We start from the raw sequence: 57,671 nt of genomic DNA, 5'->3' as shown, positions 1-57,671 counted from the left end.
TGACACTTTCTAGTGGAGCTATGCCATGGAAGTATAGAAGTTACTTCAGATAGTGAACCTGAAAAAAATAATAGTGACATATGATTTTTATTTTTGGTTGATTAGATGAATTTCATGTTCAATAAACCAAGCCATGTGTTGATAATAAAATCTATTGTAGCTATTAATCACTAAGGAGAAAATGAAGGTATGAAAAAAAGGCGAATATTACTATATATTACGTATTAATTAACTGCTAATGATGTATTAAAAAACCTATTTAATATAGTTGTAATAATCTAACTAGTTGATATTCGGAATTACTAAAAACAAAGTTTTTATGCTTAGTTTAGTTATTTTAGCTAATAATATTTCTAAAATAGCAGGCATAATAAATGTGTATTAATTTTTATAAAAAACGGCCAAATAAAACTTCTATTTATTATCTTCAAAATCTAATTTTTTGATACTTAATGAAGGAAAATAAAGAACTGGAACTGGCTTGGGAATTTGTAAATAAAACAAATCGCTCCATTTTTTTAACGGGTAAAGCAGGTACCGGTAAAACGACATTTTTACATCGTTTAAAAAAGGATAGCCTGAAGCGCTTGGTTGTTATTGCACCAACAGGTGTGGCAGCTATTAATGCTAAGGGAGTTACCATTCATTCTTTTTTCCAAATGCCATTTGGACCTATTTTACCAGATACCGATTTAAATGCGTCTAAAGGGTTTAATAGAAAATTTAGTAAGACTAAAATCGATATTATTAAATCGATGGATTTATTAGTTATTGATGAAATTAGTATGGTGAGAGCCGATTTACTGGACGGTATTGACCGAACATTGCGCCGTTTTAGAAACAGAAACAAGGTTTTTGGAGGTGTTCAAGTATTAATGATTGGTGATTTACAACAATTATCCCCCGTTATTAGAGACAATGAATGGGATTTGTTAAAGGCATTTTATAATAACGGCTTCTTTTTTAGTAGTCATGCCTATCAAGAAAGTGAAGCTATCTCTATTGAATTAAAACATATTTATAGACAAGAAAATCCTGTATTTATAGAAATATTAAATGAGATTCGAAATAATGCCCTAACGGAAGCTTCTGCCAAAGAATTGAACAAGCGTTATATTCCAGATTTTGTTCCAGAAGCAGATGCAGGCTATATTTCTTTAACCACTCATAATAATAAAGCGGAAGCTACTAATAATGCTGAGTTGGTTAAATTAAAAACCAAAACATTTTCCTATAAAGCTGTTGTTGAAGGTAAATTCCCCGATCATGCGTATCCGAATAGCGAAAAGGTAGAATTGAAGGTAGGGGCACAGGTTATGTTTATTAAGAATGACAGTGGGCCAGAGAAGCGTTATTTTAATGGTAAAATAGGAAAAGTTATTCATCTAGATAAAGATGAAGTCGTTGTACATTGTCCTGATGACGAGTTTAATATTATTACTAAACCAGAGATTTGGGAGAATATTAATTATTCGGTAGATGCTGAAACTAAAAATATTTCCGAAGAAAGAATAGGGGCTTTTACACAAATGCCTTTGCGTTTGGCGTGGGCTATTACCATACATAAAAGTCAGGGCTTAACTTTTGAAAAAGCGATTATTGATGCGCAAGGCGCTTTTGCACATGGCCAAACCTATGTGGCATTAAGCCGTTGTAAATCTTTGGAAGGTTTGGTGCTTCAAAGTAAAATCCATTCCAGCCAGATTATTAGCGACAGACATGTGATTTCGTTCAATAAAAATGCGGAACAAAATGAACCTGATGAAGCTGTTTTAGCAATTTCAGAACGGAATTTTCAACTAGATTTAATGGTTGAAGTGTTCGGTTTTTATGAATTTTTATACCCAATCAATCGAATTTTAGATATTTTTTATAAAAACAGAACCATTGTACAAGGGCAAATTGAAGCGCCTTTATTAACTATTAAAACGGCGGTAACCCAACTTTTAAAAGTGAGTGCAGGTTTTATTGCTCAACTAAAACAACTTTCTGAAGATGAAGGTTTACCGGAACGTAGCGATTTAATTCAAGAACGTTTTATAAAAGCCATTTCTTATTTTAAAACGGAGACCGAAAATCATATTGTTGAATCATTAAAAACTTTTAATTTCACAACAGATAATAAAGCGGTTGGAGGTGATATTACTAAAAATAGTGATGCCCTGGAAGAACTTTTAGAAATTAAGCTTTTATATTTTAATAACCTGGCTAAAGGTTTCTCTACTCGGTCTTTTTTAGAACTTAGAGCAAAAGCGGTATTTATATCAAAAGAAGCTCCTAAAAAAACAAGAAAAGCGGTTGTTGATGGTACTACGAATGTAGATTTATTTGAACGCTTACGTGTACTTAGAAATGAAATTGCTGAAGAAAACGACTTAATTCATTACCAAGTTTTTGCTCAAAAATCATTGTATGAAATTTGTGAAACCTTACCATTAACGAAGGAAGAACTTAAGAAAGTACATGGTATGGGCGAGGTACGTGTTAAAAAATATGGCGATGCTATTTTAAAAGAGATTAGAGCCTATTGTGATGAGAATGGTATTGAAACCACTGAAGATGCCAATATTTTTGAGGAGTCGAAACCTAAAAAGAAGAAGGGAGACACCAAGAAAATATCTTTAGAATTGTTTAAGGCAGGTAAAACGATGACTGAAATTGCTGATGAACGTGAACTGAATGAAAATACCGTATTCGGGCATTTGGCAAGTTTTATTGCTTCAGGTGAAATTGAAGTCTCCGAATTAATGTCAAAGGAGCATTACGATGAATTACTAGAATTAATTCCGAAGAAAACTTTTGAGAATTTATCAGATTTAAAAAATCAATTAGACGATAAATACAGTTACGGCGAGATCCGCTTGGTTGTTGAAAAAACCGGAAAAAGCATTTCCTAATACTTTTCTATTTATAATTTGTGTAAGGTTAGAAATGGAAGCGGACTAATGGTTTTAGTTCAAATTATTTAATTACTTTAGTAAACCTATGGATGTTATTATACAATCGACCCTAAAAACATTAGAAAAGTCTAAAATTTTATTGAATCATTTAAATGATACTTCTTTCAGTAATGCATCGGTTGCACCGTATCACTCCAGTATAGGTACTCATATGAGACATATTTTAGATTTTTATGATTGTATTTTTAATTTGAATTTTGAAGGGTGTATTGATTTAACTGCCAGAAGCAGAAATCGAATTGTAGAGAATGCATGTTGCAGTGCCGAAACCTACTTAAATTCTATTATAGATAAGTTGAATAATTTTGATTCAGCGATGACTGATTCCGTTTTAGTAACTGATGATTTGGGTTTAGGAAAAGTAAAGATGACTTATAGTTATGGCGCCTTATTTTCACAAGCAAATAGCCATACCATCCACCATTATGCCATTATAAATTATATCTTAGAAGGTTTAAATATTTCTATAGGTGATTCAGATTTTGGATACAATCCAACAACCCCTAAACAAACCTCTTTAAGTTAGTTGCTCTTTTTAAACATACTGTCCATAATAGTACGTATGCCCTTAAAAATTAAAAATACAGCCGCAGCACATATTAAGCACGCCACAATTAATAAAGGAATGTAAAGTGAGTTTTCTTTATCACCAAGTGCCATGGTCATTAAAATAGGTCCAATAAATAAGCTTAGTAAGGCAAAAACTAAGGTTTTAACGCCTTTAAAAAGTACTGTTTTATCTGTTCTGTTAGTTTCCATTGTTGTAGTTTTTTATTGCTGAACGTACGTTTTTATGCGTTGTTAAGAGCGTTTTTGCTTCTTCTTCTGTGATATTAAGTTCAGCCATAATCATTTTAGTGCCTCTATCTACAAGCTTGTTGTTACTAAGCTGCATGTCAACCATTTTGTTGCCTTTTATATGGCCCAGTTGAATCATGGTTGTTGTAGTTATCATATTAAGTACCAGCTTTTGTGCCGTACCAGCTTTCATTCTAGAACTTCCTGTTACAAATTCCGGACCTACAATTACCTCAATAGGGTATTGCGCAGTTTGCGAAAGCGGACTGTTTTTATTACAAGTAATACAGCCCGTAATAATGTTGTTGGCGTTACAGGTTTGTAAAGCCGCAATAACATAAGGCGTCGTACCAGAAGCTGCTATACCAATAACAACATCTTTGCTTGAAATTTGATAGGATTGTAAATTTTCCCAACCTTGGGTCGTAGAATCTTCGGCAAATTCGACTGCTTTTCTAATAGCGGTATCTCCACCAGCAATAATACCTATTACTAAATCGTGCGAGACACCAAAAGTAGGAGGGCATTCTGAAGCGTCCAAAATACCTAAGCGGCCACTAGTGCCTGCTCCCATGTAGAATAGACGGCCTCCTTCTTTTAATTTTGAGACAATGACACGCACTAAAGGCTCTACTTGTGGTAGTGCTTGTTCAACTGCTAGAGGTACATTTTTATCTTCATTATTAATATTACTTAATAATTCTGAAATGCTCATCTTTTCAAGATGGTTGTAATTGGAATCCTGTTCGGTTGTTTTTATGAAACTCATACCTCAAAAGTATGAATTATTGGGCGATTTTAGTCAAAAAGAATGTTTTCAACTTCTAGTTTTTCATTATTAATAAAATCATAGAGGGTTAACTGTCTTAAAACGTAATAATCTTGCCAAAATTTTTCGAGTGAGTTTAAATATTGTAAAACGGCTTTATCTTTTTCCTGTAAAGCAATGTTTAAATCGGTAATAGTAATTTTGTCTAATACATATCTTTTCTGCGATATATCATAGCGTTTTATAGCTATTTCTTTTGCTTTTTCTGCTGTTGCTAAAAAATCTCGTTGACTAGACCAATTAAGTACGTGCAAATAAATTTCTTGTTCAAAAGCCAATTTTTCTTGGTCTATATTATTGTTAGTTAAATCTAAATCGGCTTCAGCCATTTTACGTTTCGATTTTGAAACACCCCAATCGAAAACTGGAATACTCACAGAAACAGATAGATTTTGTTGTTGATTGAAGTCGTTAAAAAGATTATCAAAGTCGTCTCCATTTTGTGACACTCCAAAATTTGCAGAAACCCCAAGTTTTAACCGATTGTTACCTTTTTGAAAAGCCACTTCTTTTTCTGCTTCTAAGCGCTTTCTTCTAAATTCTATAACCGCTTTTCTGTTGGTTTGTGCCTCTTCCAAAGCTTTATCGATGTCTACTTCAAAAAGTGGTAAATTATCAGGAATGTCTAATTGAATATTTTCTGTATTTAGCTCTAAATACCTGGCTAGATTTTGAGAAGTTCTTTTTAATTCTATCGTATTAGTTGTTACAACATTTCTAGAATTTAATAAGGTGAGTTCTACTTGTAGCAATTCATTTTCTGCAATTTTTCCAATTTTGAATCTTCCTTGTGAAATTTGATATAGAGTATCTTGATTTGATAAATTTACTTTCGCTATGTCCAACTGCATTTGTGCTTTAAGTAGTTGAAAATACCTTTGACAAGTGGTTACAGATATATCTTCCATTTTTTCAATAAAATCGCGTCGGGATTCTTCATAAATTAATGGTTCAATTTTTTTATCCCATTTAAAAGGATTGTAAAATAATGAGTTTTGATAATATCTTATGGAAAAAGGAACCACCGAATACCCAATGTTATCATCAAGTCCAAACAATTCAATACGCTCTAAATTAGAATTTAAAGAGAGCGTTCCACCAGTATATGGTATGTTTTGGGCTATAGATAATCCACCTTCCAAAAGTAATTGATCTTGATTTACAAATACGTCCTGACCTTCATCATTCGTTATTCTTCGTACTGCTTTATTATATTCAGGTAGGGTGGCATTAAACCTTAATTGAGGTAAAAAACTAGCTTTGTAATTTCTAAAACGCCAGTAGTTAGATTGATTTCTATTTAAAGTAGTTTTATAATCTGGTGATTGTTTTTGAGCTAAATTAATGGCTTCCTTTAAAGTGATTTTTTGTGATTGTGAAAAGGTTAAGCAAGGCAAAATCACTAGTAATATGAGCAATGTTTTTTTCATCTCTTTGGCTTTGTGTTCCTAGTATGTGGTGTCTATTCTATGAAATGTTATTCCGATCGTAATGCTTGAATTGGTTTTTTGTTGGCTGCTGCTTTTGCAGGAAATATACCAAAAATGAGCCCTACAATAACTGCTATAAAAAAGGAAATTAAGATGGAATTGAGCGATAGTACCGTTTCTATTCCTGAAACCATTTCGATAACATACGCACCAATAACGCCTACGATGATTCCAATAATACCTCCACCCACACTTATTAAAACCGATTCTGATAAAAATTGTAAAATTACATCTTCTTCGGTGGCACCTATGGCACGAATGATCCCTATTTCTTTGGTTCTTTCTAATACCGATGCGAGCATGATATTCATAATACCAATACCTCCAATTAGTAATGAAATACCCGCAATAATACTTAATACTATATTGAAAATTTGTTTTGTTTTTTGTTGTTGTTGAAGTAGTTGAATGGGGATGGCTATTTCAAAATCTAAAACGTCATTGTGTCTACGTTTAAGAAGTTTACTTAAAACCTCTGCTGTGGCTTTTAGTTCATTTGAATTATGAACTTGAATTGTTAATTTATCTAATTGGTGATAATTCCCTCTTGCAATACGTTTTTTTGGTCCGTTTTGGTTGTCGCTATTACGAGCATCCAAGTTATCGGTTATTATTTTTCTATCGCGATAACGCACTAAAAATGTTTTTATAGGGATGTAAATGTCTTGGTTTAAATCTCTGATGCCTAAATCTTCTTGAGCTTTATCAGAAATTAGTTTCTCCTCAATAACGCCCACCACTTGCAGCCACACATCTTTAACCTTTATGTGTTTTCCCAGTGCGCTTTCACCCGTAAATAATTTTTTCTCTACTTTTTTACCAATTACACAAACGGGGAGTGCGTTGTTAATTTGGTAATTCGTGAAAATTTTTCCTTTTTCTATTTGAATATTTGACACATCAAAAAAATCTGGTGTGACACCAATAAGTTTTACCGAATTTTGCTTTCCATTATTTATAACATAGGTGTCTAGAATTATTTCTGGACTAACAACTTTTACACTGGGTATTATTTTTGTAACACTCAAGGCGTCTAATAAATCTAAACCTTTGGAAAATTTTTTAGAATCATTATTGGTGGTTTCCTCTTCACTATCGGTTTGAGTTTCATCTTCAAGATCGGGCAAAGGTGTTACAACAATATTGTTTACCCCAACTAATTCCAGTTGTGATAGTATTTCTTTTTCAGCACCATTTCCAATAGCAAGCATGGTAATTACTGATGCTACTCCGAAAATAATGCCCAATGCCGTTAGAAATGTTCTAACTTTATTTGTTTTTATAAACCAATAGGCCTCATTGAAATTAGACTTGAGTTTTTCTAAAAGTATCTTGTCTATCATGGGTTACTTTAATAGTGTTATACTTTTTTCTTCCAAATCGGCAGGGGCGTTTAAGTAAACAACATCATTTTCATTTAAGCCTTTTTTAATGATAACCACTTCGTTATTGGCTAAACCTAATTCTACTTGCTTTTTTTCAATGGAATAGCCAGATTTTACATAGGCATAACTTATAGAATCTTTAGAGAAAATAGCCTCTAATGGAGCCATTAAAACATTATCTTCCTGATGCGTTAAAATTCTATTAGATGTGGTCATACCTGGTCTAATATTTTTATTTGTTGAATTCAGTTTTATTAATACTTGAAAAAGTTTAATGTCCGATCCTCTTTTGTTTTCACCAACATTGGCGACCTCTGTAACTACACCATCTATTTCAATATCGGGAAAAGCGTCAAAACCAATTTTCACTTTTAAATCCTTTTTTATTTTTCGAATGTCAATTTCATTACTATAGGTTTTAGACTCCATTTTAGTTAGATCGGGTAAACTGGCTAATGCCGGTTCCCATGGAGAAATGGTAGTACCTACTTTCTTTTTGTTGCCATTCCAGTCTTTTACATAGGTTACCATGCCTTCATCTTCAGAGTAAACGGTAAACTCTTTTTGTAATTCAATTAACTCTTCAATACGCTTTCTAATTTTAGATACTTCGGTACCTACTTCAATCATTTTGGCGTTTGCTTGTCTTTTTTTAATGGAATAGTCTTCCTTTTTTTCTTTTAATTCGCGTTCAAACTTTTCAATTTTAATTTCTAATTGTCGAATGGTTGCTGGCGGTTCATAAATAGAACGTTTTAACTCCAATTGATTTTCTTCAATATTAAATAGAAGATCTTTTATAGCAGTTCGTTCTTGTTTTAGAGCGAGCGTCGTATCAAGTTGTTGCAGTGTATATTTAGATTCTGCACTTTCTAAACTTAGTTGGGCATCATTCATTTTACTATTAACTTCTGAGGCATCAATTTTACCAATATATCCTCCTTTTTTTACAATAGTTCCTTCTGGAACTAAATCTTGAATTTTTAGTTGATAAATATTGAAACGTCTGGCATTAATAGGACCGTCTATTTCTTTGGAGCTTGTAGATTGGGCTTCTCCCGATATGATAACCTCGTTTAGGTAAGTGCCTCTTGTAACTTTTGAAGTTAGTAGCGTGTCTTCTTCACTCGAGGAACTAAAAAATGAATAAATAAGTATTAAAATAATGATTCCGCCAAAAATGAAGGCCAGCCTTTTTTTAGTCATGAAGATTGATTTATTTGATTAGTTGATGAAAGTTCTACATGCTAAAATAGCTTTTGTAAGATTTTATAGAGTTAAAATTCTCTTAAAGTTTGATTCTCTTATGATTTAGAATTGAATATTAAGTCAATAATTTACAGTTGAAACACTCGTTATTGTACTTCATAACTGTAAACGGCAACTTCTGAAGCTCTAAAATAACCTAAAGGGAAATTGCTAGGATTGGTTTCATTAATGCAGTTACCACGTAGGGTGGTTGGTTGCGTTTCAAATGGTCCGCCGGACTCATCTTTACTTTGTTGCAGTAAAATATTCATGTATTCGTAATAGCGCTGTGAAACCCCATGGCTGTGTATTATTAATTTGCTGCCCGTTTTAAGTTCTTCATTACTGTGAAACGCGAAAATTTGGTTTCCATCTGTAAACTCATCATCATATACATCCAATGTTACGGCGTTCAAATTGGCGTTTATAAACTCGAAAAAATAAAAGTTTTTTATGTCTTTAGGGTCGGTATAAAAGGCCTTTATTTCTGTTTCATTACCAGAAAAACCAGCATCTTTTTTTTGTTCTACCTTATCAATTGGAACTACGGATTTTAGCGTTTCTGAAGCAGTATACACTTCGCTTTTGTAAATAATTTTCAGGGTGTATACCGCATTAATTTCGGGTCTAAAGGCTTGATTTTTGTAAATACCTGTACCTGTTTCTTCAATAAAATTGAATGTTGTGTTGTTGGTATCGGTCACTGTTACTGTAGCACCTGTTGCTGCTGGTACACTGTCACTATAGTAAGGTGCGGTTTGCGTTAGTTTGATTATCTGGCTGTTTCCCGAAGTGTTTTTATACCAAATTAATGAGGCATCAATAACAAGCCTTGGTTCTGCTGTTTTTAGTTTGAGATCGATAACATCTTCACAAGAAACTAAAAATAGGCAACATATAATGTATACTAAATTTTTCATAGCTTTTAAAACTTAAAATTGTATGATATAGAAGGTACGATACCAAAAATAGACAGTCTATAGGCTTCGTTTTTATTTGTTGTTTCATTGGGGCCAAATGAAATGGAAGCGGCATTTTTTCTGCTATAAATATTATAAATTCCAAATACCCAGTAGGATTGGAGTCCTTCCTTTTTATCTGGTTTTGGTGTATATGTTATGGAAGCATCCAATCTGTGGTACGCTGGTAATCTATCTGAATTTCTACTATTATAATTAGGAACCGTAATACCGTTGTATGTGTATTGACCGTTAGGGAATGTGCTTGGTTGCCCTGTTTGGAATAAAAAATTGGTATTAATTTTTAATTTTTCATTTAAGTTATAACTTCCCGTAAACGAAATGTCGTGTGTTTTATCGTAAGCAGTATTGTACCATTTCCCGTTATTAATCCCAGTTTCAATAGGTGTTCTTCCTTTGGTTTGTTGCTCAGATTTCGATAGCGTATAGGCGAGCCAGCCTTTAAACCGGCCTTCATTTTTTCTTAACAGAAATTCTAAACCATAAGCTTTGGCATCCCCATTTAAGATAACTTGTTCTATGGCGTTATTTGCAATTAAATTGGCACCGTCGATGTAATCAATCCTGTTTTTTACCGTTTTATAATAGCTTTCAATTTCTAAAGAATACCTATTGTCTTTGAAGTTTTTAAAATAACCAATAGCGTATTGATCGAGTAATTGAGGTTTAACATATTTGCCACTTGGTGTCCAAATATCGAGTGGGGTTGGAGAACTTGTGTTGGATAGTAAATGTAGATACTGACTCATTTTATTATAACTCGCCTTGATGGAGTTTTTAGAATTGAGTTGATATGCGATTGATACACGAGGTTCTAAGTTGAAAAAGTTTGAGATTACCTTACTGCGTTTAAATGACTCCGTACCTATCGGATCGGCTTTTTCATAAATTTGAAAATCTTCATTGAACACAACCGCTTCATTATTTTCGTAAACATTCAGTTCATCTTGACCTAAACGAAGAAAAGAACTCAGCCGTACACCATATGATAACGCCAATTTATTTGATACTTTATGTTCCGCATCTAGATATATAGCATTTTCTAAAGCAAATTTATCAATAAGTTTAAAAGGGTTAACGCCCGAAGTTTCAGAAGTTGGATTTATATCACCTGGATTAAACTTATAATAGATGCTGTTTAAGCCATATTGCAATTTAAATTTATCAGAAATATAATGCTTGAAATCGTATTTTAAGTTGAAATTTTTAATGCCCGAAACCCAATCAAATTCTACAAAACTCAATTTTAAACCGTAATAATAGTCAGAATAAATTAAGGAAAGATTAGAAAACAGTTTACTTGAGAACAAATGGTTCCATCTAAAATTTAAGACAGTGTTTCCGTAGGTGTTATCGAAAGATTCATTAATTCTAAAAACATCACGACCAAAATACCCCGACATGTATATATTGTTGTTATCGTTTAATCGATAGCTCAATTTCGTGTTTAAATCGTAGAAATAAGCAATGTTATCATTATCAAAAAGGGGTAAAAACAAGTGTGCATAACTAGACCTACCACCTAAAAGGAAGGAGCCTTTTTCTTTTTTCAACGGGCCTTCAATAAGGAGTCTGTTAGATATTAAACCAATACCACCATTTGCATGAAACTCATTACTGTTTCCATCTTTTTGGTAAATGTCTAAAACAGAAGCTACACGACCACCATATCTGGCGGGTATACCACCCTTGTACAATTTAATGTCTTTAATGGCATCCGGGTTGAAAACTGAAAAGAAACCAAATAAATGTGAGGCGTTAAAAATAGTAGCTTCATCTAAAAGAATTAAATTCTGGTCTGCCGACCCGCCACGCACATTGAAGCCCGAGGCTCCCTCACCTGCATTGGTGACACCAGGTAATAGGGTAATGGCTTTAATAATATCAGCTTCACCCAACACCACGGGAATTTCTTTTATGGTACTCGCCATTAATCGATTAACACTCATTTGTGGTGTTTGAATGTTTAACTTTTCAACGTTTTGGGTTATAATTATTTCGTTTAAACTTTCTAATGAATCTGATAAACTGAAATTTTTAGTGAGGTTGTTTGTTAGAGTAATGGTGTCGCTTTGAGTCGCAAACCCCAAATAACTTACTATTACCTTATAGGTACCTTGAGGTAAGGTTATGGAGTAAAAACCATATTCGTTAGTGGTAGTTCCGGTGTTTAATTCTGGAAAAATAATACTGACACCTATTAGGGTTTCGTTGTTTTTTTCTTCAGAAATAACACCCTTTAAAGTGAATTTACTTTGTGCATTTGCAGTTAGTGAGCTAGTACAAAATATAAAAAGAAAACATAGTAGTATGTTTTTCATTAATAGACTTTTTTTATAAAAGTATAAAAAAAAAGCTCCTTTACAGGAGCTTTTTAAAATTGTATTTATTTTTATATTAACTTAATATGCTATTAAGCGTTTTACTTGGTCGCATAGCGTCATTAATTAAAGTTTCATTTGGTTCATAATAACCACCAATATTAACAGCATTTCCTTGAATTTGGTTAAGCTCATTAATAATTGCAGTTTCATTATCACCTAATTGTTTCGCGATTGGTCCAAATTCAGCCTTTAAATCGGCGTCTTTTGTTTGGTTCGCTAAAGCTTGTGACCAATATAATGCTAAGTAGAAATGACTTCCTCTGTTGTCTAGTTCACCTGCTTTACGCGAAGGTGATTTACCATTATCAAGTAATTGACCTGTTGCAGCATCTAAAGTATCCGCTAAAATTTGCGCTTTAGGGTTGTTATGCGCTGTAGATAAGTGTTCTAAAGAAACAGCTAATGCTAAAAATTCTCCTAAAGAATCCCAACGTAAATGGTTTTCAGCAGTAAATTGTTCAACATGTTTTGGAGCAGATCCACCAGCGCCAGTTTCAAACAAACCACCACCATTCATTAATGGAACAATAGATAGCATTTTTGCACTGGTACCAACTTCTAAAATCGGGAATAAATCGGTTAAATAATCACGTAAAACATTTCCGGAAACCGAAATAGTGTCTTTACCTTCTATGAGTCTTTCACAAGTAAATAAAGTCGCGTCAATTGGAGATAAAATTCTTAAGTCTAAACCAGCAGTATCATATTCCTTTAAGTAGGTGTTTATTTTCTTGATTAACTCGGCATCATGCGCTCTGTTTTCGTCTAACCAGAAAACGGCAGGAGTTTCAGAAGCTTTAGCACGAGTAACAGCTAATTTTACCCAGTCTTGAATAGGTGCGTCTTTAGTTTGACACATTCTCCAAATATCGCCAGCTTCTACATTGTGTTGTAATAAGGTGTTGCCAGCAGCATCAATAACGCTTACTGTTCCGTTAGATTGTATTTCGAATGTTTTATCATGAGAACCGTATTCTTCAGCTTTTTGAGCCATTAAGCCTACGTTTGGAACTGTACCCATTGTAGTAGGATCGAAAGCACCATGTTTTTTACAAAAATCTATAGTAGCAGAATAAATACCAGCATAGCTACTATCTGGAATAACTGCTTTTGTATCTTGAAGTTTACCAGCGGTATTCCACATTTGTCCAGATGTACGAATCATCGCAGGCATAGAAGCATCGATAATAACATCACTAGGTACGTGTAAATTCGTGATACCTTTATCACTATTTACCATAGCAACTGCAGGTCCGTTTTTAAACGCAGCATCAATATCCGCTTGAATCTCGTTACGTTTAGCTTCAGGTAAACTTGGTAATTTTTCAATTAAATTTCCGAAACCATTATTTACTTCTACTCCAATTTTATCTAGAGTTTCAGCATGCTTTTCAAATACATTTTTGAAGAACACTTTTACAGCGTAACCAAAAATAATAGGGTCGCTCACTTTCATCATGGTTGCTTTCATGTGTAATGAAAACAATACCCCGTTTGCTTTTGCATCGGCAATTTGAGCTTCTAAAAAGCTTACTAATGCTGTTTTACTTAATACAGTGGCGTCAATGATTTCTCCTTGTAATAATTTAAAACTATCTTTTAAAACAGTTGCAGATCCTGCACCGTTAGTATGTACAATTTTAATACTTGTAGCTTCTGGTAATGTTACCGATTTTTCGTTGTGTGCAAAATCGCCAGCTTCCATAGTTGCTACGTGTGTTTTAGAATCGCTGCTCCAGGCACCCATAGAATGAGGATTTTTTTTAGCGTAATTCTTCACTGCTTTTGGTGCACGTCTGTCAGAGTTTCCTTCACGTAACACAGGGTTTACAGCACTACCTTTTATTTTATCGTAACGCGTTTTAACGTCTTTATCAACATCAGTAGTGGCATCGTCTGGATAATTAGGAATTGCAAATCCTTGAGATTGTAATTCTTTTATGGCCGCTTTTAACTGCGGAACAGAAGCACTAATGTTTGGTAATTTAATAATATTAGCTTCAGGGCTTTTTGCCAATTCACCAAGTATAGCTAAATCGTCTGAAACTCGTTGATCTTCATTTATAAAATCTGGAAAAACCGCTAAAATTCTTGCAGCTAAAGAAATATCTTTAGTTTCAATATTAATACCAGAAGACTTAACAAAAGCTTTTACAATTGGAAGAAAAGAACGTGTTGCTAATGCTGGGGCTTCATCAGTTTTTGTATAAATAATTTTAGACATTAATGTAATGGTTTTTTATATTAATAATTAACTATAAAGTGAAATACGATATACGATAACGTTTTCGCGACGCGAATATACAAAAATTGACTTTTATAATTGCTTAATCGATTAATCGAAAGTGTTAATATGGAAAATATTTCACAGAATTAAAAAAAAGGTAGGAACTAATAAGAATTCATTAATCAAACAAGAGAGAAGTTTATAAAAAACAAAAGCCATATCCCTGCAGAATTTAATCTACTTTGACATGGCTTTTTTGAAATAACATAACTTAATCTAATTGACATCTCTATCAAATCAACTTAGGTGTTAATCTAAATTTTTTCAATGTAAGTGCTATTATTTCAAGGAAACATTTCTGTAATTTTCAAAATGTATTGACATATTACCGAAAATGCTTCTAATAATAATTGTTTTTCTTGATGCCACTAATCTTTCTTTTCGATTTAACGTCAAGATTTTTTAATACATTGCTCTAATTCTAACAACTATCCTTTCGGCAAAGTTGTTTTTTTAAGCTTTCCGCTATACTAGTTACTGCCTAAATCTATATGCCGTACTTTTTATAACTTCATGATTTTTTTGCTTCCACACGCTTACACCTGCTGCAATCAAATCTCAAAAAACAATTACAAAATAAATAAAGAACGTTTACTTATACAGAAACTTTTTAAATTCATTTTTTAGATGAAACCAGTTTTAAAACCGTTTCTGTTTCTTGTTTAGCTAAGATAACATACATATCTCGAAAAACCAAAACATTTAACATTTTATATATCAACCAGTTATCAACTATACTTATTAACATTTGTTAATAAAAAAAGCCCTGAAAAAATTTCAGGGCTTTTAATTTGCTTTCGCAATAATACTTTATTAACGTCTGCGTTCTTTAATTCTAGCTTTTTTACCAGTAAGACCTCTAAAGTAGTAGATTCTAGCTCTACGCACTTTACCGCGTTTATTAACTTCAACTTTTTGTAATGCAGGTAAGTTAACTGGGAATATACGTTCCACACCAACAGTACCAGACATTTTTCTGATTGTGAAAGTCTCTGATGATCCAGATCCTCTTCTTTGAATTACTACACCTCTAAAAAACTGAGTACGAACTTTTTCGCCCTCTCTAATTTCGTAGTATACAGTAATTGTGTCTCCAGCTCCAAACTCTGGAAAATCCTTTTTTGTTACAAATTCGTCTTGTACAAACTTTACTAAAGATTCCATATCTTTAAATTTTAATAATGATTAATTCGAAACAACATTCACGATTCTCGCCAGAGGTTAACCCGAAATAGGGCGCAAAGATAACTATTAATTAGTTATTTGCAATTTTTAATTATTTTTTTATTTGGAGGTTCCCTTCCTAATAAGCAGGCTTTCTTTACACTCTTTTTGTTTGTGCCTCATAAAAGGGGTTTTTACTTCAATCCTTAACTCTTGTATTAATTAGTGGCAATACATACTGTTGCCTCAAGTTAATCCTCTAACAAATCAGGTCTTCGTTCTTTCGTGCGTTGGTAGGCTTGCTCTTCACGCCACTTTTCAATTTTAGGGAAGTTACCACTAAATAATAATTCGGGAACTTTCCAACCTTTATATTCTCGAGGTTTGGTATATATGGGTGGTGCCAGTAAATTATCTTGAAACGAATCGGTTAGAGCAGAGGTTTCATTTCCTAAAACTCCAGGTATTAATCTTATAATGGCATCACAAAGCACGGCAGCACCTAATTCACCACCTGATAGTACATAATCGCCAATAGAAATTTCACGGGTTATAAAATGATCGCGCACGCGTTGGTCTACACCTTTATAATGACCACATAAAATAATGATGTTTTCTTTTAGCGATAAATGGTTGGCCATACCTTGATTTAAAGTTTTACCATCGGGTGTCATATAAATAACTTCGTCATAATCACGTTGTTCTTTTAATGCGGTAATGCATTTATCGATAGGTTCAACCATCATAACCATACCAGCGCCACCACCAAATTGGGTGTCATCAATAGATTTATATCTATCTGAAGTATAATTACGTAAATTGTGAAAATGAACTTCTACCAGATTGGCTTCAATAGCGCGTTTTAAAATGGAGGCTTCAAACGGACTTTTAAGTAATTCAGGTAAAACGGTAATGATATCGATGCGCATGGTTGTGTTTTAAGAATTGCAAAGATAATTGAATTAATGACTTTTGGTTGCTTGAGTTTTGAGAAGTGTGGTTTACTTTTATGTATAATTTTTTATATCAACTAAATCGAGTTTAATTGTTTCTTTCTAATACATTCAAAAGCATAAAATCCACAAGAAAAACTTGCAGATTTTAAACTCTCTATAAACTTATTATAGTTTACTTTATTTGGTCATTAGTTATTAAACGATAACTAATCAATTTTTCGCTTTTGAAACCAAATACCTTCTAAACTTAAGTTTATAGACAGTAAATGGTAGTTTTCTTTTATTAAGCCGTTGGTAATTTGTCCTTTATTTCCATAGGAATACCCAATGTTAATCATGGAACTTGTGTAGTCGTTAAAAGGGATTCCAATACCTAAATTAAGGGAGCTGCTTTTTACACGTTGGTCGTTAACTTCCAAATTCCCGTCATTAAAATTATAGCCAACTCGATACTCTAGGTTGTTGAAAAATTTAGATGCTTTTTTCTCGGCGGCATATTGCAAACCAACACCAAATAAATTTTGGTCTACATAAGTTCCAAGTTGATCTGATTGATTGGTGTTAGTCCAGTAGCTTTTTTTATAATCTAGATTTAGTGAAAAGTACTTTTTTAAGGTTGTTTGGAGTCCGAATCCTAGTTCAAGTGGTAAATTAAAGTCGTCAATAGTGCTTTCTGAATTTTCAGTTAAATCAGTTGTGGCATCCGTAGTATATAAAGTAATGGTACTCGATTTACTTCCGCTTAAACTTGTTGGTAATTGTGTTGTACCTCCAATTGAAAAATTCTTAAAAACGTCATACTGAAACCCAGCTCCAACACGAACGCCAGAGTAATAATTTATATCTTCTATTACAAATGTATTGCTTGGTAAATAATCTGTTTCAGTTTGTTTTATTTGACCAAAAAGAGCAGATCCTGTAATACCCAATCTGAATTTATTGGTTAAGGCGTATCCGTAATTAAGTTTTAAATCGTTTATACCTCCGGTGCCCACTATATCTGTAATAAAAACGCTGTTACTTGTGCCTTCAATGTTTGTTTCAATACCAGAAATGGAATACCCTACACTGGTTAATGGAATAAGAGTAATACCAAATCCAGATCGTTTTGTTACGGGGAACGCGAGTGCAATATTGGAAAAATTGGCTGTAATGTTTGAATCGGTACTGTTACCTTCAGCCAAAGTATTGGTTTGTGCTTTTATTCCAAAATCATATAGAAACGAGTTTAATAAAATACTTCCAAATGCAGCAGGATTTGAGTTGTTTATAAAAGAGCTTGATGGCATGGCAATTCCCAAACCACCCAAGCCATTTACTTTTCCTGTAGAGGTTTCATTGCTTAAGCCCAAACCATATAATGAATATGGCGAGCTAGATAAGGCGTTCGATTGTGCCCTTGTTTGCATTGTAAATACAACTAAGAATAGACTTAGTATTAAATATTTATTTATCATAAATAGCGTAAATTAATTCGATTTTAGATTTAAGACTGTTTGAAGCGGCTTCACCATTTAGAATATACCTGTTTATAGATTGATTATAATCTTTGGGATATATGGCTAAAAAGTAATTATCACCGTTTAAATCCGATAGTTTTAGGTTAAGAAAATATTTAATAGGAATGGAATAGGTAGTGAGGTTAAATTCGCTGTCTTCATTTGTAATTAAAGCGAGTACAGTATTACCTTGGGTATCTGTTAAAGCACTTACAGTATTTGCTTTTTTGTCTATAATGTATACATTTAGAGAGTCGTTTGTATGCAGGTTTTTGGTGTTAGAATTTTGCTTTAGTGAAATTTTTAGGTTGGCATCAATTATAATTCCGGTACCAGGAATGTCATAAAGTGTCTCAAGGTTAGGAATATCTATTCTAGTTGCAATTCCAGTTCCTGCTTGCATAAACGTGTTGTTACTGGATGCTGTACTTGAAAGGTAGGTTGTTTGGGTTGTAAGTGATTCGAAAACGGTACCTTCTGTTTGGTTTGTAATGTTATGGAAACTGTTGGTGGCATCAAAAGGCATATCTAAAGTGAGTATGTCTGTAGTAAGTTCTTCTTTATTGGTGTAATAAATTCGAACAAAACTACTTTTTAAGAAACCTAATATGGCAGTGTTATTTGCATCTGGTTCTATAAGTAAGCCTTTGTATACTTTTAAAAATTCATCTGTATTGTTAATTTTATTATCTCTAATGTTTTCAAAAAGGGTTTTCCCAAACGTGTTGCTTAAGGTTACATGTAATGAGTCGTCCTTCTTCGGTTTTGCGTAGAAACTTTTTGAGGCAATAGACGTGCTATTTGAGGCGATATTGCTTGTGTTGTAGTAACTGTCTTCGTCATCATCATCTGGCTCAATATCTTTTAGCACTTCATAGATGTTTATTTTTTGAACGGGTATCGTATCATTATAAAAATAGGAGTCGTAATTTAAAATTAAGGCTATAGAATCGAAAACCGCATTATTATCTATAGTGTAGGTTGAATTTGTAAGTTGCGCATAACTTTTGCTTGTGGTAAGTCCGAAAACAGGGTCGGTATAAGCACCAATTAACAATCTACTGGTGTAAGAAACCGCAATAGAATCAAATTTAAAGGTACTTGCTTTAACCGATAGGGTGTCAATATAATACACCTTAGTGTCTAGATCTATCCAATCTTCCCCCACAGGGAAACTGTCGTTATCGTTTGTACAAGATGTTATTAGTGTACAAATCAATATGAATGTACATAAGGGAACTGCAAAGGCTTGCTTCAGGGTCATAAAAAATAATTTGAGCGAACTTAATTAAACAGTCTTTTCAATTAAAATTAGTTATACCAAAGCAGGGTTTTAATATGCCAACAGGCTATTAATTACTGCCAAATTTATTTTAAGGTGTTCGTCTTGAAAAATGTGGGTTTAGTATAGACTATTCGCCAGAACAGCTATAATCTTTTTGTTTGTTGAATGTAAAAAATAGATTTGGCAAAAAATTGAATTGAAAATTAATAGAAACAATAAAAGATGAGAAACAATAAAACACTTTTAATAGTAATCATTTGTATAACAGCCATCACGTTTATAGGGTGTTCAAGTTCCGATGATAGTGAAGATAGAGGTAATTGGCAAGAACGTTCGGTTTTTGATGGTACACCACGTAGTAATGCCGTTGGTTTTACAATCGATGATTTTGGATATATGGGAACGGGTTATGATGGTGATGATTATTTAAATGATTTTTGGCAATATAATATTGAAGGAAATTATTGGGTTCAAAAAGCCGATTTCCCTGGAGTTGCTAGAAGTTCTGCATCTGGATTTACCATTGATGGTAAAGGATATGTAGGTGTTGGTTATGATGGTGATGATGAATTAAGTGATTTTTGGGAATACAACCCAACAACAAACGCATGGACACAAAAAGCCGATTTCGGTGGCGGTGTAAGACGTGCTGCAGTTGAGTTTGGAATTAATGGTGCTGGTTATATTGGAACTGGAAATGATGGGAATAATGATAAAAAAGATTTTTGGAAATACAACCCACAAACAGACGTGTGGTCTGAACTTGTAGGTTTTGGTGGTGAAAAAAGAGTGGATGCTACCACTTTTATAGTTAATGATAAAGTGTATTTAGGAACTGGTGTTAGTAACGGTTTGTATAAGGTCGATTTTTGGGAATTTGATCCAATCTCTGAGGTTTGGACGCGTAAAAACGATTTAGATGAAGATGATGACTATAATATCACTCGATCTAACGCCGTAAGTTTTAGTGTAGATGGGTTAGGATATATAGCAACAGGGTATTACGGTGGTGCGATAGGCACAATTTGGGAATATAATGCCTTACTTGATGAATGGGAAGAAATATCTGCTTTAGAGGCTACAGTGCGTCAAGATGCTGTTGCTTTTTCTAACGGAAGTAGAGCTTTTGTTTCCATGGGAAGAACAGGGAGTTTATACTTAGATGATATTTATGAAGTATATCCGCAAGATGATTATGATGATGAAGATTAGTTTTAATTAAATTATTTGATTAGTAGTTTTTTGTTATCCAAGGCACAGTTTTTTTATGGTTTAAAAACTAGTGCCTTGGATTTTTTAATTTTTACAGTGTATGAAGAAACAATCAAAATATGTTATCACGGTGGTATTAATTTTAAGTGCTATTTTAGTTTGTGTCATTGTTGCAAAAACCCAAAGTGACCCCTTTAAAACAGCCGTTTTTAAAACGGAAACAGGGTATGGTTATAGTGTTAGTTACAATAATAAATTATTAATAAAGCAAGATTATATTCCAACTATACAAAATAATTCGTCTTTTTGCAGTAAACAAGATGCTCAAAAAGTGGCCAATCTGGTTAAAGAAAAATTACATAGTAAAGAGAACCCTAAAGTGTCACTTTTAGAGTTGAAAAACCTTGGTATTAAATTAAACTGCATAAATTAGTGCTATGGAACAAACAAACTTTACAGACCGTATAAAACGGAATCAAATAGTATTACACGTTTCTATTTTGGCTGTTTTTATCTGTTTTAGTTTAATGCAACCCAGAGTAGGGAATGCGGTTCTAACAAAACGTATTATATTTACCTTAATAAGCCATTTGCTGCTTTTTTATATCAATTACGCCTTTTTAGTAACCCAGTTTTTACTTAAAAAAAAGACACTTATTTATGTGGTTAGTGTTTTGTCGCTCATAATTCTATCGGCAGTTTTGGTGAATGAATTGGCGCCAGAATTGAGACCAAACCCAAATCTCGATTTTAATCCTTCCTTTGGAAGAAATAGACCAGATTCTTTTTTTAGGATGAAGCTTATAGGTCCGTTTGTTTTCAATACACTTTTAATAGTAACAGGTGCTGCTTTAAGAATTTATTCAGAATGGAATACAAACGAAAGAAAGAAGAAAGAGATTGAAGTACAAAGGTCATCCACAGAACTTCATTTTTTAAAACATCAACTAAGTCCGCACTTTCTGTTTAATTCCTTAAACAGTATTTATTCACTTACAACGCAAAAATCGAATGATGCGCCAGAAGCCATCATCACATTATCTGAATTGATGCGCTATATGTTATATGAAACAAATAGTGAGTTTGTGCCATTATCTAAAGAGCTAGACTATATTCAAAATTATTTAAAATTACAACGTTTACGCATTGCCAATAATAAAGATGTTACCGTGAATATACGAGGTGGCGTAGCGAACCAAAAAATAAGGCCGTTGCTTTTTATTTCATTTATAGAAAACGCCTTTAAATATGGAACCGATTTTAAAGGGCATACCGAAGTTAAAATTGAAATTAACGTAAACGACCAGGATTTACATTTTAAATGTATCAATGTTATTGGTAATAGAAAAACAGATAAAGACAGTTCTGGTATTGGTTTACAAAACACTAAAGAACGTTTGGAACTATTGTACCCCAATAAGCATGTTTTGGTGGTAGAAGAAAAGGATAGCAGATTTATTGTAAATTTAGAGCTTAAATTAAGTTGATGAAGTGTGTAATTATTGATGACGAACCCTTAGCGATCGATGTAATCGAATCTTATATAAATCAAATAGGAGGGCTTGAGATTGTTGTTAAATGTACCAACCCTTTAGAGGCTATAACGCTTTTAAATAAGCATAAAGTAGATCTTATTTTTTTGGATATTGAAATGCCAAACCTTACTGGTATTGACTTGGTGAAGACTTTAGATAATATGCCACAGTTCATTTTCACAACGGCTTACCCACAATACGCGTTAGATGGTTTTAATTTGAATGCGACAGATTATTTGGTAAAACCCATTCCGTTTCATAGGTTTCTAAAGGCAGTAACTCGTGCCAAAGAAAAATATGAATTAGAAAATAAGAGTGCTGTAAAAAGTGATGTGGTTATGGAATCACCTTCAACGAACATACAGGATAATTTTATTTTTGTTAAATCAGAATATGAAAACATTAAAATCAATACCGATTCTATAAAATACATACAAGGTTTAAAAGATTATATAAAAATATACACGTCGGAGTCCGATAAAGCTATTTTAACACTCTCTAGCTTTAAAGATATTCTAGATAAATTACCATCGGCTCGTTTTATTCGGGTACATAGGTCTTTTGTTGTGAATATCGATTTTATAAAGGCACTACAAAAAACTAAAATTATTGTAGACGGTATTCAAATACCAATAGGAGAAACCTATAAAGATTATGTGGTGAAACGCCTGGGCGTATAACTTAAAGTGTCCTAATTAAAAACAAAAAAACCTGTAAATATATTTACAGTTTTTTTTAGTATGTTATGTATTAAAACTATAAAGCTTACTTTTTCGCTTTAATTGTTTTCTGTTTATTTATTTCATCTTGCAATTGGCGACGTACTTTTTGTTCGCGCTCAACAGCTGTTTTACGGTGTTCTTCAAACTCGTCTTCAACTTCTAAAAGCGTGCGTTTCGCTTCTTTAGTAACTGCATTACTATTTTTAAATTGATAAATAAAGAAGAGAAGTAAAGCTAATAATACACCAATAACAGACCACATAAGGCCTCTGTAGCCACTTTTGCTCATTTGTGTGCCAAAGAGTTGCATGTTGTTTTTCTCGTCTTTGGTTTGGTCTAAATTACCTTGTGTATTTGCAAGACTGGTTTTTAAAGCTTCAATTTCTTGAGCTTGGGCTATAACAGTAACTTCTGTAGCTGCTAAGTTTTTTTGAACAGCTTGTAGCGAATCTAATACATGCGCTTTTAAGTCACTTAGCCAATAGGCTTTAATAACTTTGTATGATTGCCCACGTTGGTCTCTCCAGCCATTCGATTTTTCTATAACATAATCAAATTGGTTATTAATGGTACCACTGTTTAAAGATAGTTTATCATCTTCAGAATCTGTGGTTTGAGAGAAAAGAGTTAGTGAAAATAAGAGGGTTAATAATGTGAATGCTTTGGTAAAATTCATTTTAAGTTTGGTTTTCGGTTTACTAATTTAAAAAATATAGTTAATAAACAGTTTAAATTTAACAAAAAGCCTCACAAAAGTGAGGCTATGTTATATACGATGAAAAATGAAAATTAGACTTTTTAAATTAATAGTATGTAAAACGTCTTACTTTGGCAATGTATTTGGCGAGCCTAATTACTTGATGGCTATACCCATACTCATTATCATACCAAATATAAAGTAGTATATTTTTACCGTCAGAACGTATTATAGTGGCTTTACTATCATAAATCGCGGGTGCCGAACAGCCCACAATATCTGTAGATACCAACTCGTCACTTAGCTCATATTTAATTTGTTCAACCAAATCGCCTTCTAAAGCATATTTTTTCAAAATGCTATTTACTCCTTCAAGAGATGTTTTATTTTTTAATTCTAAATTCAGAATAGCTAAAGACCCATTGGGAACAGGAACACGAATGGCGTTAGATGTTAACTTGCCAGCTAAATGTGGTAGTGCTTTTGCAACGGCACTTCCTGCGCCTGTTTCTGTAATAACCATGTTTAAACCAGCAGCACGTCCACGACGGTATTTACTATGGAAATTATCAACTAAATTCTGGTCGTTTGTATAGGCGTGAATAGTTTCTAAATGACCACTTTTTATTCCAAAGGAATCTTCAATAACTTTTAAAACGGGTGTGATGGCATTAGTAGTACATGAAGCTGCTGAAAAAATATCGTAAGTATTAGGGCTATTTTCCAAATGATTAACGCCATATACAATATTAGGGATTTCTTTTCCTGGTGCCGTTAATAATACTTTATCAACACCTTTCGATTTTAAATGTCTGCTTAAAGCTATTTTGTCTCTAAAGGCCCCCGTGTTATCTATAACTAAAGCATCATCAATACCGTAAGCGGTATAATCGATATCTTCTGGCGCGTTTGCCGAAATAATGTTTACCGTAGTTCCATTAATAATTAAAGCATTGTTTTTTGCGTCTATAGAAACCGAACCCGAAAAATCACCATGAACAGAGTCATTACGTAGTAAAGCTGCTCTTTTTTCAAGTGTTTGAGCATCAATAGCACCACGCGTTACAATGGCTCTTAAGCGTAATTGACTCCCTTTTCCCGTGCGTGCCATTAATTCTCGAGCGACCAATCGGCCAATTCGACCAAAACCATAAAGTACTACGTTTTTGGGTTTAAAATCTTCCGCTTTATGTGCGCCTTTTAGTTTTTCGGTTATAAAACTACGGGCTGTATTGTGTTTGTTATCTTCTAAATGGTATTCATAAGTTAATTTACCAATATCTAATTTTGCTGGCGGAATATCCATGGCTTGAATCGCTTGTGCGATTTCAACCGATGCGAAAATAGAAATGGGTTTTTCTACAAATTTACCAGCATATTCGTGCAGGTTTAGAATTTGACTTACGTTTCGGTCAATTAACTGATTTCTAAAAATAACCAGTTCAATAGATTTGTCATACCACAGGTCGCTTACAATTTTTATAAATTCTACGGTAGATTTTCTACGATCTGCTTGAAATGCTAATTCCTTCTCGTAATTTTTGTTAATAGGCATGCCTTAAATAGTTTAGGTTGTTGTGAATTTCGGCAAAAATACCACAACTCAAACGTTTTCGTAACTTATTTTAACAAAAAAATAACCTCTTAGAAATTTCTTTCTAAGAGGTTATTAACTTATAATTTATCGATTTATTATCTAAAATTATAACGTTCTTTTTCACCTTTAGAATTTATTAGTTCAATGCGTAAAGGTTCATAAGCCGATTTATTTTTAATAGCTTCCTGTGCATCATCCACCGAGTTTATTTTAATGTCATTTATGGCTGTGATAATAGCTCCTTCTTGGATTCCATTATTCTTCCAATATTCAGCATATTTCTCATCCAACTCAATGATTTTGATTCCGTTTGAGGCTTTAAACCTTTTCAAATCCTCTTGTTTTGCGTTTTTAACACGTCCAACCAATGGCAAGGTTAGGGTTTCATTTCGGGTTAAGGTGACGTCGATCGTTTTAAATGCTCCATCTCTAGATACTTTTAAAGTCACTTTATCTCCAACACGTTTAGCACCAATATGTCCTGTTAAGTCAGCAAATTTCGAAACTTTCACATTATCAATCTCTTTAATAATATCACCTTTCTTGATACCCGATTTTTCAGCACCAGAGTCTTCAACCACACTATCTACATATATACCTTCCGTGTCGTTAACACCTAATTTTTCTGAAAAGGCACTGTTTAACGAGCCACCGCTAATACCCAAAATTCCATTTTGAACATTTCCAAACTCCATAATATCTTCAATAACACGGCGTGCAATATTACTTGGTACAGCAAAAGAATACCCTATATAAGAGCCTGTTTGAGACGAAATGGCCGTATTAATACCAATAAGTTCCCCTTTCGTGTTTACAAGTGCACCGCCAGAATTTCCTGGGTTAACTGCAGCATCGGTTTGTATAAACGATTGCGAACTTGTGCCCGACAAATCTCTTGCCTTCGCACTAATAATTCCTGCAGTAACGGTCGATGTTAAGTTAAACGGGTTCCCAACTGCCAATACCCATTCGCCAATTTTAGCTTGGTCAGAATCTGCAAAGGTTACAAATGGTAAATCTTCATCAGCTTTAATTTTTAAAAGCGCAATATCTGTTTTAGGGTCTGTACCTACAATTTCAGCTTTATAAGTTTTGTTGTTATTTAAGGTCACCGATAATTCATCCGAATTATTAATAACATGGTTATTCGTAATAATATATCCATCGGCATTTATAATAACGCCCGATCCGGTTCCCATCTGCGCACGTGGCGTACTTCTGCCAGAAAATAAATCTTGCATGCTTAATTGTCCCGAGCTTATCGATACATTTTTAACATGCACAACCGCATTCACTGTGTTTTCTGCGGCCAGTGTAAAATCGGGTGTTTCAAAAGCTAAATTACTCACGTTACTAGTGGGTAAAAATGTGGGATCTGTATTGGAGGTTGTTAGAACTAATTCGCTTTTTGGTTCTACAAAAGCTTTGTAACCACCTAAGGTCAAAGCGCCGCCTAATGCCGAAACCAGTACTAATGATAATATCTTCTTCATAAATATTCAGTTTAAGTTTTAATTTAAGAACGATTAAAATTAAAAATTTATTGAGTCCAGAATTCAACTTTAACGATTTTTAACGCGCACTTTAACGCCTATTTAACAAACACAACGCCATTTGTTAAACCAATAGGTTAATAATTGTTTGGGCGTTACCACAAGGGTCGGGTTTTTCGTTGCAAGTCCTCGCTCGTACCTCGCTGTGGGCTTTCCACTGCAACCCCTAACGCACAAGCCTCAAACCATATTATATAAATTGAAATCGTAGTTTGCCCTTAAAAAGTAAAAAGACTTCTTTATCTTTGTGGCTTATTATGCAACAGACTTTTTACAAATATCAAGGAACAGGAAACGATTTTGTGATGATAGATAATCGTCAGGAAACGTTCAACAAAAAAGACACCAAACAAGTAGCGTTTTTATGCGACAGACGGTTTGGGGTAGGGGCAGATGGTTTAATTCTATTAGAAAACCACCCTACGTTAGATTTTAAAATGGTGTATTACAATGCCGATGGTAACGAAAGTACCATGTGTGGTAATGGAGGGCGCTGTTTAGTTGCCTTTGCGAATCAATTAGGTGTTATTAAAGACAAAGCTGTTTTTGAAGCGATTGATGGTTTGCACCATGCAAGCATTAATAATGGCATTGTAAAACTTCAAATGTTAGATGTCGATGTGGTTGAAAAACATGAAAATCATGTATTTCTAAATACTGGTTCACCACATCACGTACAGTTTGAAGCGGACATTGAAAATTTCGATATTAAAACCAAAGGAGCGGGCATACGTTATGGTGCGCCGTATAACGATGCAGGCAGCAATGTAAACTTCGTAAAGAAAATAAACGACCAAATTTTTGCTGTGAGAACCTATGAGCGTGGGGTGGAAGATGAAACTCTGTCTTGTGGAACCGGTGTTACTGCCGTGGCGTTAGCAATGCATGCACTTAAACAAACCAACGAAAACCTTATTACGTTAAAAGTTCAAGGAGGCGAGTTAAAGGTGAGTTTCGATTTAGAAAATGGTGTTTATAAAAACGTTTGGCTTATTGGGCCAGCATCATTTGTTTTTAAAGGAGATATATGATAACCCTAAAAGGCGAACATATCTATTTACGGGCTTTAGAACCTGAAGATTTGGAGTTTATTCATACCATTGAAAACGACGAATCTATTTGGGAAATAAGTAATACGATTACGCCTTATTCTAAGTTTTTAATTAAGCAGTATTTAAAACAATCACACAAAGATATTTTTGAAGTGAAACAATTACGCTTGGTTATTTCGAGTTATGATGAGGTCGCTTTGGGGATGATCGATTTATTCGATTTCGATTTTAAAAATAGTAGAGCCGGTGTTGGCATATTAGTAAAGAATTTGGACGATAGAGCCAAAGGTTTTGGTAATGAAGCTTTAAAATTGTTAATAAACTATAGTTTTTCGCATTTAGGCTTGCATCAGTTGTACTGTCACGTTTCAGAAGAAAATGATGTGAGTATTAAGCTTTTTACCAAACAAGGTTTTCAAAAAATAGGATTAAAAAAAGATTGGAACTTAGTGAATGGTTCTTATAAAAACGAGTATATATTTCAGCTTATAAATAATTAAATGTACATTAAAAAAATACTTCTTGCCATTGTTTTTATCGGGTTGGCCATTGCAGCATATTTTGCTTACTATGTTTACAACACCATGATGAACTCCAATACAGCCTTCAATAATGATACGGCTTATATATATGTTCCATCAAATTCGACTTACAATGATGTTAAACTTCAGCTAGAACCCTTGTTGAAAAATATCAATACGTTTGATGCGCTTGCAAAACAAAAAAAGTACCATTCGAATATTAAAGCAGGTCGGTTTGCCATTACAAAGGGGATGAATAATAACGATATTATTAATTCCATACGAAGTAAAAACTTACCCATTACCTTGTCTTTTAACAATCAAGATTCTATTGAAAAATTGGCAGGACGCGTTAGTGCACAAATAGAAAGTGATAGTGTCTCCTTGCTAAATGCCATGAAAGACGCGTCATTTTTATCGAAATACGAGTTTAATAATGCAACAGCTTTAGGGATGTATTTGCCTAATAGTTATGAGTTTTTCTGGAACACTTCCGCTGAACAGTTTAGAGATCGTATGCTTAAGGAATACAATCGTTTTTGGTCGCCTGCTCGAAATGAAAAAGCAAAAGCCATTGGTTTGAAGCGGAATCAAGTTATCGCTTTAGCCTCGATTGTGTATGAAGAATCGAAACAAGCTTCAGAACAACCAAGAATTGCGGGTGTTTACATGAACCGTATCAGGATTGGTATGCCATTACAGGCAGATCCTACTTTAAAATTTGCTGCATATCAATTGCCAGAATATAAAAACACTGTGATTAAACGTGTTTTAAATATCCATAAAGATATTGTGTCTCCTTATAATACCTATAAAAATTTAGGTTTACCACCAGGACTTATCGCTATGCCGGACATTTCTGCGATTGATGCCGTTTTAAATTTTGAAAAACACCAATACCTTTATTTTGCAGCAGATGCTAAGCGTTTTGGATTTCATAAATTTGCAAAAAACTTGTCTCAGCATAATGTAAATGCTAGAGAATATCACCAGTATTTGTCATCTCAAGGCATTAATAAATAGTGAGCACTTCCGCCATAAAATATGGGTTGTTTCTTATTTTATGGCCGTTAGTTTCATTTTCACAATCAACCCTCGACGCGTTTTTAACACCCAGCGATACACTTAATAAACCCAGGAGAAATGCTGTGGTTATTACCGAGGCTTCTATTGCCGGTTTAACCTTATTAGGTTTAAATCAGCTTTGGTATGCCGATTATGAGCGTTCTAAGTTTCATACCATAAATGATAATAACGAGTGGCTTCAAATGGATAAAATGGGGCATGTGTTTACCTCTTATCAAATGGGGAGGCATGGGGCTCAGTTATTAAATTGGAGTGGTGTAGATAAAAAAGACCAGTTAATTTATGGTGCAACCCTAGGATTTGGCTTTTTAACAACCGTTGAAATTTTAGATGGCTATTCCCAGGAATGGGGCTTTTCTTGGGGCGATATTTTAGCAAATGCATCAGGAACGGGACTGTATGTTGGTCAAGAATTGCTTTGGAACGAGCAACGTATTGCTTTAAAATTCTCTTTTCATCAAACAAAATACGCTTCCCAACGTCCCGATAAGCTAGGAGAAGACTTTTTGGAACAGATTTTGAAGGACTATAACGGGCAAACCTATTGGTTGAGTGTAAATTTGCATTCATTCTTTAAAGAAAAAAGCATACCCAAATGGCTGAATATAGCAGTAGGGTATGGGGCTGAAGGGATGTTATCTGGCGTGAAAGATATTGACAATCAGTTGTTAACAAATATAGATAGGCGTCGGCAAATCTATTTGAGTTTAGATGTAAATTTGAGTAACATTGAAACGAACTCGAAATTGTTAAAGTCTGTTTTAGATATTTTTGATATGATAAAAATTCCTTTTCCAACTTTAGAATTCAATAAAAAAGGCAGTGTATTTCATCTATTGTACTATTAATAAATGTAGTTAAACGATTAATTTTGAAATGTTTAAAAAAATGTCTAATTTTGCACGCTGAAATTTTCAAGCAACTTTACGATGTGATTTTGCTGAAGAAATTTAAAAAATTATGAGAAAAAGTATTGCAAGTTACTTAACCCTAACTCTAACAATATGTATTCTATTGTTCGTGTCGTTTTCATCTAATGAAACAAAAGATTTAAGTAAGTACTCAACAGCTGGTTTAGAGTTGAATTATACTGTAAGCCAAGACCATAGCATTAAAGATAATGCTTTAGCGTCGAATGAAGTGAACAAGGCCATTTCTCCATTCTTAGGGAAATCGTTTGTAGGATTTAAAGAAGCCTTAGCTTTTAAAGAGTCTCGAGGCGATTATTTTATAGTAAACACTTTAGGATATTTAGGAAAGTATCAATTTGGTGCGAATACATTAAAGTTAATAGGTATTCATAATCCATCATTGTTCTTAAAAAACCCGCCGCTTCAAGAAAAAGCGTTTGTAGCAAATACTCAACGTAATAAATGGATTTTACGTAGAGATATTAAGAATTTTGTTGGTAAAAAGCTTAATGGCATTTTAATAACAGAATCTGGTATTTTAGCCGCAGCACATTTAGCTGGTGCAGGTAGCGTAAAAAGTTATTTAAGAAGTTACGGTATTGATAATTTTGAAGATAGTTATGGAACTACCATTGAATACTATATGAAAAAGTTTTCTGGTTACGATACATCATCTATCACAGCAAATAGAAAAGCTAAAGCCATATAGTTTTAGTCTTTATGAATTATAAACAGCGTGGGTCTTTTATGAAGGTCTACGCTATTTTTTTTCCATGCTTTGGCTGTTTGTGTTTTTATGAATTCAGTAGGTAGCGTAATATCACAGGCCACACAAATTTGTGTGTTTTGTTCTAGATAATTTGATAAATCTTCAAGCATTTTATTATTACGGTAAGGCGTTTCAATAAATAATTGAGATTGATTGTGTTCAAAAGACAGGCGCTCTAAACGTTTCATTTCAGCTTTTCGTTCGCCTTTATCTATGGGTAAATAGCCATTAAAGGCAAAACTTTGTCCGTTCATTCCAGAACCCATTAATGCCATCAAAATAGACGAAGGTCCAACTAACGGGACTACTTTAATGTTTTTTTGATGTGCTATTTTTACAATATCAGCACCAGGGTCTGCAACGCCTGGGCAACCAGCTTCAGAAAGTAGACCGACGTTAATACCTTGTAAACAAGGTTCTAGAAAACTTGGTAAATCCGCAGGGTCTGTATGCTTATTTAAATGAAACATGTTTAATGAAGGCTGCGATTTTTCTGGAGAGATACGTTTTATAAAATGGCGTGCTGTTTTATCGTTCTCAACAATAAAGGTATCTATTTTATCAATAATTTGCTTAACTGTAATAGGAAGCACTTCTAAAGGTTCGTTGTCGCCTAGTGTTGTTGGAATGAGGTATAATTTGCCTAACTGATTTGCCATTAATACTTGATAAGTTTTTTAATTTCTTTTAAACCGCTAATGTCTATCAACTCAATAAAATAAATGCCATTTGCTAAGTTGTTGATACTTAATGTAGCTAATGGGTAGCTGATTGACGAAGTAAGCTTGATTTGTTTTGCGTGAATATCGTAAATTTTAATAGATTCTAAAGGTTTTTTTAGAAGAGATGTGTTAAAATTTATAAGATCGCTTGCTGGGTTTGGGTACATGCTAATATTTAATTTATCAAAGGACTGTGTGTTTAAACTGGTGTCCATAATTTTAAAAATTTCACCAGATTTTAAACCTGCAATATAAAGTTCTCCGTTAATATCTTCACCAAAAGAACTCCAACCTTTGTTATTGTATTGTTTTGGGAATGTCATGGTCCAATTAGTTCCATTTTCAGTAAGGACGCCAATTTCATCACTACAATAATCTGCGAAAAAATAAAGACCAGTCAAACTGGTATAAAGGTTGCCTCTATAGCTGTAACCCCCAGTTATAGAACATTTAAAAGCACCATTCCCTGAATGTGAATATTCCGCGATTGGACGTGTTGTTGAGCTTTCAGGTGGGCAGCCATTCGTGTTATACGGGTGGTTTGCTCCTTCATAACAACGCCACCCGTAGTTTAGACCTGAAGTAGTAGATGTGGCCTTATTAATTTCTTCATAAATACCTTGGCCAACATCCGCAATCCACAAATCCCCCGTGGTTTTATCGAAAGAAAATCGCCAAGGATTTCTTAAACCGTATGCCCAAATTTCGGGAAGCGTATTGGCGTCGCCATCATTTAGATAAGGGTTCGTGGAAGGTATGGCGTAGTTGTTTCCGTTACTTGTATTATCTACATCTATTCTAAGCAGTTTTCCTAATAAAGTATTCAAGTTTTGTGCATAATTGCTTGGGTCGCCAGAACCTCCGCCGTCACCACTAGCAATATACAAATAACCATCAGGACCAAAGTTCATATCGCCACCATTATGGTTTGAGGCAGGTTGATTGATAGTTATAAGAATAAGTTCAGACGTAGAGTTTGCAGTCGTTTCATTCGTTCTAGAATATCGCGCAATAACCGTATTGCCGGAGTTGTTTACATAATTTAAATAAAAATAGCCATTGGTGGCATAGTTTGGATGGAACGCTAACCCTAGCAAACCACGTTCTCCACCAGAATCACTTACTTTGGTGTTTATGTCTAAAAACGCTGTACTGTTTACGGTGCCATTTGCATTTAATATTTTGATTGCGCCCTTGCGTTCTAAAATATATAATTTACTATCGTTGGCGTGTTTTATGCTTACAGGACTTTCAAATCCGGTTGCGACTAGTGAGATATCAATATTTTGAGAAGAAATAAAATTTGTAATAGCGATGAATAGAAGTGAAATAAATTTTTTCATCTTGCTAGAATTTAGTGAGTTACATGATTCTAAAGTTACAAAAAAACCTTTGAGTAAAACTACTAAAATTAACTTTGAAGCGTAGAGGCAATAACTGAACATGCTTCATTTAGCATGTTGTAAACGTTTTCAAAACCATCTGTTCCACCATAATAAGGGTCTGGAACATTATTGTCTTGATCTGGATCGATTTCGTTTAAAATGAATTTGACTTTAGCTTTATCTTGGTCGTCTCTTGCTAGTAAAATAACGTTTCGGTAGTTTGATTCGTCCATAACATAAATAATATCAAACGCATCAAAGTCCGACACATTAAATTGACGTCCCTTTAAATTTGAGATATCTAAGCCATGTTTTTTGGCGACAGCAATAGAGCGACTGTCTGGATTTTTACCAATATGATAATCACCAGTACCAGCAGAATCTACAGTAAAAGAATGGTTTGGAAGCTTTGATTTTAAAATACCTTCGGCAAGCGGAGAACGGCAAATATTCCCCAAGCATACCATCAGAATTCTAGTCATTTTAAAAGTTTTTTAAATAGATAATTTTTTAGTAATATCTTCAACGTACTTTTTAAACTGCTTGTCTGTAGAAGATAAATTATCTACAGTTTTACAAGCGTGTAAAACAGTGGCGTGATCACGTTTTCCTATTTGAGAACCAATGCTGGCTAAAGAGGCTTTCGTGAATTTTTTAGCAAAAAACATAGCCAATTGTCTTGCTTGAACAATGTGACGTTTTCTTGTTTTCGATTGCAAGGTGTCAATATCCATTTGGAAATAATCTGAGACTACCTTTTGTATGTAATCAATAGACACTTCACGCTTGGTGTTCTTAACAAATTTCTCAACAATGGTACGCGCTAAATCAATCGTGATTTCTTTCTTATTGAATGAAGACTGTGCAATTAATGAAATAATAGCACCTTCTAATTCTCTAACATTCGATTTGATGTTTTTCGCAACATATTCAATAATATCGTCTGGCATGTCTACACCATCGCGATATAATTTGTTTTTTAGAATAGAAACACGCGTTTCAAAATCGGGTGTTTGTAATTCAGCTGAAAGTCCCCATTTGAAACGAGATAGTAAACGTTGTTCAATATCTTGCATATCAACAGGTGCTTTATCACTTGTTAAAATAACCTGCTTACCATTTTGGTGTAAATGGTTAAATATGTGGAAGAATACATCTTGCGTACCTGTTTTTCCGGAAAGGAATTGAACGTCGTCAATAATCAACACATCTATAATTTGATAGAAATGGATGAAATCATTTCTATTATTTTTCTTAACAGAGTCTATATATTGCTGTGTGAATTTTTCAGCAGAAATATATAAAACCGTTTTTTCAGGATATTTATCTTTAATATCAACTCCAATAGCATGTGCTAAGTGGGTTTTACCTAAACCAACACCGCCAAAAATAAGTAATGGGTTAAAAGAGGTGCCTCCAGGTTTAGAAGCTACAGCTAATCCAGCACTACGTGCCAAACGGTTAGAGTCGCCTTCTAAAAAGTTTTCAAAACTGTAATTAGGGTTAAGTTGCGATTCTATTTTTACATTTCTAATTCCAGGAATAACAAACGGGTTGCGTAATTCTGGATTTTTATTGTTTAAAGGAATATCAACTTCTTGCGATTTTACAGCACTTCTATTTGAACTTGGAATTCTTTCAGTAAAAGGTTGTTTATTGCCATACGTGTTTTCCATTTTGATAATGTAAACAAGTTTTGCTTTTTCGCCTAGTTCTTTGGTAAGTGAAACTTTAAGGATTTTCACGTAGTGTTCTTCAAGCCATTCATAAAAAAATTTGCTTGGAACTTGTATACTTAAAGCATTATCTGTAAGTTTAACCGCTACTATTGGTTCAAACCAAGTTTTGTATGCTTGCGGTTGAATATTATCCTTTATGAATTCTAGACAATTATTCCATACCGTTTGCGCAGTTACACTCATTTTTGATTATTCTGATTTTGTTTGTTAGGTTTGAGAACGAAAATTAGTTATAATTAACCCCCCTTTTTGGTTTGGCAAATATGTGAACAAAATTCTTAAAAAAAAAACGAATTGCTATTGAATTTTCAGAAAAATTTCCTCATGTTTAACTCCTAGCCGAAGCTACAAAAAAATATTTAATTAACAGTATGAAAATCGACGAAATACAAATAAGAGTGAGGTACGGAGAAACCGACCAAATGGGAGTGGTATATCACGGAAACTACGCATTATACTTGGAAATGGGGCGTATTGAGTGGTTGAGGAAGTTTGGGGTTTCTTACAAGAGTATGGAAGAAAATGGTGTGATGCTTCCTGTAGTTTCTTTAAGTATAAACTATAAAAAATCAGCTGTTTATGATGATGTAATTAATGTAAAAACACAACTAAAAAACAGTCCTACAGCAAAGATAGAATTTGAGTACGAAATAACTGATGAAAACGGTGTTTTGTTAACAACTGCGAGTACTACTTTAGTGTTTATAGATATGAAAACAAATAGGCCTATGAGAGCACCTCAATACATTCTTGACGCTATTAATTTGTAATTTCAACTTCTTTGATGTCGATTTCGAAGAGATGATTGAAGGTTTCGAAAATAAATTCGGCATCTTTTTTTCTAACAGAAATAGTTATTTGGCAATCTAGTTCTAGTTTTTGATGGCTAATTGTTAAGTTTTTTTCCTTAATAATACGCATCACGGTATTCATGTTTTTGTAATCGAAAGAAATAAGGTACTCTATATTGATGGTTTTTTCAATGATGGTAGATGCTTCAAGTGTTAATTGTGCCGTAGTCCTGTAAGCGCTAATTAAGCCACCAACTCCTAGTTTAACCCCGCCAAAATACCTAACAACAACTATTAAGAGATTCGTAAGGTCAAACGATTGGATTTGACCATAAATAGGCATGCCTGCAGAATTACTAGGCTCGCCATCATCATTAGCGCGGTAGTAAATAGTTTCAGTCCCTACTTGGTAGGCATAACACCAATGTCTGGCAGCATGGTGCTCTTTTTTTAAGACTTCAATATGTAGTTTTACATCATCTTCATTTAAAACAGGGTAGGCGTAACCAAAAAACTTACTGTTCTTTTCTTTAAACAAAATGCCCTCGGTAGACGTTTCAATGGTTTTGTATGTGTCTTTTTCAATCAAGCTAGTTAAAATAAGTTGCTTTTAGTTTTAAAAAGGTTTGAAACATCTTCAGTTTCAGGGTTTAAGTGCCATGTTTCGATACCTAGTGATTTTGCAGCTTCACAATTAGCAGCATTGTCGTCTATAAAAAGGCACTCGTTTGCTTTTAATTTGTTTTCATTTAGAACAAAGTCGAAAATATCTTGGTTTGGTTTTCTTAAATTGATTTCGTGCGATAAATAAAAGGCGTCGAAACAGTTTTTAAACGTATCGAAAAAAGGGACTCTGTGTTTAATCCAATTAATATGAAGCTCGTTGGTGTTGCTTAAAAGGATGAGTTTGTATTTTGAAGAAGCTTTCAGTTCTTTCAAAAAATCTAAGCGGTATTCTGGAAAATCTTTCAACATGAAATTCCAAATAGCAATTAATTCGTCACTTGAAAGATCCGGGAAATTTTCGCTGTAAAATTCGATAAATTCTTCAGTTGAAATTAAACCTTGCTCATAGAAACTATTAAAGCCAATCATTTCTTCCGAAAGGCCATCAATTTTAAACTCGTTGAAAGTATGTTTTATGGCACCTTCAATATCTAAATTAATAAATACGTTGCCAAAGTCGAAAATAATCGTTTTAATCATTTGTATATGTTTTAAGCGTGTCTCCCATTATTTTTTCTTCAGATATGAAATGTCCTGAAAATTTTGGAGCCATGACGCCATTTTTGAATTTAATAGATCCTGTAAATATGCGAGCTTCATCCCATAGGTTTTCATTAATGAAGGTTTGAAGTGTTTTTGAGCCACCTTCAATAATTACGGAATTGATGTTATTGTTAAAAAGGATGTCGCAGATTTGTTTTCCTATATTTTTTGAATAATCGATATTGTTTTTAGATAAGATTATGGTTTGTGCTTCGTTGTTAAAAACAGCGAAACCTTTTGAAAGTTTTTCATCTTGATCTAATACAGCTCGAATCGGGTTTTGTCCAGTCCAATCTCTAACAGTTAAGCTAGGGTTGTCTTGTATAACGGTGTTTGTGCCTACTAAAATAGCTTGTTCTTCGGTACGCCATTTGTGAACTAATTGTCTGGAATATTCATTCGTAATCCAAACAGGTTTTTGTTCGTTTTTTGTTTCGGGAGCAATAAAGCCATCAGCCGTTTGTGCCCACTTTAGAATAATGTAAGGACGCTTTTTGTTATGAAAGGTTAAAAAGCGTTTGTGGTGGGTTTTGCAAGCATCTTCTAAAACTCCAACAATCACGTTACAACCTGCTTTTTTTAGTTTTGCAATACCTTTTCCGGCTACTTGTATGTTATCATCAACACAACCAATAACAATATTTGGTATGTTGTATTTTATAATTAAGTCGCTGCAAGGAGGGGTTTTTCCAAAATGCGAGCAAGGTTCTAGGGTCACATAAATAGTAGATTCCTTTAAAAGAGATTTGTCTGTTACCGAATTTATAGCATTTACTTCAGCATGATTGCCTCCATAGGCGCTAGTGAAACCTTCTCCTATTATTTTGTTTTTATAAACAATAACGCTGCCAACCATGGGGTTTGGTCTGGTGGTGCCTAAACCATTTTTGGCAATGTCAATGCAACGTTTTATGTATGTTTCGTGGTTTGTCAAAAAATAAAGGATTATTTAATTTTTACTTCTTCGGTTTTATCAACAGCATAGGTGTGTGAAAAGCCTAAAACTTTGTAATTAATAATACCTTTATATTGTACGGTTATTTTTTTAGTTAGTAAGCTACCAATTAAACTGCTTAAATTGTCGTCGCCAAAAATGCGGTCAATAGGCACGTTTGCTGTTAGCGGAATTGAAAAATCTGTTTTAGCAGGAACTTCAAAGTTGTTAGATGTTACGGAAGCCATTTCGCTATCGTTTACAAAAACTTTTATACCTGTAACTTCAAGTTCACCCCCAATAATATTGGGGTTTTCAAACAAAGCATCGGCAGTAAGAATGATGAATTCCGGGGTGGATTCAAGAATTTTTATGTTTTCAACACCTAGGAATTCGGGCTTCTCATTTACAGAACAGTTGAAAAAAGTAAGTAATATTGTTGATAAGATTATAACGCGTTTCATTCCTGTTTTTTTATATTTAATGTATCTTCATCCCGATAAACATTTGGGCAAAATTAAGATTTTAAAATGAGTAAAGAGACTATTGTTATTAGGAAAATAGAAGCCAAAGATAACGTACAACTTGAAGAAGTAATAAGAGGGTGTTTTCATGAATTTAAAATTCCTTTGGAGGGCACCGCATATTCTGATAAGGAAACACCGCGAATGTATGAATCCTATCAAAATGATAACGATGTATATTTTGTGATAGATGACGATGGTGAAATTTTAGGTGGCGGGGGTGTAAAGCCTTTGAAGGATTTTGAAAGCGATGTGTGCGAAATTCAAAAAATGTATTTTTCTCCAAAAGTAAGAGGGAAAGGTTATGGACGGGCACTTTTTGGAAAATGTATGGAAGCAGCTAAAAGTTTAGGCTATAAACAATGTTATTTAGAGTCGGCACCACAACTTAAAGCAGCTATTCATATTTATGAAAGTTATGGTTTTAAACATTTGCAGGGTGCATTAGGAAATACCGGGCATTTCGCCTGTGGTGTTTGGATGGTGAAAGATTTGTAATAGCAAAAAGAAATTTCTTTGATGGCTTAATTTTAAGAAAAGCATTCAATTATAATATTTTCGGAATTAATAATTTAAAATTAAGATTTGAATTTAAAAGAGGTACAAAATATATTTCATAAAGAGTTAGATCTGGTATATGGTAAAGAAGAGGTAGATAGCTTTTTTTTTATGTTGCTTGATGCGTATTACCATATTCCTAGAATAACCTTGGCAATAGAGCCCGAACTTGCGGTTGATAATTATGATCTTATCTTCATAGCATTAGAATTATTAAAGAAAGAACACCCCATACAATATATAATAGGTAAAACAGAATTTTATGGTTTAACGTTTAAAGTGAGTGAACACACTTTAATACCAAGACCAGAAACTGAAGAACTGGTGGAATGGGTTATTCATCAATACTTAACATTAAGCGACCAGAACCCTACTATTTTAGATGTAGGAACGGGGAGTGGTTGTATCGCGATTGCATTAGCAAAAAAGTTACCCAACGCCAAAGTTTATGCCTTGGATGTAAGTACACTTGCTTTGAAAATGGCAACCCAAAATGGAGAGTTAAACGAAGTTCAAGTGGAATTTGTAGAAGCCGATATTTTGAAGCTGGTTGAAGAAGAACGTTGGGACTTGGGAATTGAAAATTTGAAATTTGATATCATTGTTTCAAATCCGCCTTATGTGAGAGAGCAGGAAAAACAACATATGAAACCCAATGTGCTGGATAATGAACCGCATTTGGCATTATTTGTTAAAGACGACGATCCTTTATTGTTTTATAATGCAATTACACAATTTGCTGTTAATGCGTTATCTAAAAACGGTAAGTTGTTTTTTGAAATTAATGAATATCTAGGGAATGATATGATTCAATTATTAGTAAAACATCATTTTAATCATATCGAATTAAAACAAGATATGTTTAAAAAAGACAGAATGATAAAAGGGGTTAACAATTAGTAGTTAGCATTTAAGAATTAAAAAATGAGCAGTAATTTATAAATTGTTATGAATTAGTGGCAAATATTATGAGTGTAGAACAACAAATACAAAGCTTACGTAACGAATTAAATCAGCACAATTATAATTATTATGTGCTTGACGATACTACGATTTCAGATTTTGATTTCGACATAAAACTAAAAGAACTTCAAGATTTAGAAGCAAAGCATCCCGAATTTTTCGATGCTAATTCACCAACACAACGCGTGGGTGGTGAGGTTATCAAAAATTTTGAAACCATTCCGCATGCACAACGTATGTATTCATTGGATAATTCCTATTCCAAAGAAGATTTGTTCGATTGGGAAACACGATTAAAAAAACTCATAGACGGAGCCATTCAATACACCTGCGAGTTAAAATATGATGGGGCTTCCATTAGTTTAACGTATGAACAGGGTGTTTTAATAAAGGCAGTGACTAGAGGTGACGGTTTTCAAGGTGATAATGTAACAGCCAATGTAAAAACCATTAAGTCGGTTCCACTCAAGTTAAAAGGAGATTACCCTGAAAAGTTCGATATACGCGGTGAAATTGTTTTGCCCTTTGATGGTTTTAATAAAATGAATGAAGAACGTGTGGAGATTGGTGAAGAGCCATATAGAAACCCAAGAAACACAGCTTCAGGAAGTTTGAAACTACAAGATAGTTCGGAGGTTGCTAAGCGCCCCTTAGAATGTATGCTTTATAATTTAACAGGTTCTAATTTAGGAGTTAATTCACAGTTTGATAGTTTAGAAAGTGCGAGACAATGGGGTTTTAAGGTGCCTAAGGCCGCGAAACTTGCTAATTCTATTGATGAGATTTTAGAGTTTGTGGACTATTGGAATGTGCATCGGCATGACTTGCCGTATGAAACTGATGGTGTGGTTATAAAAGTAAATAACCTTCAACAACAGGAAGAGTTGGGGTATACGGCCAAAGCGCCCCGTTGGGCTATGGCTTATAAGTTTAAAGCAGAACAGGTTTCAACAAAATTAAATAGTATTACCTATCAAGTTGGGAGAACAGGAGCCATTACGCCTGTTGCTAATTTAGAGCCCGTAGAACTTGCTGGCACTACCGTAAAAAGGGCTTCGTTGCATAATGCCGATCAAATTGAAAAATTGGATATTCGAGTAGAAGATGAAGTGTATGTTGAAAAAGGAGGGGAGATTATTCCGAAAATTTTGGGTGTCGATTTAACTAAACGACCTGCAAATTCTATACCAACCGACTATATAACCAATTGCCCAGAATGTGAAACAGAATTGGTAAGACAAGAAGGGGAGGCGCAGCATTATTGTCCTAATTATAATGGATGTAAACCTCAAATAATTGGGCGTATTCAGCATTTTATATCTAGAAAAGCTATGGATATTGAAGGTTTGGGTGGTGAAACAGTGGCACTTTTAGTTCATGAAGGTTTGATTTCTAATTATTCAGATTTATATGAATTAACAAAAGAACAAGTAATTCCATTAGAAAGGATGGCCGAAAAAAGTGCCGAAAATTTAATTCAAGGAGTTGAGCAATCTAAAACCATTCCTTTTGAGCGTGTTTTGTATGCTTTAGGGATTCGATATGTAGGGGAGACGGTGGCTAAGAAATTAGCAAAGCATTATAAAAGTATTGACGCTATAGCTGGGGCGACAGGAGAAGCATTAGTCAATGTCGATGAGATTGGAGTTAAAATAGCTGAAAGTGTTCGAGCCTTCTTTTCCTCAGAAGATAATATAGCAATAATTAATAGGTTGAAAGCCTTTGGTGTTCAGTTGGAAATATCAGCAGAACAACTTATTGGGCAAACCGAATTGTTAAAAGGGCAGAGTATTGTGGTATCTGGCGTTTTTGAATCTGTTTCACGGGACGAACTTAAAAAACTTATTGAAGATAATGGCGGGAAAGTAAGTAGTTCTATTTCTTCAAAAACAAGTTTTATTGTGGCTGGAGACAATATGGGGCCTAGTAAAAAAACGAAAGCAGAAAGTTTGAATATTCTTATATTAAGTGAATATGATTTCATACAAAAAATAAGTTAAAAACAAATTATACCGATTAAGCGTAGTTTTTAATCGCTTAATAGTGTTATTTGATTATATTTGTTCAATAATCATAAATTGTGAATATGAACAAATTGAAAGTCTTGGCCTTTTTAGGGTTGCTGCTTTATATTTTATCTATATCGTTTAGATTGAATGATGAGGATGTAATTGCAGATGGGTTTAAGTCCATTATATTCCCAGTGGTTACATTGTTGTATTTTATAACTGTTAAACGGAAATCATTGTTGTTTACCCTGTTTTTGGTGTGTTATTCCATGTCGGATCTCATGTCATTTATTGCTCCTTATATTCCTCATGAGTTGTATTATTTTTCTGCTAATACTTTATGTATTTTGGCGTATAGCTTTTTGGTTATTGAAGTTTTGAAATCTATTTCGTTGATGTATGTTTTTAAGAACTATAAAATTCATTTAACTGTTTTAACTATTTTGAATATTTATATTATTTATGTTTTACAAACGATAGTAGACCCTTTTACGGGTACGTCTAACGGGTATTATTTTGAGTTAGTTTATAACATCATGATGTTGATGCTTTTGTCGATTACCTTGCTTAACTATTTTTATAAAGACAATTTAAAGTCGCTATATTTATTCATAGGTGCTTTGAGTATGGTTTTTGGAGAGGTTATTTGGGTTGCGAATGCGTACATATCGGAACGTCATTTACTGAGTATTATATCGACCACATTATATGTTTTGGCTTTGTTTTTTTTCTATAGACAGTCTAAATTAGAGAAGGAAGTTAAGCGACAAGAATTCGGAGTGGCTCTTAATTAGGTGTTTTACTTATGAACGGGATATCCCTTCTATATAACCATAATATAATGGCCGATAGTGTGAAAGTTAAAAGTGCTGTGTAAAAAAGTACACCACCATCTTTATTTATTTCAATTCCCAATAAGGTTACATGCATGATTATGGCGCCACTTATTATACTTAATGAGATTATGGCTCCTATCCAAACCGTTTTGGGTAGGAGTAATAAAATACCCGCCGTAAGTTCTAAAATACCTGAGGTGATTCTGCCATAGGGTTCAAGTCCTACTTTTTCAAAAATATAGACACTATCTGGGTGTGCTGTAAATTTAAAACGCAGTGTTTGAATTAAAATTACAGCTACAGCAATTCTTAGTATTAGGGGAATATATTTTTTCATCAGAAGAAATTAAAATTCAATTGGTTAGACGGTTTAGTTCCCGTTACTTACCATGTTGTTTTTGTTTTATCCGACAAAACGCACGAAAACAAATAAGAACATCGATTAAATACGTTTTATATCGCTAAAATGAATTATTAATTGTACATTTGATTCAACCTACTTATGAATCATTGTGAAAAATAGCTTTAAATTTACTTTTAATACGGTATTTCTGGCTGCATTAATTTTATTGATAGCAGTAAATATCTTTGATGTCGCCACAGGCGATGTGTCACTGATGAAAACCACTATGCCACTTTTTATTCCCGTTTTTCTAACCTTATTTTTTATAAAATATAGTTATCTAGGGATTGCTTTTATGTCGTTTTTATTGTTTTCTTTTTTAGGAGATATCTCATTTGTGCTTTTTCCTGAGGAAATTTTAATGGAAGCGTCAAGTGTATTGCACACATTAAGTTTCTTTTATCTCATTTTAATGATTGCTCCCAATTTAGAGTTTTTTAAGGTTGATAAGATTATAGCAGCGTACCTGTTATTTGTATTCGGAATAAGTCTTTACTTTTTGTTTACTATATGTAGTTTATTGAGTGAAATTATTCCAAATAGAACCGAAGTGCTCTTATATGGTATGAAAAGTTTTGCTTTAATTGTTTTAACCTTTGTGTCTTTTGGAGTGTATTTATATACCCAAACAAAGCAATCTATTTTGTTTTTTATCGCAGTCGTGTTTTTTGGTATGTCTGTGATGTTAAACTATGTGATTGTTTATTATTCTTACAGTTGGGTGTTAGAGTTGTTACAAGGCATACTGTATGGAGTAGCCTTATTTGTGGTTTTTAAATATGTTATGAATAACGCAGCAGTTAAGGAGCCAAGGTCAATAGAATTAAAACGAAATTATTTTTCTGATACTATTTGGTCTTAAACAATAATAGATGTGCCGTTTGCACTTTTGTTCTTGTTGGCATCAAAATAGAAATCTATTTTCCCTAGGTTAATACCATAACATCCCACCTGGTTTACTAGCATATTTTTGTCATCGTTATTTTTTACCACAGTTGGTTTTGATAAAAAGGTATGAGTGTGTCCGCCAATAATCAAATCAATATCTTTAGTTAATGCGGCTAATTTTAAATCGCATATTTTATCAGGATCTGTTCTGTAGCTGTAACCCAAATGTGATAGGCAGATAACTAAATCACATTTCTCTACTGTTTTTAACGTACGTGTCATTTCTTGAGCCATTTCAACAGGGTCTAGATATTTTGTTTCTTTATACATGGCAGAGTCTACTAAACCATCCAGCTCAATACCCAATCCGAAAACGCCAATTTTGATACCTCCTTTATTAAAAATCTTATAAGGTTTTACATGGGTGTCCATGATGGTGTTTGAAAAATCATAATTCGCAGAAATAAATTGAAATTCGGCATGTGGTAACTGGGCATACAAACCATCAATACCATTATCAAAGTCATGATTTCCAATAGTAGCGGCATCATATTTCAACTTGCTCATAAGTTTAAATTCCAGTTCGCCACCATAATAATTAAAGTAGGGGGTGCCTTGAAAAATATCACCAGCATCTAATAAAAGCGTGTTTGGGTTTTCTTGTCTAAGAGATTCAATTAAATGCGCTCTTCTAGCAACACCACCTTTGTTCGCATTTCTACCATCTTCTGGTCCAAAGGCATCAATATGACTGTGTACATCGTTGGTATGTAAAATTGTTATTTTTGATGTTTTTGGAGCGGCTGAAAATGATTGTAGCCCTACACCTCCAATTGTAACCATTGCTGTTGTTGCCGATACTTGTTGTATAAAATCTCTGCGTTTCATTTTTTTGCTAATTAAAAGAACATGTAAAAGATGCTTTGTTGTGCTGCATCGTCTAGATGTGTTATTAAATAAATGCCTTTTACGGTATTTGTGTGAATCTATCGTCTTGAACGGGGTTGATCGTGTCTACCTTTTTAAAGTTGTCTATTAAGGCATTTCTAACCTTATAATCTAGAATGTAGAGCCCTTCATTCGGTTGAAAAAAAGTCATACCATCACCATTATTATATATATAATCGTTAATGGCTACGTAGTAGATTTTATTGGGGTCTATTTTTTCTCCATTAATAGAGGATTCAACAATCTCAAAGTTCGTATCAATAATCAATTTAAGCTTTGAAATAGGGTGTGCTTTTTGTGATTTGGCTAAGTAGCTTGTTAAGCTATCTATGGCAGTACCTTTTAGAGCAACCACTACCAGACTGTTTTCAAAGGGCATTAATTCAAAAGCGGTTCTTGTGGTTATATTGCCTTTGTTTATGTTGGAGCGAATACCTCCTTGGTTTAAAATAACCATGTCTATATTCTTTCCTGTTCTGCTTTTAAAAATAGGGGTTACCATATCAAAAATAGCATCTGCCATAAAATTCCCCAGAGCGGTATTAAACTTACCGTCAGATTTTGAGTAGGTTTTTGGGGCATATGCTAATACGCTGTCTAAATCTTTTTGTATGTGAATTCTATAAGGTTTTATAAAGGCTTCAATAGCGGGGTCTTCAACCATTGTGTCTTCAATTTGAATTTTCTTTCCTTCAATTTTAGTGAGATAGCTTGTAGGTTGCTTACAATTAAAAAGCAGTAATATATTTAACAAATAAATTAAATGTGTAAACCTCATATTTTTAATAGATTTTTTGAGTGTACTTTTGTTACCTTTGCGCAAAGGATAAAGATAAATGATTTTAAAAGGTTTTAAAGAAAAATCTATTAAAAAGTACATGAACAAATTGTTGTCTGAGCGTCAAGTTGATGTTTCGGGAGCAAAGGTTGAAAGTTTAGGTATTATCTTTAATTTAGATGAAGTTGATGATTTTGAGCAATTTAAAGCGCTTGCAACGTCTCTAAAAATCCTTCCGAATAAAATGAAAATCATAGCGTTTTCTTCCAATAAAAAAGAAACGCTTAAATCTTGGGACGTTTGTTATAATCCTAAAGATTTTGGTTGGAGAGGTAGCATTAAAAATAGCGAATTACGATCTTTTTTAGATACTGAATTTGATGTGCTAATTAGCTATTACCAATTAGATATTTTAGAGTTAAAACTGCTAACCACCTTATCGAAAGCACAACTAAAAGTAGGTGTTTCTCAGGTAGATGAGCGTTTAAACGATTTAATTATAAAAACAAACCTAACAGAATTTAAAGTATTTAAAACCGAAGTTTTTAAGTACCTAACTATATTAAATAAAATTAAGAATGAATAGTAAGTTTCTAGGAACTGGAGTTGCTTTAGTTACACCTTTTAAATCAGATTTAACTATAGATCATGATGCCTTAGCGAATATTGTAAATTTCAATATAGAAAACGGTGTAGAATACCTCGTTGTTTGTGGTACTACCGCAGAAAGTGTTACAATAACGAAGCAAGAAAAGCAAGATATTATAGAAACCATTTCTAAAACGGCTAATGGACGTGTGCCATTGGTTTTAGGTATTGGTGGTAATAATACAGCCCTAGTTATTGAAGAAATAAAATCTACAGATTTAAGTAATATTGATGCTATTCTATCAGTATCGCCATATTATAGTAAGCCTACACAAGAAGGTGTTTATCAGCATTTCAAAGCTGTTTCAGAAGCATCTCCTGTTGATATTATTTTATATAATGTGCCAGGTCGTACCTCTAAAAACATGGAAGTTGCTACGACGTTGCGTTTGGCAAACGATTTTAAAAACATTATTGCTGTTAAAGAAGCAGGAAACAATGTATCTCAATATTTAGAGTTAATTAAAAATAAACCAGAAGATTTTTTAATTATTTCTGGTGATGACGATTTAGCTTTAGGGATTGTATTGGCTGGAGGTGCCGGTGTTATTTCTGTTATAGGTCAAGGTTTTCCTAAAGAATTTTCAGAAATGATTCGTTTAGGGTTAAAAGGAGAGGTTAGAGAATCTTATAAACTTCACTTTAGATTAATGGATGTTATTGGTTATATTTTTGAAGAAAATAACCCTGCAGGTATTAAGGCTGTTTTTGAAACTTTAGGTTTATGTAGAGACAGTGTGAGGTTGCCTTTAGTGCCCGCTTCCAATCCATTAAAAGAGAAAATCAAATCGTTTATAAATAAGTTTTAAGGATAAAGTTAAATTTATATATCTGTTAAATATTACTTAATCCTGATGATTGCTGGGTTTAAGCCATTATTTTAGCCGTAAAATAATATTTTTAAAATCCATATTAATAACTTAATTTTGCATCTTGTTTCAAAACTATGAAGAGATTTCTTTACATATTAATAACTATCACTCTTTTAAGCTCTTGTAGCGAATATCAAAAAGTTTTAAAAAACGAAGATATTTCTGCTAAGTTTAAAATGGGAGAAGACTTTTATAACGCAGGTAAATTTTCTAAAGCCAATAAATTATTTGCTCAAATTGTACCTAATTATAGAGGGAAGCCTCAAGCCGAAAAGTTGATGTATTTATATTCTAATTCATTTTATAAAATGAAAGATTATTATACAGCAGGTTATCAGTTTGAACGTTTCGCGTCTAGTTATCCTAAAAGTGAAAAATTAGAAGAAGCTTCTTTCTTAAGTGCGAAAAGCTACTACCAATTATCACCAGTTTATTCTAAAGACCAAAAGGAAACAAAATCGGCTATTGAAAAATTGCAGGATTTTATCAATTTGTTCCCTGAGTCGGAATACCTTTCTGAAGCTAATAAGTTAGTACACGAATTAGATTATAAGTTAGAAAAGAAAGCCTTTAGCATTGCAAAACAATACAATACGATATCTGATTATCCAGCGTCTGTAAAGTCGTTTGATAATTTTATGTTTGATTTTCCTGGTTCTTCATTACGTGAAGAAGCTTTGTTTTTAAGATTTGATTCTGCTTATAAACTAGCCGTAAATAGTAGAGAAACTAAAATTACTCCTAACGGTCTTGTTCCATTGAAGAAAAACCGTTTGGAAGAAGCCATAGAATATTATACTTCATTTAAAAAAGCCTATGCTAATTCTAAACATATAGAAGAAGTGAACGCCATGGCTTCCGTTTTAGATGAAGAATTACAAAAATATAGCACTAAAAGTTAAATAACAATGACAATGGATTTAAAGAAAACCAATGCACCTGTAAATACCATCACGTACGACAGAAATCAAATTGACGAACCAACAGAGAATATCTATGAGTCAATTTCAATTATTGCAAGACGTGCTGAGCAGATTAACACAGAGATTAAAAAAGAACTAATCGATAAGTTAGAAGAATTTGCTACTTACAACGATAGTTTAGAAGAGATCTTTGAAAATAAAGAGCAAATTGAGGTTTCTAAATTTTATGAAAAATTACCAAAACCACATGCTTTAGCTGTTCAAGAATGGTTAACAGATAAAATATATTTTAGAAATACTGAGGAAGATAATCAGTAAACTTTTTTAATATGTCAATATTAAGCGGCAAGAACATACTATTAGGAATTAGTGGTGGTATTGCCGCTTACAAAACAGCCTCGCTCGTAAGGCTGTTTGTAAAATTAGGCGCCAACGTAAAAGTTGTTATGACGCCTTCTTCCAAAGATTTTATTACCCCTTTAACTTTATCAACACTTTCAAAAAACCCAGTACATTCTTCATTTACTAATGATGAGGATGATAATGCGATTTGGAACAATCATGTCGATTTAGCTTTGTGGGCCAATATATTTGTTATCGCACCAGCAACTGCAAATACCTTGTCTAAAATGGCACATGGCGTTTGCGATAATTTCTTGTTAGCTACTTATTTATCGGCTAAATGCCCAGTCTATTTTGCTCCGGCGATGGACTTAGATATGTACAAACACGAAAGTACATTACACTCCTTTAACGCATTAAAGAGCTATAATAATGTTATGATTCCTGCTGAAAGTGGTGAACTAGCAAGTGGTTTGGTAGGCGAGGGAAGAATGGCAGAACCAGAAACAATTGTGTCTTTTATTGAAAATGATATTTTAGAGAAACTTCCTCTAAAAGGAAAAAAAGTCCTTATTACAGCAGGCCCAACTTACGAGGCGATAGACCCTGTTAGGTTTATTGGTAACCATTCTAGCGGTAAAATGGGATTTGAAATTGCTAAAGCATCGGCAAATTTAGGTGCTGAGGTTATTTTAATCACGGGGCCAACGCACCAAAAAGTAACCCACAGTCTTATACATGTTATTCCCGTTATAAGTGCTAGTGATATGTATAAAGCGGCTCATGAGTATTTTGAAACAGCTGATGTCGCCATTCTATCTGCAGCGGTGGCCGATTATAAACCAAAAGAAGTAGCTTTACAAAAAATAAAAAAGAAAGACCCAACGTTAACTTTAGAGCTAGAAAAAACAAAAGATATTTTAGCATCGTTGGGAGCTATTAAAACCAATCAATTTTTAGTAGGTTTTGCATTAGAAACCAATAACGAATTGGAAAATGCAAAAGACAAATTAAAAAGAAAGAATTTAAATTTAATTGTTTTAAATTCGTTAAACGATACAGGAGCAGGTTTTAAAAGTGATACCAATAAGGTTACTTTTATAGATGCCGAAGATACGGTAACAGAGTTTCAATTAAAGTCGAAGACGGACGTTGCTATCGATTTATTAAATAAAATCTTAGAACACATTAATGCGTAACATACTCATAGTTTTAATATTCAGTTTTGGAATTGTAGGTTTTTCTCAAGAACTAAATTGCAACGTTGTTGTGAATGCACAACAAACGGGGAACGAAAACCTGCCTATTTTTAAAACTTTAGAGAAACAATTAAAAGAGTTTGTTAATAATACGAAATGGACAAGCAAAACGTTTGCAACCCAAGAGCGTATAGATTGTAGCATCATTGTTAATGTTGTTAATTACAGTGGCGAAGCATTTCAGGCATCGTTGCAAGTACAGTCGTCTCGACCGGTTTATGGGTCTTCATTTACTTCACCTATTTATAATTTCAACGATAAAGATTTTAATTTTAAGTATTTAGAGTTTCAAAACTTAATTTTCAGTCCAACGCAATACGAATCTAATTTAGTATCTGTTTTGGCATTTCACATAAATATGATTTTAGGTTTAGATGCCGATTCGTTTGCTCCAAACGGAGGCGATACCTATTTTAAACAAGCACAAACCATTGTGAATTATTCTCAACAAGATAATTTTAAAGGCTGGAAACTGGCAGATGGTTTGCAAAGTAGATTTGCACTTATAGATAATTTGTTGTCGCCAACCTTTAGAGAGTATAGAGATGTTATGTACACCTACCACCGGAAAGGTTTAGATGTGATGCATACAAATGCTAAAGAAGGTAAAGAGCAAATTGCAGGCACTTTAAAACAATTCCAGGCGATGAACAGCCGCAGACCAAATTCGTTCTTACTTCGAACGTTCTTTGATGCTAAGGCCGATGAAATTGAACAAGTTTTTACCGACGGCCCTAATGTAAATATAGCCAGCGTTAAAGAATCCTTACAAAAAGTAGCGCCTATGCACAGTAGCAAATGGCAAAATATTAAGTTTTAGGTTGTCCCAACTTTAAGCTTATAACTTTAAATTTTTAACTTGAATGTTAACGTCACTTTCCATAAAAAATTACGCTTTAATTGATAAACTTCATGTGGAGTTTAACGATGGTTTTTCTATTATTACAGGTGAAACTGGTGCAGGTAAATCCATTCTTTTAGGTGGTTTATCTTTAATACTTGGGAAACGTGCCGATTTAAGCAGCTTAAAAAACACAGAAGAAAAATGTGTCATTGAAGCTGTTTTTAATATTTCAAACTATAAACTTCAATCGCTTTTTAAGGCAGAAGATTTTGATTATGATGTGCAAACCATCATCCGTAGGGAGATCTTGCCTTCAGGTAAATCGCGCGCTTTTGTAAACGATTCTCCCGTAAACTTAAATAGTTTGCAATTATTGGGTGAACGTTTAATTGATATTCATTCGCAACATCAAACCTTGCAGTTAACAAGCAATGAATTTCAGTTTCAAGTTATAGATGCTTTGGCGAAGAACGATGCACCACTTCAAACTTATAAATTAGAATTAAAAGCATATAAAAAATTAAAAAAAGAGCTTCAAGAACTTTTAGATTTTCAGGCAGATGCCATTAAGGAACACGATTATAATTCATTTTTATTAAGTGAATTGGTTGAAGCCAATTTGGTAGATGGTGAATTGGAATTACTTGAAGAAGAATACGAAACTTTAAATAATATTGAAGGTATTAAGGAAAAACTTTCTGAAGCTTATCAATTATTGAATGAAGAACAAATAGGAATTCTTCCTGCATTAGGAACTTTAAAAAATACACTTCAAAAATTATCCAGTTATTCGTTAAAATACGAAGACTTATTTAAAAGAGTCAATAGTAGTTTAATTGATATGGATGATGTTTTTAGAGAAGTCGATGTGTTTCAAGATAATTTGGAAGCAGACCCAAATAGACTAGATGTAGTCGATTCTAAGCTACGTGTGCTTCATAATTTAATGCAAAAGCATGTAGTAGACAGTATTTTAGACTTAATCGCCATAAAAATTCAACTAGAAGAAAAGGTGTCTTTTACTGAGAATTTAGATGAGTCTATTCAAAAGAAGCGCTTAGAAATTGAAAATAAAGAAACAGAATTAAACACTATTTCAAAAGATATTCATAGTAAACGTACAGCTATTATTCCCGAGCTAACAAAACAATTAGAAACTATTTTAGGGAGTTTGGGCATGCCAAATGCGCAGTTTAAAATAGACGCAGTTTACGGAAAAGAGTTTTTTGCTAACGGAAAAGACGACTTATCCTTTTTATTCTCAGCGAATAAAGGTGGTCATTTTAACGAACTTAAAAAAGCCGCTTCAGGAGGTGAATTGTCTCGTATAATGTTGGCTATTAAGTCTGTATTGTCAAAATACATTCAATTACCAACCATTATGTTTGATGAAATCGATACGGGTGTTTCAGGAGAAATTTCAAATAAAATGGGAGACATCATGTTGCAAATGAGCAAAACCATGCAGGTATTCTCTATAACCCATTTACCACAAATTGCAGCCAAAGGGCATTCGCATTTTAAAGTGTATAAGGAAGATGTGAACAACGTAACGCAAACCAATTTGGTTAAATTAAATCACGATGAGCGTATTGTAGAAATCGCTCAAATGTTGGGCGGTATTGAAATGTCATCATCGGCCATTGCTCACGCAAAGGAATTACTGAACTAAAAAGTTTAAAGTTTAAAGTATAAAAGTTTAAAGTTTAGTACTTTTGGCCTTTAATTATGTCAAGTTAGCTTTTAACAGATAAACGAATCAATAAATCAACGAATTAACACATTAACATATGTATAATTTACTAAAAGGAAAAAGAGGAATCATTTTTGGAGCATTAGACTCAAATTCAATTGCTTGGAAAACAGCAGAACGTGTTCACGAAGAAGGTGGTACATTTGTTTTAACCAACGCACCAGTTGCCATGAGAATGGGACAAATTAATGAGTTAGCTGAAAAAACTGGATCTCAAGTTATTCCTGCTGATGCCACTTCTATTGAAGATTTAGAGAATTTAGTTCAACAATCGATGGAAATTCTAGGCGGTAAAATAGATTTCGTTTTACATTCTATTGGTATGTCTATTAATGTTAGAAAAGGGAAACATTATACAGACCAAAATTACGATTGGACACAAAAAGGAACTGATGTTTCTGCAATGTCTTTTCACAAAGTAATGCAAACACTTTACAAACAAGACGCGATGAGCGAGTGGGGTAGTATTGTAGCTTTAACTTATATGGCAGCGCAACGTGTGTTTCCTGATTATAACGATATGGCTGATAATAAAGCTTATTTAGAAAGTATTGCTCGTAGTTTCGGGTATTTCTTTGGTCGTGATAAGAAAGTACGTGTAAACACTATTTCGCAATCGCCAACACCTACAACTGCAGGTAGTGGAGTTAAAGGGTTTGACGGTTTTATTGCTTACGCAGATAAAATGTCACCACTAGGTAACGCTACAGCTTTAGATTGTGCAAACTATACAGTGACATTATTTAGTGATTTAACCAAACGTGTTACATTACAAAATCTATTTCATGATGGTGGTTTTAGCAACATGGGGGTTAGTGATGCTGTTATGAGCACTTTTGTTGGAGAAGAATAAGAATACCTAATATATTGGATAAGACCTCACTGTTTTTTAAACGCGTGAGGTCTTTAAAAAAATAAAACATAGCCACTTGTATAAGGTGGCTTTTTTGTTTGCTTTAATTACATTTGTGTTATGCAATTACAATTTTCATTCATCATTCCTGTTTACAATCGGCCAGACGAAACGCAAGAGCTTTTACAAAGTTTTGTTGGGTTAAAAACGGATACTAAGTTTGAAATTGTACTTGTTGAAGATGGATCAACCATAGCGTCTAAAAATGTTGTAGATGCTTTTAAAACCAAGCTTGATATCGCTTATTTTTTTAAGGAAAATTCAGGTCCTGGTGATTCTAGAAATTTCGGTATGCAACAGGCGAAAGGAAACTATTTTATTATTTTAGATTCCGACTGCATTCTACCCGAAAACTATTTATTTGAAGTTGAAAAAAGCTTAGCAACACAATATGTAGATTGTTTTGGTGGTCCCGATGCGGCGCATGAATCATTTAGTCCGTTGCAAAAAGCGATTAATTTTTCAATGACATCGGTTATCACTACAGGTGGTATTCGAGGTAATAAAAAGAGTGTGGATACTTTTCAGCCGCGAAGTTTTAATATGGGTATTTCAAAAGAAGCCTTTTTAGCATCGAAAGGTTTTGGTTTCATTCACCCAGGTGAAGACCCCGATTTATCCATTCGTCTTTGGAATTTAGGTTATAAAACAACCCTGATTCCTCAAGCTTTTGTGTACCATAAACGTCGTATTTCTTGGAGTAAATTTTATAAACAAGTGTATAAATTCGGATTGGTACGCCCTATTTTGAATACCTGGCATCCCTCAACAAAAAAAATAACCTATTGGTTTCCTACCTTGTTTAGTTTAGGACTCATTGTGGCTGTTTTTTTGTTGGCTGTTCAAATAAATGTTCTCATACTCTTTTATGTTTTGTATTTTGTGGTAGCATTTTTAACCGCTTTGTTCTCAACCAAAAATATAGGAGTTTCTATTTTAGCATTAGTAGCCATTGCTGTGCAGTTTTTTGGTTACGGTTATGGATTTTTAAAATCGACACTGGCTGTAGATGTTTTAAAAAAGAACCCCGAAACTCATTTCCCTAAATTGTTTTTTAAATCATTATGATACAAAAAATAAAATCCGGCATATTATCCTCTATTAAAAGCAAAAAAATTAATGTATTTTTTTTGTTTTTAGTGCTTTCGTTCATCATTTTAATATTTACAAAACTATCTAAAACGTATACAAATACACTCGTTTTTAATATTGAAAAAGTAAATGTACCACAAGAGAATGTGCTTTTTAATGATTCTGTAGCTTTAAGTATTACTTTAAAAACGCATGGTTTTAAATGGTTGACGTATTACTTCTCGAAACCAAAAATTAGAATTGACTTTAAAAAAGATGTTTATAAAAAGGATTCAGTTTTTATTTGGAATAAATCGAAGGCATATATAGAAAACACGCAGTTTGATAAACAGGTGGAATTGTTAAATGTGTCTCCAGATGTGCTCACTTTTAGATACGGTGTTAATATGGTAAAGAAGATACCAGTTAAACTGAATTCAGACATAAAATACAGTCCAGGTTTTGATGTTGCTAAGCCATATGTATTAGAACCCGATTCTATTGTGGTTGTGGGGCCTAAAAAATTAGTTTCAAAAGTTGATTTTGTTGAAACCGAAACATTTACGTTAGAAGAGGTTCGAAAAAATATATCAGAAATTGTTAAATTAAAGCTTCCTGAGAAGAATAAAGATTTAACCTTTTCAAACGATAATATTATTTTAAAAGGAACCGTCGAAAAGTTTACAGAAGGTACATTGAAAATACCTGTAACGATTATTAATGTACCTGAAAATATTAACTTGAAATACTTTCCAAAGGAAGTTAACGTCTCTTATTACGTGAGTTTAAGTAACTTTAATTCAGTTTCAGCGAAAGATTTCAAGGTAGTTTGCGATTATAGTCATGCTGTGAATAATCAATCGCTTTTAGTGCCGGAATTGGACACCTTTCCGAAGTCTACTAAAAATGTGAAAATTAAGCAGCAACGTATAGAGTTTATCATAATAGAATGAAAATTGTAGGTTTAACAGGTGGTATAGGTAGCGGGAAAACAACAGTTGCGAAACAGTTTGCGGCGTTGGGGATTCCTGTGTATATAGCCGATGAGGAAGCTAAAAAACTTATGAATACATCTAAAGTTATCAAGCGAAAACTTATAGAACTGTTTGGGAATGAGGCTTATGTAAACAACCAGCTAAACAAACCTTTTATAGCAAATATCATTTTTAATGATACCTCATATTTGCAAAAAATGAACGCCATTGTGCACCCAAGAGTGGCAACACATTTTAAAAAGTGGCAGTCAAAGCAAAATGCTCCTTATGTAATAAAAGAAGTGGCTATTTTGTTTGAAAACGGCGGTTACAAACAATGTGATTATGTTATAACCGTAACGGCACCTAAGGCCTTGCGCATAGAGCGCTTGCTAAAAAGAGACAACACAACTACAGATAAAGTGGAAGCCATCATGAAAAACCAATGGTCTGACGCTGAAAAAGTAAAACTTTCAAATTATGTGATTTCGAATACAACACTTGAAAATACTACAAATCAAGTGAGTGAAATTCACAATAAAATGCTTAATGCGATGAAATAAACCCAAATTTTAACATTTTTGTTAATGTAAGGTTAAAAGGAACGAGGACTAAATGTTAAAATGTTAATTTTGGATGATGAGCAAAAAAATATTTGTATTATTAATCCTGTTAATGAGTTTGTCTTTGATAGGTATTATATTTGTTCAAGCTTATTATATTAATGGGTCTGTTAAAAACGAAAAAGAGCGTTTTAGGTTTAATGTAAACAAGGTTCTTAATTACGTTTCTAACACTATTGAGAAGCGAGAATATTCAGAATACGTATATAAACTTCAAGATTTAATTTCTAAAGGTGAGAAAGTTGATACAACTGCCATTAGAAATTTGTATATTATAAAAGAAGATTTAGATTCTAAAGAAACGGTTGTTTATAGAAACGGAACTTTAGAAGAAAATTATAAATTTAATTCGTCGCTCTTTGACATAGGTTTAGATACCATTAATGTTAAACGTATTTTAAGCAACCGTGAAACAAAGGTTTATAAGAACAGTGGATCTGCTTTAGATTTAGATTTAAGTACAAACGATAAGTTGTTGCTTTTAGATAAAATGACAAGCACCGATGAAATTGTTTTTGAAGATGTTTATAAAGATTTAGCGTCGCGTTTGCCTATTCATAAACGTGTAACTAAAGATGAAATTCAAAAACTATTAGCCGATAAGTTAAAAGAAGATAGTATTAATATCGATTTTGAATTTGCTATTTACAGCAACGATTTAGCGACTAGAGTACGCAGCGATAATTTTGAGAATACAGATGCTTCGGCTTTTAGTGTATTTATGTTTTATAACGAAACCAACCAAAGTACCTATAAGCTTTTGGTGAATTTTCCAGATGATAAAAAGTTTATTTTGTCGTCTATTATGGGTATGATTTTGTTATCGGTTATTTTCACATCCATCATTATTTTAGCCTATGGTGGTGCGTTGTACCAATTGGTGAAGCAACGTAAAATAGCAGAAATAAAAACGGACTTTATTAATAACATGACGCATGAGTTTAAAACACCTATTGCCACTATAAATTTGGCGTTGGATGCGATACGAAATCCGAAAGTTATAGACGATAAAGAAAAAGTGATGCGCTACTTGGTAATGATTAAAGAGGAAAACAAACGCATGCATGCCCAAGTTGAAAACGTATTAAGAATATCTAAACTAGAGAAAAACGAATTAAATATAAGTAAGGATAGGTTAGACTTGAACGACCTAGTAGAAGATGCCATTACGCATGTAGAGCTCATCGTTGAAGACAGACAAGGATATATCAAAACATTTTTTGATGCACCAAAAACCTCTGTTTTAGCAAATGAAACACACTTTACAAATGTAATAGTGAATATTTTGGATAATGCTATTAAGTATTCGCCAGAAGCACCAAAAATTGAAGTATATACCGAAAATGTTGGAAACAATATTTTGTTAAAAATAAAAGATCATGGTAGCGGTATGAGTAAAGCAGCTGCCAAACGTGTATTCGAAAAATTTTATAGAGAACACACAGGAAACATTCATAACGTTAAGGGTCATGGTTTAGGTTTGGCCTACGTGAAACGTATTGTAGAGGACCATCAAGGTCATGTATCAGTAGAAAGTGAAAAAGACAAAGGAAGCGTTTTTATTATAAAGCTTCCAATAATATCATAACAATGGAAGAGCAAAAAAAGAAAATATTATTAGTTGAAGACGATCCGAATTTTGGAATTGTTCTTAAAGATTATTTGATGATGAACGATTACGATGTTGTTCACGCCAAAAACGGAATGGAAGGTTTCGAAAAATTTAAAAAGGACGATTACGATTTATGTATTCTAGATGTTATGATGCCTTATAAAGATGGG

At 33.4% G+C, this 57,671-nt stretch carries 56 protein-coding genes (1 of these 56 cut by a window edge); 30 read left to right on the top strand and 26 right to left on the bottom strand.

Annotation, left to right across the window (positions count from 1 at the left end; all coding sequences use genetic code 11):
- Positions 1 to 452 precede the first annotated feature (452 nt).
- Together Q5N74_RS11850 and Q5N74_RS11845 are read left to right on the top strand one after the other, a co-directional pair.
- On the top strand, positions 453 to 2,897 hold the full coding sequence (locus tag Q5N74_RS11850) for a helix-turn-helix domain-containing protein (protein WP_304389032.1): 2,445 nt from the start codon (positions 453 to 455) through the stop codon (positions 2,895 to 2,897).
- A gap of 88 nt (positions 2,898 to 2,985) precedes the next feature.
- Positions 2,986 to 3,486, top strand: coding sequence for a hypothetical protein (locus Q5N74_RS11845; protein WP_304389031.1), 501 nt, complete (start codon positions 2,986 to 2,988; stop codon positions 3,484 to 3,486).
- Here the strand turns inward: Q5N74_RS11845 and Q5N74_RS11840 are convergent.
- The 12 genes from Q5N74_RS11840 to Q5N74_RS11785 all read right to left on the bottom strand — a co-directional run bounded on the left by Q5N74_RS11840 (position 3,483) and on the right by Q5N74_RS11785 (position 19,244).
- Positions 3,483 to 3,719 (bottom strand): DUF6095 family protein, encoded by a 237-nt coding sequence (locus tag Q5N74_RS11840; protein WP_304389030.1) that lies wholly within the window; start codon positions 3,717 to 3,719, stop codon positions 3,483 to 3,485. The two genes, Q5N74_RS11845 and Q5N74_RS11840, sit on opposite strands and share 4 nt — an antisense overlap.
- A complete protein-coding gene (gene murQ, locus Q5N74_RS11835; protein WP_304389029.1) occupies positions 3,709 to 4,527 on the bottom strand; it encodes an N-acetylmuramic acid 6-phosphate etherase in 819 nt (272 codons plus the stop codon). Before murQ ends, Q5N74_RS11840 begins: the two co-directional genes overlap by 11 nt.
- Before the next feature lie 29 nt (positions 4,528 to 4,556).
- On the bottom strand, positions 4,557 to 6,017 hold the full coding sequence (locus Q5N74_RS11830; RefSeq protein WP_304389028.1) for a TolC family protein: 1,461 nt from the start codon (positions 6,015 to 6,017) through the stop codon (positions 4,557 to 4,559).
- Positions 6,018 to 6,064: 47 nt separating this feature from the next.
- A complete protein-coding gene (locus Q5N74_RS11825) occupies positions 6,065 to 7,420 on the bottom strand; it encodes an ABC transporter permease (protein ID WP_304389026.1) in 1,356 nt (451 codons plus the stop codon).
- A gap of 3 nt (positions 7,421 to 7,423) precedes the next feature.
- Positions 7,424 to 8,668: an efflux RND transporter periplasmic adaptor subunit gene (locus Q5N74_RS11820; protein ID WP_304389025.1), complete on the bottom strand. Its 1,245-nt coding sequence runs from the start codon at positions 8,666 to 8,668 to the stop codon at positions 7,424 to 7,426.
- Between the two features lie 149 nt (positions 8,669 to 8,817).
- The gene (locus tag Q5N74_RS11815) at positions 8,818 to 9,630 is read right to left on the bottom strand and encodes a DUF4249 family protein (protein ID WP_304389024.1); all 813 of its coding nucleotides are present in this window, start codon (positions 9,628 to 9,630) and stop codon (positions 8,818 to 8,820) included.
- A 5-nt stretch (positions 9,631 to 9,635) separates the two neighbouring features.
- The gene (locus tag Q5N74_RS11810) at positions 9,636 to 12,011 is read right to left on the bottom strand and encodes a TonB-dependent receptor (RefSeq protein WP_304389023.1); all 2,376 of its coding nucleotides are present in this window, start codon (positions 12,009 to 12,011) and stop codon (positions 9,636 to 9,638) included.
- A gap of 76 nt (positions 12,012 to 12,087) precedes the next feature.
- On the bottom strand, positions 12,088 to 14,298 hold the full coding sequence (locus tag Q5N74_RS11805; protein WP_304389021.1) for an NADP-dependent isocitrate dehydrogenase: 2,211 nt from the start codon (positions 14,296 to 14,298) through the stop codon (positions 12,088 to 12,090).
- Between the two features lie 876 nt (positions 14,299 to 15,174).
- Positions 15,175 to 15,525 (bottom strand): 50S ribosomal protein L19, encoded by a 351-nt coding sequence (gene rplS, locus Q5N74_RS11800; RefSeq protein WP_304389020.1) that lies wholly within the window; start codon positions 15,523 to 15,525, stop codon positions 15,175 to 15,177.
- A 251-nt stretch (positions 15,526 to 15,776) separates the two neighbouring features.
- Positions 15,777 to 16,454 carry a tRNA (guanosine(37)-N1)-methyltransferase TrmD gene (gene trmD, locus Q5N74_RS11795; RefSeq protein ID WP_304389019.1) on the bottom strand — a complete coding sequence of 226 codons (678 nt, stop codon included), beginning with the start codon at positions 16,452 to 16,454 and terminating at the stop codon, positions 15,777 to 15,779.
- 233 nt (positions 16,455 to 16,687) lie between these two features.
- Entirely contained in the window at positions 16,688 to 17,938 is a 1,251-nt protein-coding gene (locus Q5N74_RS11790; protein WP_304389018.1) for a hypothetical protein, read from the bottom strand.
- Entirely contained in the window at positions 17,928 to 19,244 is a 1,317-nt protein-coding gene (locus Q5N74_RS11785; protein WP_304389017.1) for a DUF4270 family protein, read from the bottom strand. The genes Q5N74_RS11790 and Q5N74_RS11785 overlap by 11 nt, the downstream gene beginning before the upstream one ends.
- Positions 19,245 to 19,487: 243 nt before the next feature.
- Between Q5N74_RS11785 and Q5N74_RS11780 the strand changes: the two genes are divergently transcribed.
- From Q5N74_RS11780 to Q5N74_RS11765, 4 genes are all read left to right on the top strand, one after another.
- Positions 19,488 to 20,477: a kelch repeat-containing protein gene (locus tag Q5N74_RS11780; RefSeq protein ID WP_304389016.1), complete on the top strand. Its 990-nt coding sequence runs from the start codon at positions 19,488 to 19,490 to the stop codon at positions 20,475 to 20,477.
- A gap of 100 nt (positions 20,478 to 20,577) precedes the next feature.
- Complete coding sequence (locus Q5N74_RS11775; protein ID WP_304389015.1) at positions 20,578 to 20,910, top strand: DUF4907 domain-containing protein; 333 nt, start codon at positions 20,578 to 20,580, stop codon at positions 20,908 to 20,910.
- 4 nt (positions 20,911 to 20,914) lie between these two features.
- Complete coding sequence (locus tag Q5N74_RS11770) at positions 20,915 to 21,964, top strand: sensor histidine kinase (protein ID WP_304389014.1); 1,050 nt, start codon at positions 20,915 to 20,917, stop codon at positions 21,962 to 21,964.
- On the top strand, positions 21,964 to 22,692 hold the full coding sequence (locus Q5N74_RS11765; RefSeq protein ID WP_304389013.1) for a LytTR family DNA-binding domain-containing protein: 729 nt from the start codon (positions 21,964 to 21,966) through the stop codon (positions 22,690 to 22,692). The genes Q5N74_RS11770 and Q5N74_RS11765 overlap by 1 nt, the downstream gene beginning before the upstream one ends.
- 85 nt (positions 22,693 to 22,777) lie before the next feature.
- On the opposite strand, the gene Q5N74_RS11760 is transcribed toward Q5N74_RS11765, so the two are convergent.
- The 3 genes from Q5N74_RS11760 to Q5N74_RS11750 form a co-directional block, all read right to left on the bottom strand.
- Complete coding sequence (locus tag Q5N74_RS11760; RefSeq protein WP_304389012.1) at positions 22,778 to 23,410, bottom strand: tRNA (guanine-N1)-methyltransferase; 633 nt, start codon at positions 23,408 to 23,410, stop codon at positions 22,778 to 22,780.
- 127 nt (positions 23,411 to 23,537) lie between these two features.
- A complete protein-coding gene (locus Q5N74_RS11755) occupies positions 23,538 to 24,986 on the bottom strand; it encodes a glyceraldehyde-3-phosphate dehydrogenase (protein ID WP_304389011.1) in 1,449 nt (482 codons plus the stop codon).
- 137 nt (positions 24,987 to 25,123) lie between these two features.
- Positions 25,124 to 26,521, bottom strand: coding sequence for a trypsin-like peptidase domain-containing protein (locus Q5N74_RS11750; RefSeq protein WP_304389010.1), 1,398 nt, complete (start codon positions 26,519 to 26,521; stop codon positions 25,124 to 25,126).
- 317 nt (positions 26,522 to 26,838) lie between these two features.
- On the opposite strand from Q5N74_RS11750, the gene dapF reads away from it, so the two are divergent.
- From dapF to Q5N74_RS11725, 5 genes are all read left to right on the top strand, one after another.
- Entirely contained in the window at positions 26,839 to 27,612 is a 774-nt protein-coding gene (gene dapF, locus Q5N74_RS11745) for a diaminopimelate epimerase (RefSeq protein WP_304389009.1), read from the top strand.
- On the top strand, positions 27,609 to 28,133 hold the full coding sequence (locus Q5N74_RS11740) for a GNAT family N-acetyltransferase (RefSeq protein WP_304389008.1): 525 nt from the start codon (positions 27,609 to 27,611) through the stop codon (positions 28,131 to 28,133). Before dapF ends, Q5N74_RS11740 begins: the two co-directional genes overlap by 4 nt.
- Positions 28,134 to 29,177, top strand: a complete 1,044-nt coding sequence (gene mltG, locus Q5N74_RS11735) for an endolytic transglycosylase MltG (protein WP_304389007.1) — start codon at positions 28,134 to 28,136, stop codon at positions 29,175 to 29,177.
- Positions 29,177 to 30,088 (top strand): DUF2279 domain-containing protein, encoded by a 912-nt coding sequence (locus Q5N74_RS11730; protein ID WP_304389006.1) that lies wholly within the window; start codon positions 29,177 to 29,179, stop codon positions 30,086 to 30,088. Before mltG ends, Q5N74_RS11730 begins: the two co-directional genes overlap by 1 nt.
- A 112-nt stretch (positions 30,089 to 30,200) precedes the next feature.
- Complete coding sequence (locus Q5N74_RS11725) at positions 30,201 to 30,860, top strand: peptidoglycan-binding protein LysM (RefSeq protein WP_304389005.1); 660 nt, start codon at positions 30,201 to 30,203, stop codon at positions 30,858 to 30,860.
- A gap of 2 nt (positions 30,861 to 30,862) precedes the next feature.
- Here Q5N74_RS11725 and Q5N74_RS11720 read toward each other — a convergent pair whose 3' ends face one another.
- From Q5N74_RS11720 to dnaA, 4 genes are all read right to left on the bottom strand, one after another.
- Positions 30,863 to 31,579, bottom strand: a complete 717-nt coding sequence (locus tag Q5N74_RS11720; protein WP_304389004.1) for an SAM-dependent methyltransferase — start codon at positions 31,577 to 31,579, stop codon at positions 30,863 to 30,865.
- Positions 31,579 to 32,985, bottom strand: a complete 1,407-nt coding sequence (locus Q5N74_RS11715) for a PQQ-dependent sugar dehydrogenase (RefSeq protein WP_304389002.1) — start codon at positions 32,983 to 32,985, stop codon at positions 31,579 to 31,581. Before Q5N74_RS11715 ends, Q5N74_RS11720 begins: the two co-directional genes overlap by 1 nt.
- A gap of 68 nt (positions 32,986 to 33,053) precedes the next feature.
- On the bottom strand, positions 33,054 to 33,509 hold the full coding sequence (locus Q5N74_RS11710) for a low molecular weight protein-tyrosine-phosphatase (RefSeq protein ID WP_304389001.1): 456 nt from the start codon (positions 33,507 to 33,509) through the stop codon (positions 33,054 to 33,056).
- Between the two features lie 12 nt (positions 33,510 to 33,521).
- A complete protein-coding gene (dnaA, locus tag Q5N74_RS11705) occupies positions 33,522 to 34,949 on the bottom strand; it encodes a chromosomal replication initiator protein DnaA (protein WP_304389000.1) in 1,428 nt (475 codons plus the stop codon).
- Between the two features lie 188 nt (positions 34,950 to 35,137).
- On the opposite strand from dnaA, the gene Q5N74_RS11700 reads away from it, so the two are divergent.
- Positions 35,138 to 35,536 carry a thioesterase family protein gene (locus Q5N74_RS11700; protein WP_304388999.1) on the top strand — a complete coding sequence of 133 codons (399 nt, stop codon included), beginning with the start codon at positions 35,138 to 35,140 and terminating at the stop codon, positions 35,534 to 35,536.
- On the opposite strand, the gene Q5N74_RS11695 is transcribed toward Q5N74_RS11700, so the two are convergent.
- The 4 genes from Q5N74_RS11695 to Q5N74_RS11680 are packed head-to-tail and all read right to left on the bottom strand — an operon-like array spanning position 35,526 to position 38,224.
- Positions 35,526 to 36,146, bottom strand: a complete 621-nt coding sequence (locus tag Q5N74_RS11695) for a YigZ family protein (RefSeq protein ID WP_304388998.1) — start codon at positions 36,144 to 36,146, stop codon at positions 35,526 to 35,528. The two genes, Q5N74_RS11700 and Q5N74_RS11695, sit on opposite strands and share 11 nt — an antisense overlap.
- A 5-nt stretch (positions 36,147 to 36,151) precedes the next feature.
- Positions 36,152 to 36,763: an HAD family phosphatase gene (locus tag Q5N74_RS11690; RefSeq protein ID WP_304388997.1), complete on the bottom strand. Its 612-nt coding sequence runs from the start codon at positions 36,761 to 36,763 to the stop codon at positions 36,152 to 36,154.
- Entirely contained in the window at positions 36,756 to 37,760 is a 1,005-nt protein-coding gene (gene ribD / locus Q5N74_RS11685; protein WP_304388995.1) for a bifunctional diaminohydroxyphosphoribosylaminopyrimidine deaminase/5-amino-6-(5-phosphoribosylamino)uracil reductase RibD, read from the bottom strand. The genes Q5N74_RS11690 and ribD overlap by 8 nt, the downstream gene beginning before the upstream one ends.
- An 11-nt stretch (positions 37,761 to 37,771) precedes the next feature.
- Entirely contained in the window at positions 37,772 to 38,224 is a 453-nt protein-coding gene (locus Q5N74_RS11680; protein ID WP_304388994.1) for a hypothetical protein, read from the bottom strand.
- Between the two features lie 66 nt (positions 38,225 to 38,290).
- On the opposite strand from Q5N74_RS11680, the gene Q5N74_RS11675 reads away from it, so the two are divergent.
- From Q5N74_RS11675 to Q5N74_RS11660, 4 genes are all read left to right on the top strand, one after another.
- Positions 38,291 to 38,782, top strand: a complete 492-nt coding sequence (locus Q5N74_RS11675; protein ID WP_304388993.1) for a GNAT family N-acetyltransferase — start codon at positions 38,291 to 38,293, stop codon at positions 38,780 to 38,782.
- 87 nt (positions 38,783 to 38,869) lie between these two features.
- Positions 38,870 to 39,742 carry a peptide chain release factor N(5)-glutamine methyltransferase gene (gene prmC / locus Q5N74_RS11670; protein ID WP_304388992.1) on the top strand — a complete coding sequence of 291 codons (873 nt, stop codon included), beginning with the start codon at positions 38,870 to 38,872 and terminating at the stop codon, positions 39,740 to 39,742.
- A gap of 68 nt (positions 39,743 to 39,810) precedes the next feature.
- A complete protein-coding gene (gene ligA, locus Q5N74_RS11665) occupies positions 39,811 to 41,805 on the top strand; it encodes an NAD-dependent DNA ligase LigA (protein ID WP_304388991.1) in 1,995 nt (664 codons plus the stop codon).
- A gap of 86 nt (positions 41,806 to 41,891) precedes the next feature.
- The gene (locus Q5N74_RS11660) at positions 41,892 to 42,608 is read left to right on the top strand and encodes a hypothetical protein (RefSeq protein ID WP_304388990.1); all 717 of its coding nucleotides are present in this window, start codon (positions 41,892 to 41,894) and stop codon (positions 42,606 to 42,608) included.
- Here Q5N74_RS11660 and Q5N74_RS11655 read toward each other — a convergent pair.
- Positions 42,601 to 42,987: a DoxX family membrane protein gene (locus Q5N74_RS11655; RefSeq protein WP_304388989.1), complete on the bottom strand. Its 387-nt coding sequence runs from the start codon at positions 42,985 to 42,987 to the stop codon at positions 42,601 to 42,603. The two genes, Q5N74_RS11660 and Q5N74_RS11655, sit on opposite strands and share 8 nt — an antisense overlap.
- Before the next feature lie 175 nt (positions 42,988 to 43,162).
- Here Q5N74_RS11655 and Q5N74_RS11650 point away from each other — a divergent pair, with 175 nt between their 5' ends.
- Positions 43,163 to 43,915: a hypothetical protein gene (locus tag Q5N74_RS11650; protein WP_304388988.1), complete on the top strand. Its 753-nt coding sequence runs from the start codon at positions 43,163 to 43,165 to the stop codon at positions 43,913 to 43,915.
- Here the strand turns inward: Q5N74_RS11650 and Q5N74_RS11645 are convergent.
- Both Q5N74_RS11645 and Q5N74_RS11640 read right to left on the bottom strand, forming a co-directional pair.
- On the bottom strand, positions 43,912 to 44,829 hold the full coding sequence (locus Q5N74_RS11645; protein WP_304388987.1) for a bifunctional UDP-sugar hydrolase/5'-nucleotidase: 918 nt from the start codon (positions 44,827 to 44,829) through the stop codon (positions 43,912 to 43,914). The genes Q5N74_RS11650 and Q5N74_RS11645 overlap by 4 nt on opposite strands.
- Positions 44,830 to 44,908: 79 nt before the next feature.
- Complete coding sequence (locus Q5N74_RS11640) at positions 44,909 to 45,667, bottom strand: 5'-nucleotidase C-terminal domain-containing protein (RefSeq protein ID WP_304388986.1); 759 nt, start codon at positions 45,665 to 45,667, stop codon at positions 44,909 to 44,911.
- A gap of 58 nt (positions 45,668 to 45,725) precedes the next feature.
- On the opposite strand from Q5N74_RS11640, the gene Q5N74_RS11635 reads away from it, so the two are divergent.
- From Q5N74_RS11635 to Q5N74_RS11575, 13 genes are all read left to right on the top strand, one after another.
- Entirely contained in the window at positions 45,726 to 46,253 is a 528-nt protein-coding gene (locus Q5N74_RS11635; RefSeq protein ID WP_304388985.1) for a hypothetical protein, read from the top strand.
- Positions 46,246 to 47,124: a 4-hydroxy-tetrahydrodipicolinate synthase gene (gene dapA / locus Q5N74_RS11630; RefSeq protein WP_304388984.1), complete on the top strand. Its 879-nt coding sequence runs from the start codon at positions 46,246 to 46,248 to the stop codon at positions 47,122 to 47,124. Before Q5N74_RS11635 ends, dapA begins: the two co-directional genes overlap by 8 nt.
- Positions 47,125 to 47,261: 137 nt before the next feature.
- Complete coding sequence (locus Q5N74_RS11625; RefSeq protein WP_304388983.1) at positions 47,262 to 48,089, top strand: outer membrane protein assembly factor BamD; 828 nt, start codon at positions 47,262 to 47,264, stop codon at positions 48,087 to 48,089.
- Between the two features lie 12 nt (positions 48,090 to 48,101).
- Positions 48,102 to 48,428: a DNA-directed RNA polymerase subunit omega gene (locus Q5N74_RS11620; protein WP_132218790.1), complete on the top strand. Its 327-nt coding sequence runs from the start codon at positions 48,102 to 48,104 to the stop codon at positions 48,426 to 48,428.
- A gap of 11 nt (positions 48,429 to 48,439) precedes the next feature.
- Positions 48,440 to 49,651 (top strand): bifunctional phosphopantothenoylcysteine decarboxylase/phosphopantothenate--cysteine ligase CoaBC, encoded by a 1,212-nt coding sequence (gene coaBC, locus Q5N74_RS11615; RefSeq protein WP_304388982.1) that lies wholly within the window; start codon positions 48,440 to 48,442, stop codon positions 49,649 to 49,651.
- Complete coding sequence (locus tag Q5N74_RS11610; protein WP_304388981.1) at positions 49,644 to 50,531, top strand: DUF4835 family protein; 888 nt, start codon at positions 49,644 to 49,646, stop codon at positions 50,529 to 50,531. The genes coaBC and Q5N74_RS11610 overlap by 8 nt, the downstream gene beginning before the upstream one ends.
- A gap of 43 nt (positions 50,532 to 50,574) precedes the next feature.
- Positions 50,575 to 52,227, top strand: coding sequence for a DNA repair protein RecN (recN, locus tag Q5N74_RS11605; protein WP_304388980.1), 1,653 nt, complete (start codon positions 50,575 to 50,577; stop codon positions 52,225 to 52,227).
- Positions 52,228 to 52,345: 118 nt separating this feature from the next.
- Positions 52,346 to 53,161, top strand: a complete 816-nt coding sequence (locus Q5N74_RS11600; protein ID WP_304388977.1) for an enoyl-ACP reductase — start codon at positions 52,346 to 52,348, stop codon at positions 53,159 to 53,161.
- 120 nt (positions 53,162 to 53,281) lie between these two features.
- Positions 53,282 to 54,289 carry a glycosyltransferase family 2 protein gene (locus Q5N74_RS11595; protein WP_304388975.1) on the top strand — a complete coding sequence of 336 codons (1,008 nt, stop codon included), beginning with the start codon at positions 53,282 to 53,284 and terminating at the stop codon, positions 54,287 to 54,289.
- The gene (locus tag Q5N74_RS11590) at positions 54,286 to 55,245 is read left to right on the top strand and encodes a YbbR-like domain-containing protein (RefSeq protein WP_304388974.1); all 960 of its coding nucleotides are present in this window, start codon (positions 54,286 to 54,288) and stop codon (positions 55,243 to 55,245) included. Before Q5N74_RS11595 ends, Q5N74_RS11590 begins: the two co-directional genes overlap by 4 nt.
- A complete protein-coding gene (gene coaE, locus Q5N74_RS11585) occupies positions 55,242 to 55,829 on the top strand; it encodes a dephospho-CoA kinase (RefSeq protein ID WP_304388973.1) in 588 nt (195 codons plus the stop codon). The genes Q5N74_RS11590 and coaE overlap by 4 nt, the downstream gene beginning before the upstream one ends.
- 112 nt (positions 55,830 to 55,941) lie before the next feature.
- A complete protein-coding gene (locus tag Q5N74_RS11580) occupies positions 55,942 to 57,477 on the top strand; it encodes a sensor histidine kinase KdpD (RefSeq protein ID WP_304388972.1) in 1,536 nt (511 codons plus the stop codon).
- 2 nt (positions 57,478 to 57,479) lie between these two features.
- Positions 57,480 to 57,671 carry the beginning of a response regulator transcription factor gene (locus tag Q5N74_RS11575; protein WP_304388971.1) on the top strand. Its footprint extends 510 nt past the window's final position, so only the first 192 of its 702 coding nucleotides appear in the window; its start codon is at positions 57,480 to 57,482; its stop codon lies beyond the right edge, outside the window.

Origin of the sequence: Mariniflexile sp. AS56, assembly GCF_030552475.1 — a bacterium.
In the GTDB taxonomy this organism is placed as follows: Bacteria; Bacteroidota; Bacteroidia; order Flavobacteriales; family Flavobacteriaceae; genus Mariniflexile.
Note: the sequence above shows the minus strand (reverse complement) of the source record. Positions and strands in the feature narration are given on the sequence as shown.

Bases quoted from the DNA above. Each gene is read 5' to 3' on its own strand.
- dapF (WP_304389009.1), top strand. From the start codon at position 26,839: ATGCAACAGACTTTTTACAAATATCAAGGAACAGGAAACGATTTTGTG.
- Q5N74_RS11710 (WP_304389001.1), bottom strand. From the start codon at position 33,509: ATGACTAGAATTCTGATGGTATGCTTGGGGAATATTTGCCGTTCTCCG.
- murQ (WP_304389029.1), bottom strand. From the start codon at position 4,527: ATGAGTTTCATAAAAACAACCGAACAGGATTCCAATTACAACCATCTT.
- Q5N74_RS11820 (WP_304389025.1), bottom strand. From the start codon at position 8,668: ATGACTAAAAAAAGGCTGGCCTTCATTTTTGGCGGAATCATTATTTTA.
- Q5N74_RS11830 (WP_304389028.1), bottom strand. From the start codon at position 6,017: ATGAAAAAAACATTGCTCATATTACTAGTGATTTTGCCTTGCTTAACC.
- Q5N74_RS11655 (WP_304388989.1), bottom strand. From the start codon at position 42,987: ATGAAAAAATATATTCCCCTAATACTAAGAATTGCTGTAGCTGTAATT.
- Q5N74_RS11700 (WP_304388999.1), top strand. From the start codon at position 35,138: ATGAAAATCGACGAAATACAAATAAGAGTGAGGTACGGAGAAACCGAC.
- dnaA (WP_304389000.1), bottom strand. From the start codon at position 34,949: ATGAGTGTAACTGCGCAAACGGTATGGAATAATTGTCTAGAATTCATA.
- Q5N74_RS11740 (WP_304389008.1), top strand. From the start codon at position 27,609: ATGATAACCCTAAAAGGCGAACATATCTATTTACGGGCTTTAGAACCT.
- Q5N74_RS11790 (WP_304389018.1), bottom strand. From the start codon at position 17,938: ATGATAAATAAATATTTAATACTAAGTCTATTCTTAGTTGTATTTACA.
- Q5N74_RS11850 (WP_304389032.1), top strand. From the start codon at position 453: ATGAAGGAAAATAAAGAACTGGAACTGGCTTGGGAATTTGTAAATAAA.
- Q5N74_RS11580 (WP_304388972.1), top strand. From the start codon at position 55,942: ATGAGTTTGTCTTTGATAGGTATTATATTTGTTCAAGCTTATTATATT.
- Q5N74_RS11750 (WP_304389010.1), bottom strand. From the start codon at position 26,521: ATGAAGAAGATATTATCATTAGTACTGGTTTCGGCATTAGGCGGCGCT.
- Q5N74_RS11675 (WP_304388993.1), top strand. From the start codon at position 38,291: ATGAGTAAAGAGACTATTGTTATTAGGAAAATAGAAGCCAAAGATAAC.
- Q5N74_RS11610 (WP_304388981.1), top strand. From the start codon at position 49,644: ATGCGTAACATACTCATAGTTTTAATATTCAGTTTTGGAATTGTAGGT.
- Q5N74_RS11645 (WP_304388987.1), bottom strand. From the start codon at position 44,829: ATGAAACGCAGAGATTTTATACAACAAGTATCGGCAACAACAGCAATG.
- Q5N74_RS11785 (WP_304389017.1), bottom strand. From the start codon at position 19,244: ATGACCCTGAAGCAAGCCTTTGCAGTTCCCTTATGTACATTCATATTG.
- Q5N74_RS11720 (WP_304389004.1), bottom strand. From the start codon at position 31,579: ATGGCAAATCAGTTAGGCAAATTATACCTCATTCCAACAACACTAGGC.
- Q5N74_RS11805 (WP_304389021.1), bottom strand. From the start codon at position 14,298: ATGTCTAAAATTATTTATACAAAAACTGATGAAGCCCCAGCATTAGCA.
- mltG (WP_304389007.1), top strand. From the start codon at position 28,134: ATGTACATTAAAAAAATACTTCTTGCCATTGTTTTTATCGGGTTGGCC.
- Q5N74_RS11690 (WP_304388997.1), bottom strand. From the start codon at position 36,763: ATGATTAAAACGATTATTTTCGACTTTGGCAACGTATTTATTAATTTA.
- Q5N74_RS11815 (WP_304389024.1), bottom strand. From the start codon at position 9,630: ATGAAAAATTTAGTATACATTATATGTTGCCTATTTTTAGTTTCTTGT.
- Q5N74_RS11770 (WP_304389014.1), top strand. From the start codon at position 20,915: ATGGAACAAACAAACTTTACAGACCGTATAAAACGGAATCAAATAGTA.
- Q5N74_RS11775 (WP_304389015.1), top strand. From the start codon at position 20,578: ATGAAGAAACAATCAAAATATGTTATCACGGTGGTATTAATTTTAAGT.
- trmD (WP_304389019.1), bottom strand. From the start codon at position 16,454: ATGCGCATCGATATCATTACCGTTTTACCTGAATTACTTAAAAGTCCG.
- Q5N74_RS11760 (WP_304389012.1), bottom strand. From the start codon at position 23,410: ATGAATTTTACCAAAGCATTCACATTATTAACCCTCTTATTTTCACTA.
- coaE (WP_304388973.1), top strand. From the start codon at position 55,242: ATGAAAATTGTAGGTTTAACAGGTGGTATAGGTAGCGGGAAAACAACA.
- Q5N74_RS11625 (WP_304388983.1), top strand. From the start codon at position 47,262: ATGAAGAGATTTCTTTACATATTAATAACTATCACTCTTTTAAGCTCT.
- Q5N74_RS11845 (WP_304389031.1), top strand. From the start codon at position 2,986: ATGGATGTTATTATACAATCGACCCTAAAAACATTAGAAAAGTCTAAA.
- Q5N74_RS11810 (WP_304389023.1), bottom strand. From the start codon at position 12,011: ATGAAAAACATACTACTATGTTTTCTTTTTATATTTTGTACTAGCTCA.
- Q5N74_RS11660 (WP_304388990.1), top strand. From the start codon at position 41,892: ATGAACAAATTGAAAGTCTTGGCCTTTTTAGGGTTGCTGCTTTATATT.
- Q5N74_RS11780 (WP_304389016.1), top strand. From the start codon at position 19,488: ATGAGAAACAATAAAACACTTTTAATAGTAATCATTTGTATAACAGCC.
- Q5N74_RS11680 (WP_304388994.1), bottom strand. From the start codon at position 38,224: ATGAAACGCGTTATAATCTTATCAACAATATTACTTACTTTTTTCAAC.
- Q5N74_RS11635 (WP_304388985.1), top strand. From the start codon at position 45,726: ATGATTTTAAAAGGTTTTAAAGAAAAATCTATTAAAAAGTACATGAAC.
- recN (WP_304388980.1), top strand. From the start codon at position 50,575: ATGTTAACGTCACTTTCCATAAAAAATTACGCTTTAATTGATAAACTT.
- Q5N74_RS11640 (WP_304388986.1), bottom strand. From the start codon at position 45,667: ATGAGGTTTACACATTTAATTTATTTGTTAAATATATTACTGCTTTTT.
- Q5N74_RS11725 (WP_304389005.1), top strand. From the start codon at position 30,201: ATGAGAAAAAGTATTGCAAGTTACTTAACCCTAACTCTAACAATATGT.
- rplS (WP_304389020.1), bottom strand. From the start codon at position 15,525: ATGGAATCTTTAGTAAAGTTTGTACAAGACGAATTTGTAACAAAAAAG.
- Q5N74_RS11590 (WP_304388974.1), top strand. From the start codon at position 54,286: ATGATACAAAAAATAAAATCCGGCATATTATCCTCTATTAAAAGCAAA.
- Q5N74_RS11825 (WP_304389026.1), bottom strand. From the start codon at position 7,420: ATGATAGACAAGATACTTTTAGAAAAACTCAAGTCTAATTTCAATGAG.
- dapA (WP_304388984.1), top strand. From the start codon at position 46,246: ATGAATAGTAAGTTTCTAGGAACTGGAGTTGCTTTAGTTACACCTTTT.
- Q5N74_RS11715 (WP_304389002.1), bottom strand. From the start codon at position 32,985: ATGAAAAAATTTATTTCACTTCTATTCATCGCTATTACAAATTTTATT.
- ligA (WP_304388991.1), top strand. From the start codon at position 39,811: ATGAGTGTAGAACAACAAATACAAAGCTTACGTAACGAATTAAATCAG.
- Q5N74_RS11840 (WP_304389030.1), bottom strand. From the start codon at position 3,719: ATGGAAACTAACAGAACAGATAAAACAGTACTTTTTAAAGGCGTTAAA.
- coaBC (WP_304388982.1), top strand. From the start codon at position 48,440: ATGTCAATATTAAGCGGCAAGAACATACTATTAGGAATTAGTGGTGGT.
- Q5N74_RS11595 (WP_304388975.1), top strand. From the start codon at position 53,282: ATGCAATTACAATTTTCATTCATCATTCCTGTTTACAATCGGCCAGAC.
- Q5N74_RS11600 (WP_304388977.1), top strand. From the start codon at position 52,346: ATGTATAATTTACTAAAAGGAAAAAGAGGAATCATTTTTGGAGCATTA.
- Q5N74_RS11620 (WP_132218790.1), top strand. From the start codon at position 48,102: ATGGATTTAAAGAAAACCAATGCACCTGTAAATACCATCACGTACGAC.
- Q5N74_RS11765 (WP_304389013.1), top strand. From the start codon at position 21,964: ATGAAGTGTGTAATTATTGATGACGAACCCTTAGCGATCGATGTAATC.
- Q5N74_RS11755 (WP_304389011.1), bottom strand. From the start codon at position 24,986: ATGCCTATTAACAAAAATTACGAGAAGGAATTAGCATTTCAAGCAGAT.